Below are 57,671 nucleotides of genomic sequence, written 5' to 3'. Positions count from 1 at the left end.
GGCCGCCGGCCAGGGCGCGGCGCGCCGGGCGGCCGCCCTCACCCACCGCCTGCTGGCCTTCTCGCGCCGCCAGACCCTGTCGCCCAAGCCGATCGTCATCAACCGGCTGATGGCCGACTTCGTCGAGCTGGTGCGCCGCACGGTCGGCCCTTCGATCAAGGTCGAGACGGTGGCCGCGGCCGGGCTGTGGCCAACGCTGGTCGACGACAACCAGCTGGAGAACGCCCTCCTCAACCTTTGCATCAACGCCCGCGACGCCATGCCCGACGGCGGTCGCATCACCATCGAGACCGGCAACAAGTGGCTCGACCGCCGCGCCGCCGACGAGCGCGGCATGGAGCCGGGCCAATATGTCTGCGTCTGCGTCAGCGACACCGGCGTGGGCATGGACAAGTCGATCCAGGACCGAGTGTTCGACCCGTTCTTCACCACCAAGCCGATGGGCGAAGGCACGGGCCTTGGCCTGTCGATGGTCTATGGCTTCGCCCGCCAGTCGCACGGCCACGTGCGGATCTATTCCGAGGTCGGCCAGGGCACGATGGTCTGCATCTACCTGCCGCGCCACTTCGGCGAGGAGACCGCGCCCGAGACCGACGTCCACGCCGTGCTGCCCGCCCCGGCGGCGGCCGGCGAGACCGTGCTGGTGGTCGACGACGAGCCGACCGTCCGCATGCTGATCGTCGATGCGCTGCAGGAGCTGGGCTACGCCTGCGCCGAGGCCGCCGACGGCCCGGCCGGCCTGCGCCTGCTGCAATCCAACGCCCGCTTCGACCTCCTGATCACCGACGTCGGCCTGCCCGGCGGCCTCAACGGCCGCCAGGTCGCCGACGCCGCCCGGGCCCTGCGGCCCGGGCTGAAGGTGATGTTCATCACCGGCTACGCCGAGAACGCCGCCCTCAACCACGGCCACATCCAGCCGGGCATGGAGGTGCTGACCAAGCCGTTCGCGGTGTCGGACCTGGCCGCCCGCGTCGACCGGATGATGCGCACGCCGCTTTAGGGCGGATCGCGGTTCAACCGACGACCGCCCCCCAATCCGTCCTTCCCCGCGAAGGCGGGGACCCAAGCAGAGTCTGCGGGGAGCGCGCCGCCGCGCCGTCTCCTGAAATGCAGCTTGGATCCCCGCCTTCGCGGGGAAACTCGGTGGCAGGATGGATGTCCGCTCTAAGCCGCAAACACCCGCCGGCCGCGGTCGACCCGCATCCGGTGGCTGCCGGCCAGCTCGGTCGAGCGGGCCTTGATGGTCTTCAGGAACAGCCATTCGCCGGCGACGCTCTTGGGCGTCACCTCGATCATCATGTAGCCGCGCCGGCTGGTGTCGGCCCACTTCAGCTCGGGATTGGCGGCCATGAAGCCCTGGGCCACGACCTTGGGGTCGGCGCCCATGTCGCCTTCCATGCCGTTGGAGGTGACGGCCTGGCCGGCGAACTCCACCCCGGCCGGGCGGCCGTCCTCGACCAGGCCATAGGCCCAGGCGTTGTGGCTGTCGCCCGACAGCATGACGAGGTCGGTGTCGGCGGCCTGGGCGGCCTTCAAGAGGCGCGAGCGGGCGGCCGGATAGCCGTCCCAGCGGTCCATCCACATCGGCACGCCCTGCCGGGCGGCGCGGATGTTGTTGCGATAGCCGGCGACCTTCTTGTCGGCGACCTCGGGGCGCAGCCAGTCGAGCGCGTCCTTGGGCATCACGGTGCGGCCCAGGATCGTGCCCATGCCGACCAGCTGCCAGGCCTTCGACGAAGCCTTGAACTCATGGGCCAGCCAGCTCTCCTGGGTCGAGCCCAGCATGGTGGCCGAAGGATCGCGCCAGGCCCCGTCGCGGAACGCCTTCAGCGCCGCGTCCGGATCGGCCGCCTTGAACGCCGCGCCCAGGTCGGCGGGCTTGGTGCGGCCCAGCAGGCGGGACTCGGTGCGGTACAGCGTGGCCAGGGCGCCGATCGGATAGGCCTTCCACGGCTCGTCCGACACCGGCATCCACTCGCGATAGACCTGCATGGCCGCCGCGCGGCGGACGTTCCAGTCGCCCTCCTTGTCGGGCTGATGGTTCTGGGCCCCGCCCTCCCAGCTGTCGTTGGCCGACTCGTGGTCGTCCCACAGGGCGACCATGGGAGCCATCTGGTGCAGGCGCTGCAAATCAGGATCGGCGCGGTAGCTGGCGTAGCGCAGGCGATAGTCGGCGAGCGCCAGGATCTCGGTGACCGGCAGCAGTTGCTCCTTGCGGCCCTGCGCCCAGTCGCCCTCGCGGGTCGAACCGACCCCATACTCGTAGATGTAGTCGCCGGTGTGCAGCCACAGGTCCAGGTCCTGGCGGGCGGCGGCGTGGCCATAGGCGTTGAAGTAACCGTTGGGCAGGTTCGAGCACGAGAACACCGCCAGGCCGAAGCGCGACACGGGCCCGACCGGCAGGGTCTTGGTGCGGCCGACCGGCGACTTCGAACCGTCCGGAGCCACGAAGCGGTACCAGTAGACCGTGCCGGGCTTCAGGCCGTCGACCGTCAGCTTGGCGGTCCAGTCGCGATAGGCCCCGGTGCGCACGACGCCCCCGGCGACCACCTTGGCGAAGGCCTGGTCCAGCGCCACCTCGGCCTGCAGTGTCACGACGCCGGCGTCGCCGGCTGGGACGTAGCGGGTCCACAGCAGCATGCTGTCCGGCCCCGGCTCGCCGCTGGCCACGTTATGGGTGAAGCCGCTGGCGCCCAGCAGCTGCTGGGCGGCCGCGCGACCGGCCGGCATGACCAGGGCGCCCAGGCCCAGGCCGCCCAGCACCAGGCCGCGGCGATCGATGTGCAGAACCACGAAAGACCTCTTCGATCAGAACGAAGGAATGACGAGAAAAAGAAAAGGGGGGCGGCCGCGCGAAGGGGAAGAACGCGGCCGCCGGGGAGCCGAAAGCGCCTTAGAAGACGCCCTTCAGGCCCACGTTCCACATCGAGCCGTAGATGCTGTACTGCTGCACCCGGCTGCGGACGTTCGAATAGACGATGTCCGGCTCGTTGAAGATGTTGCGGCCGGCCAGCATGACCTCGAAGCGCTTGTTGATCTTGTAGCTGGCGCTGACGTTCCACAGCTGACGTTCGGCCCGGTAGAGGATGCCGTTGTTGGCCGTGGTCGGCGTGTTGCTGAGCGCGCTGGTCCGGTAGGCGTCCTGCCAGTTGCCGGTCAGTTGCAGGTCCAGCTTGCCGTAGCTGTAGCGCAGCCCCCAGTTGGCCGAGGTCTTGGGCAGGTTCACGCGCTCGCCGTCGGGATCGATCTTGGTGACCGAGGCCCGCAGGCCAAGGCCCCGCCAGGCGCCCGGCAGGAAGTTGAGCTGCTGGTCGTACTCCAGCGTGATCCCCTTGTTGGTGCTGGTCCCCGGCAGGTTCTGGGCGCTGCGGAAGGTGTAGCCGGCGTAGTCGCCCGGATTGTAGCCGACGTCCTCGGGGTCGACCGTGATGCCGGTGACCTGCATGTCCTTGACGTCCAGCTGGTAGGCCGAGATCCCGACCACGCCCGACGGCTCCAGGTAGTACAGCAGGCTGGCGTAGTACTTGGTCGAGTGCTCGGGCTTGAGCAGCGGGTTGGGCACGGTGACGATCAGGTTGTTGTCGTCGACGGCCACCACGCCGCCCAGGTTGCCGTAGTCGGGCCGCAGGATCGACTGGCTGAAGGCCACCTGGCCCACCAGGCGCTTGTTGAAGTCGTACTTCACCCCGCCGCTCAGGAACCAGTCGTCGTACTCGCCCTCGCGGGTCGTGTAGGTCCCGTTGCGGTACTGGTACATCAGGCCCTCGACGGTGCTGGTCGACAGGCCCGCGGCGGCCACTTCCTTGGCCGAGCGGATGTCGGCGACGCGCGCCTGGGTCTTGGTCTTCTCGTAGCGCAGGCCAAGGTCGAACTGGGCCTTGCCCAGGCGCGGCTGGGCCTCGACGTAAGCCGCGCTGACCTCCTCGCCGATCTTCTTGTTGTTATCCAGCTGGCGCTTCAGGTTGCCCACCGTGTCGGGCACGAAGTACTCGGGATGGGCCTGGTAGATGTCGTAGACGGCGTAGTTGTTGTCGGCGCGCCAGCCCTGCTCGTTCATGTTGCCGGCGTCGAAGCCGTGGATCTTGAACTGATAGTTCTGGGTCCAGGGAATGACAGCCTCGGGCGCCTTCTGGGTCAGGTCGCCGGTGGCGCCCACATACTGGAACTGCTTGTACGAGCCCTCGTTGGTCTTCCACATGTTGGTGCGGAAGGCAGCCCCGCCCAGCAGCTTCAGTTGCACGTCGCCGATGGCCAGCTGCTTCTTCAGGTCCAGGTTCACGCCATACATCTGGTTGTTGGCGTTCGACTGCGACGTGCGGATGTTGTTGCCGATGTCGTCGTCGCGGTTGAAGTTGGCCGGGTCGCTCCACGAACGGCCGGCGGTCTGCTTGATCGTCCAGGCGTTAGAGTCCTCCGAAGCGCGATCCAGCGTGAAGCCGATGCGGGTCAGGTAGCTGTCGGTGCGGACGAAGAAGCCCTGGTCGTTGTCCTCGAAATTGAACTGCGAGCTGGAATAGTTCGCGCGCAGCAGGGCCTCGAAGGTGTCGCCGCGATATTCCAGCTTGGGCGCGAACACCCAGGCCGGGGTGCCGGCATAGCGGTGCGAATACTGGGTGTGCAGGCGGGTGTTGGTCCCGCTGGGGTTCACGACGATGTGGGTCGGGGTGGAGTCCGCCGTCGCCCGCGACACCGTCGTCGTGCCGAAGATCAGGTAGGTGTACTGGTTGAAGTACTCGACGTCGTAGAACGAGTAGGTGCTGCGCAGGGACAGCGCCAGCTTGTCGTTAATCTTGTAGTCGACGCTGAGGTTGGCGGCCTTGCGGCTGGTCAGCTTGGGGCCCGGACGCCACATCACCTGGTAGGGCATGACCCGGCCGTCGGCGAGGTAGGACCAGTCGGTCTGCACCCGGTCCTGCTGGACGAAGTTGGCGTTGTAGCTGGCGTTGAACGCCACGCCGAGACGACCATCCAGGAACACGTCGCCATAGCCGATCTGCGCCGACGGATAGATCGTCATGTGCTTCTTGTCGTCGGGCAGGTACTGCCGCGACAGGGTCGAGTCCGAGGTGCCCACGCCGCCGATCTGGAAGCGCAGCAGGCGGCTCTTGCGCTGGAAGGCGTACTTGCTGCGCAGGTTGATCGAGCCGCCGGGGCTGTCGGCGTCCATGCTGGCCTGCAGGGTGTTGTTCAGCTCGATGGAGTCGATGCCGGTGATCGACATCTGCTCGAACGAGTTCTGGCGGCCCGAATTGTTGTTCGACGTCGCCGTGGCCATGCGCGCGCCGTCGGTGGTGAAGGTCGAGTACTTGGGATCAAGGCCGCCGATGCGCACGGCCGTGGCGTCGACCTCGGTATAGTCCAGCGACACGCCCGGCATATTCTTCATGAACTCGCCGACGTCGCCCATGGTCAGGGCGCCGAAGTTGTCGGCGGCCACCACGTTCTTGGCGTTGGTCGAGGCGCGGCGCTCCATGATGGCGGCGGCCTGGCCGTCGCGGGCGGCGGTGATCGTCACCGCCTCGACCGCGTCGCCGCCGGCCGCGGCATAGGCCGTCAGTTCGAAGGTGACGGCCGCCGTCTGGCCGGGCTCCACCGTCACCACGGTGCGGGCGGTCTCCAGGCCCGCGTACTTGGCCGCCACCGTCACCTCGCCGGCCGGCACGCCGGTCAGGCGAAAGTCGCCGCCGTCTTCGGAGAAGGCCACGATGGTCGTGCCCTCGACGCGGATCTCGGCGTTGCGCACGTACTGGCCGGTGGCGGTATTCAGCACCTTGCCGCGCACCACGCCCGAGCCCACCGCCGCCGACGGACGGCTCGCCGCCGGACCGACCGACTTCAGGGTGATCACCTGGCCGTCGTCGCTGTCGATGCGCAGCGACGTGCCGGCGATCAGGCGCGACAGGGCGGTGCGCACGTCCATGCGGCCCTTCACGGCGGGGGTGCGCACGCCGTCCAGCAGGCGGGCCGGGGCCACGATCTGCACCTGGCCCTGGCGGGCCAGTTCGGGGATGGCGCGCACGGCCGGCTGGGCCGGAATGTCGAAGTCGCGGTCCTGCGCCTGGGCTTGCGAAGCGACGGCGAGCGCCACGGCGGCGACGCCGCAGGCGAGGATGGAGTAGCGGGAAGTCATCGGCAGTCAGCCCCCAATCGTCGCCCAGATCGCGACGTCGCGGGTTGAGAGCCGCCGGCCGCGGGCTTCCGTGACCGGTCACAAAAAATTCTCAGTTCGAGGCGCCCGTCGGGGCCGAAGCGCGGCTCAGGACGACCAGGTCGCCCTTGTGGTCCAGCCGGGCGTCGAACACCCGGGCGATGGCGCGGCTGAAACCGACGGGGTCGTTGGCCGCGAACAGGCCCGCCACCGGCTCGCGCGCCAACGTGGGATCGGGGATCGCGATGCGGGTGTCGCTGTAACGGGCGAAGGCCTCGGCCGCCTCTTTCAGGCTCTCGCCCTCGAAGGCCAGCTTGCCCTCGCGCCAGGCCAGTTCGCGCGTGACCACCGCCGGGGTGATCGGCTGCGGGCGCGGTACGAGGTCGGCCATCACCAGCCGCGTATTGCCGTCCAGCGCCAGGTTGGCGGCCGGCGCGGTCAGCCGAGGGATGGTCACGTCGACCCGTCCCTGCTGCACCAGGAGATCCACCGGATCGGCGGCCAGCTTGCGCACGCGAAAGCCCGCCTGGCTGGTGCGTAGCCGGCGGCCGTCGACCTCGACCACGAAGGGCCGCTCGTCGCGCGCCACCGAGAAATAGGCCTCGCCCCTGACCAGGGCGACGAACCTTTCGTTCCGGCCATAGCGCACGCGGATGCGGCTGTCGGTGTTGAGCAGCACGGTCGAGCCGTCCTTCAGCGGCACGAGGCGGATCTCGCCGCGCCGGGTGCTGGTCACCGCGCCGGCCGCCGGCACGCCCACGGCCAGGGCGGCCAACGAGGCGGCCGCCCCCGCACCGCCCGCCCACAGCAGGGCCCCGCGCCGCGACAGGCCGCGCCTCGGCGCAGTCGGCTCCCGGAAGTCCGCCGGATCGTAATGCGTCCCCAGGGCCTGGGCGGACTCGCTCATCATGAACAGCGACTGGGCGCGCAGCAGCGCGCCCCGGCTGCGGGGATCGCCCTTCAGCCAGCTTTGAAACGCCTGGTCTTCCTCCGGAGTCAGCGGCCCACGATCCAGCCGCGCCGTCCAGTTGGACGCCGCTTCGTCAATGTCTCGACTGGTGTCTCGTTCGGCCATCTGGCGAGGCGATCTCCGCATCCACTGTACTAGAGGTTTGGGACCGCTTGTTTCCGCTACGGCCGAACCAATCAATCAAGAACGAAACGCCGCGCGATATGTGGGTCTCGACCGTATTCTCCGAAATCCGCATGCGCTCGGCGATCTGGCGCTGGGACAGCCCGTCCACCCGCCGCAGCACGAAGGCCTCGCGAACCTTGGCCGGCATGGCCGCGATCGCCCGGGCCAGCTGCCGCAGCTCGTCCCTGTCGAGCGCGTGCTGTTCGGGCGAGGCGGCGTCGTCGGGATGGTCCAGCCGCTCCAGGTCGCCCACCGCGTGGATCGAGACGATCCTGGCCCGCCGCACGTGGCGCATGATCACCGAGCGCGCCACCTGGAAGAGATAGGCCCGGAGATAGCGGATGGTCTCGACCGTCTCCAGTTCGGCCAGGATCGTGTAGGCCTCCTGGATGACGTCCTCGGGATCGACGCCCGCCGGCGTGCTGCGCGACAGCCAGCCGCGCAGGGCCGGCTCGTGCGGCAGCACGTTGCGCACGAACCATCGCTGTCTTTCCCTGTCGGCGCCGGTCATGCCTGTTCCGCTGGCCTGTTCCGCTGGTGGACCCGTAGCGAGTCGGCGCCCTGCCTAGACGCCGTTTGTGACAGTCAGTGCCGGACGCTCGCGGAGCGCGAGCGCAGGTCGGCCTCTGTCGCCGCCGCCAGCGGCCGCCGCGCATCGCCCGTCCAGCGCATCAGGGTCAGGTCCGCCGTCTGCCGGCCGTCGACCTTGGAATTGGCCGCCACATAGACGAGCCCGCCGCCGATCGGCTGGAAGCCGACGTCGGCCTTCTGGTTCCAGCCGCGCACGCCGCTGGCCTCGTCCTTCAGGCCGTCAGCGGCGAGCGGCAGCACCCTGCCCTGCTCCCAGCCCTTGCCGCCCGGCCCCGGCACGCCGACCAGATCGCCCGTCACCGGCCGCGCCTCCGCGTCGACCGCGAACAGCAGATAGTTGGGAAAGGCCGGCTTGGCGCCCTGGTACACGCCCATGAACCACCGCTTCTGCGTCTCGTCATAGGCCAGGGTCTGGACGCCGAAGCGGGTGTTGCCGGTGCGCACGAACACCTTGTCGCGCGGCGCGGCCGGCCCCTCGTGGTGCGGTGCGGCCTCCGACAGCGGCCGGGCCAGCTTCGCCCAGGCGGAAACGTCGTATTGCAGCAGCACCTGGTGGTCGTTGTCGGTCCGCCCCTCGTCGCCATAGATCCCGTAGGCCACCGTCAGGTAGCGCGGCCCGTCGGCGCGTCCGAAGGCCGGCCCGAAGCTCACCCCGTCGATGCCCGAGCAGCCGTAGCGATGGTCGGCCGTCCTGGCCGTGTCGCCGTCGAATTTGCCGTCGCCGTTCAGGTCGGCGGCGTAGTCCTTGGCCACCTCGGGCAGGTAGACGGTGCGGAAGAGATCGCTCCTGGCCGCCTCGACGCCCACCTTGTCCAGCCGGGAGACGTCAATCACGGCGATGTAGAAGGCCTGATCCTTCTTGTACTCCAGCGAGCCGTACAGCCGGCCGTCCTCGGGGTTGAAGTCGAGATCGCCCAGGTGGCCGGTCCAGCCGACCAGGGTCCCCACCAGCCTGCCCTGGAAGTCGTACTTCGCCAGCAGGTTCGTGAACGAGTAGTAGACGTAGCCGCCCTTGCGATCGACGGCGACGCCCTGCACGTGGCCTGCGACCCAGGTCCCGCCGTTCTGGATCAGCGGCGGAACCGGAGCCGGCGCGGCGGCCGCCGGCAGGGCGATGGCCAGCAGACCGGCGGCGAGCAGGAGCGAAAGGCGCGTCTTCATCGTGAGAAACCGGGCGCTGGCAAATCGGGAAAGCGCCCCCTCTAGCGCCCGTCCATGACCGTCCGGCGACAGCGGTCACCCCAGTTCCTCGCCCTCGGCGTGTGACAGGCTGGAAATACGCCGTGGACGTCGTCGTGCGCGCACAATCAAACGACGTTATCCCAGTTGCCGAGCCTGTGATCAGCGCCTTGCGGAAACCTCCGGGCGGCGCCCTGAAATGTGGCGAGCGTATACGAAGTGGGCCCGCAAAGCCGCTCGCGACCGCCTCCCCCATTGCCGAACTCATCCGCCTGATCAACGCTGAGCCGCGGTGAAAACCGCTGTTCAGTCTAGTATTCGCGTTCCAATAACAAGAACACGATTAGGGCGGACCCCACGAAGGAGCCATCAGTCATGCATTGACTATGCGGAGAGGGGCACTAGTGAACAATAATCTCAAAAAGATTCTAACCGCGAGCATTTCGACTCTTTCGATCGCTCTGGGTACTTCGACCGTCGCGCACGCGGCCGAGCCCGCGCCTGATCCTTCCGTCGAACTCGACACCGTCATCGTCACCGGCACGCGCCAGACCGGCCTGCGGGTCGCCGACAGCCCGGCCCCTGTCCAGGTGGTCGACACCGCCACCCTCGAGCGCACGGGTCAGGTTGACCTGCGCCTGGGCCTGGCCAACTTGGTCCCGTCGTTCAACGCCCAGGCCTTCGGCGGCGACACCGCCAACCTGACCCTGTCGGCGCGCCTGCGCGGCCTGTCGCCGAACCAGGCGCTGGTGCTGATCAACGGCAAGCGCCGCCATACCACCGGCAACTTCGCTGTGCTGTCAGGCCCCTATCAGGGCGCTGCGGCCGCCGACCTCGGCTTCATCCCGATGGCCTCGATCGGTCGGATCGAGGTGCTGACCGACGGCGCCGCGGCCCAGTACGGCACCGACGCCATCGCCGGCGTCGTCAACATCATCCTCAAGAAGTCGGAATCGGGCGGCGCGATCTCGGTCACCGGCGGCGAGTACTTCGACGGCGGCGGCAAGACCGCCTCGTTCTCGGCCAACCTGGGCACGGCCCCGACCGAGAACAGCTATCTGAACTTCACGGTCGAGAGCAAATACCACGGCTTCTCCAACCGCGGCCTGCCCGACCAGCGGGTCTACAACCCCGCAAGCACCGCCTACTCGGCCGCCAACAACGCCGTCGAGAGCCAGATCAAGGGCTATCCCAACCTGAACCTGATCTCGGGCGACGCCGAGTACCGGATGCACGTCCTGGCCTTCAACGGCGGCGTCGAGCTGCCCGGCGACTTCGAGGTCTATTCGTTCGGCACCTACGGCCACAAGGACGCCTCGGCCTACGAGAACTATCGCCGCTACAACCGCATCCAGGGCAGGATGGGCGCGGCCGACCGGCCCTTCCCCAACGGCTTCAGCCCGCGCGAGCGGATCATCGAGGACGACTACGCCCTGACCCTGGGCCTGTCCGGCGTCGTCGCCGGCTGGAACCTCGACCTCAGCGCCACCTACGGCAAGGACGACATCGAGGTCCGCGTCGAGGACTCGGCCAACGCCAGCCTCTACACCGACACCTCGACCCTCACGACCAAGGGCTTCACCCCCACCTCGTTCCACGCCGGCAGCTGGCAGACCACCCAGTGGACCAACAACCTGGATCTCTCCCGCGGCTTCGACGTGGGCCTGGCCACGCCGCTCGACGTCGCCCTGGGCGTCGAGCAGCGCCGTGACACCTATGCGATCGGCGCCGGCGACGCGGCCTCGACCTACAAGGAAGGCTCCCAGTCCTATCCGGGCTTCTCCAAGACCGACGCCGGCGGACACAGCCGCACCAGCTGGGCGCTCTACACCGACCTGGCCGTCTCGCCGGTCACGCCGTGGAAGGTCGACGTGGCCCTGCGCTACGAGGACTTCAGCGACTTCGGCGACACCACGGTCGGCAAGCTGACCAGCCGCTACGACTTCAACGAGATGTTCGCTGTCCGCGGCACGGTCAGCACCGGCTTCCGCGCCCCGACCCTGGCGGAGTCGTTCTACTCGGCCACCAACGTCTCGCCGACCTCGGCCTTCGTGCAGCTGGCCCCCAACTCGGCCGCCGCCGCCCTGCTGGGCATCGAGAAGCTGAAGCCCGAGAAGTCCACCAACTACAGCTTCGGCGTCGTGGCCCATCCGATCCCGAAGCTGACGGCCACGATCGACGTCTACCGCATCAAGCTGGAAGACCGGATCTTCGGCTCCAGCTCGGTCTACGGCATGCGCAACGGCGTGATCGTCAACCCGAACGTCAACGCCGCCATCGCCGCCAACGGCAACGTCCTCGACAACACCGTCACCAGCACCGGGATCAACATCTTCTCCAACGGCCTGGACACCCGCACCACGGGCGTCGACGTGGTGGTGACCTATCCGACCGACCTGGGCGACTACGGCCGCATCGACTGGACCCTGAGCGGCAACTACAACAAGACCAAGATCACCAAGGTGAAGTCGGCGCCGGCCGCGCTGGGCGTGACCAGCACCGCCTTCCCGACCGGCCAGGTGCTGTTCGCCGGCAACGCCGCCTCGCTGCTCGAGACCGCCGCGCCCAAGTACAAGATCGGCCTCAACGGCCTCTACAGCTTCGGCCCCGTCACCGTCAGCCTGACCGAGACCTTCTACGGCAAGGCCTCGGCCCTGGCCGACCCGGGCACCGGTCCGCTGCTCAACACCGTGGTCAGCGCCACCGCCCTCACCGACCTGGAAATCTCCTACAAGCTCCCGGTCGGCGTGGTGGCCGCGATCGGCGCCAACAACCTGTTCAACGAGTATCCGGACAAGTTCTCGGCCGCCTTCCAGTCGGCCTGCGTCGCCTCCGGCGGCGGCTGCGTGACCCAGTACCCGGCGTTCTCGCCGTTCGGGATCAACGGCGGCTACTACTACGGGCGCCTGACCTACACCTTCTAGGTCGCCCTTCCATCGCATCGGCAACGAGGGAGCCGGGCGTCCGCCCGGCTCCCTTTTCCGGCGGCGATTCCACGGGGCGCGGTCCTCGCGCCCCAACTTCGCACAAGCCGCGATCAGGGCGCCCAAGCGCGCGGCACAACGCCGTTCCGCGACCGGTCGTCCGCCCTCGCCGGCTTAAAGGGATTGCCCCGAAAAGACGGGGATTTCGAGATGGACCCGCCGCCGGAAACTCCGGCAGGCGGACAGCACGGGGTAGCGTATGGACGGTCGAGCGACTTCGGCATCTGGCGCGGTTCTGACGCGCCGACGGTTTTTCGAAAGCCTTGCCGCCTATGGCGGCGTGTCGCTGGCCATGGCCGGCATGGACGCCCTGGGCTACGGCTTCGCCTCGGCCCAGGCCGCCCCGCCCCCGCTGGAAGGCGGCGGCAAGGGGATCAAGGTGGTGGTGCTGGGCGCTGGCCTGGCGGGCCTGACCGCCGCCTACGAACTGACCAAGCACGGCTACGAGGTCCAGGTGCTGGAAGCCCGCGACTTCGCCGGCGGCCGCTGCCAGACCGCCCGCAAGGGCTTCCGCCACGTCGACCTCCTGGGCAACGACCAGACCTGCCAGTTCGACGAGGGCCTCTACATCAACCACGGCCCCTGGCGGATCCCGTACCACCACCGCTCGACGCTGCACTACACCAAGCTCTTCGGCGTGCCGCTGGAGAGCTTCGTCAACGACAACGACGCCGCCTATGTCTATTTCGAGAAGGGCGAGGGCCCGCTGAAGGGCAAGCCGGTCCGCAAGGGCGAGATCGCCGCCGACGCCCGCGGCCACGCCGCAGAGCTGATGGCCAAGGTCGCGTCCAAAGGCGGCCTCGACGGCGCACTCACCGCCCAGGACCGCGACCTCTTCGTCGCCTACATGGTCAACGAGGGCCGTCTGTCGGCCACGGATCTCGCCTATACCGGCACCGACGGCCGCGGCTTCGACGTCCACCCCGGCGCCGGCGTCTCGCCCGGCCCGGGCAAGCCCTCGACCCCGCGCAGCATGGCCGACGTGCTGCACTCGGGCGCCTGGCGCACCCTGACCTCGGTCGCCGGCTACGAGCAGCAGCGCACCATGCTTCAGCCGATCGGCGGCATGGACCAGCTGGCCAAGGCCTTCGAACGCAAGATCGCCGACAAGATCAGCTATTCCTGCGTGGTCGAGACCATCGGCCAGGACGCCAAGGGCGTGAAGATCGGCTACCGCGACGCGGCTGGAAAGAAGGCAGAGGTCGTCGCCGACTACTGCATCTGCACCATCCCGCTCAGCGTGCTGCGCAATGTCGATCTGCAGGCGTCCAAGCCGTTCAAGGCGGCCATGGAGGGCGTGGCCTACGCCCCGGTCAACAAGATCGGCCTGCAGATGAAGCGCAGGTTCTGGGAAGAGGACCACTTCATCTACGGCGGCCACATCTACAACGACATGCCCGGCATCGGCACGATCAGCCTGCCCTCCACCGGCTGGCAGTCGCAGAAGGGCGTGCTGCTGGGCTACTACTCGTTCGGCGGCGAGGCCGCGCGGATCAGCGCCAAGAGCCCGGCCGAGCGGGCCGCCTTCGCCGTGGCCGGCGGCCAGAAGGTGTTCCCCGAATACGCCGACAGTTACGAGAACGCCTTCTCGTTCTGCTGGCACCTGGCCGAGCACAATCTGGGCGGCTGGGCCGAGTGGGGCGAGGAAGGCCGCAAGACCGCCTATCCGGTGCTGTGCGAGCCCGACGGCCGCCTCTACCTAGCCGGCGAGCACCTCAGCTATCTCGGCGGCTGGCAGGCCGGGGCCATCGAGTCCGCCTGGCAGCAGATCGCCAAGCTGCACGCCCGCGTCCGCGCCGCGTGACGAACCCCATCCAGACCTTCGGAGACCTGATGCTTCGCCACGCTTTCCCGGCGCTCGCCGTTTTCGGCCTCGTCGCCGGCGCCGCCTCGTCCGCCCTCGCCGCCCCGCCCGGCCAGACGCTCTACGCCGACAACTGCTCGGCCTGCCACCAGGCCACCGGCAAGGGCGTCAAGGGCGCCTTCCCGGCCCTGGCCGGCTCGCCGCTGGTGCAGGGCGACGGCAAGACCATGGCCAATGTCGTGCTCAACGGCCGGGCCGGCATGCCCGCCTTCAAGGACGACCTGTCCGACGCCGAGCTGACAGGTCTCTTGAACTATGTCCGCACCGCCTGGGGCAACAAGGGCAAGCCGGTCAGCTTCGCCGACGTCTCCAGCGCCCGCGCCCAGTCCAAGGCCGGCGCCAAGGCCCGCGGCCTGCAGGCCCACTAGGTCTACGCCCTCGTCCTTCGACAAGCTCAGGATGAGGGCGACTTCGACGCCGCAGTAGAAATCCTCTTCCTGAGCCTGTCGAAGGACGAGGATTTCGGTCCAAGGTTTGAGTTCCAAGGAGAGAAACGCCCAATGAAACGCCTCGCCCTCGCCCTCGTGGCGGCCGCCGCCGTCAGCACGCCCGCCCTGGCCCAGGAGATCGTCCGCGGCGGCGACCCCAAGTCGGCCATCGCCAGCGTCGTCACCGTGCCGGCCGGCTACGACACCATCTATGTCAGCGGCATGACCCCGCCGGTGGTCGACGCCAACGCCACGGGCGTGGCCAAGTTCGGCGACACCAAGACCCAGACCATCGGCGTCATCAAGCGCCTGGAGGACGCGCTCAAGAGCCAGGGCGCCAGCCTGTCGGACGTGGTGATGATGCGCGTGCTGCTGGTCGGCGATCCGGCCAAGGACGGCAAGATGGACTTCGCCGGCATGATGGAGGGCTACAAGACCTTCTTCGGCACGGCCGAACAGCCCAACAAGCCTTCGCGCATCACCAGCCAGGTCACCGCCCTGGTCGCCGACGGCATGCTGGTCGAGATCGAGGTCCAGGCCGCCCGCAAGCCGAAGAAGTAGCATCGGCCGACCAAGAAAGGGTCGAGAACCTCAAGCGCTCCGGGCGGTCTGGCGGCATGATCGCCGGACTGTCCGGACGCCGCGCAGAAAGGCCGACCCGATGAGCTGCTCCCACCTGTCGACCATCGTCGTCGTGACGCCCAGCGCCGACGGCTGCGAGGAATGCCTCAAGACCGGCGGCTGGTGGGTGCACCTGCGCCTCTGCCGCGCCTGCGGCCACGTCGGCTGCTGCGACCAGTCGCCCAGCCGCCACGCCAGCGCCCATTTCGCCGCCACCCAGCACCCGATCATCGAGGGCTACGACCCGCCCGAGGGCTGGGGCTGGTGCTATGTCGACGAGGTGATGTTCGACCTCACGGCCTACAAGACGCCGCATCCCCGGCCGATCAAACGGTGGGTGGAGGGGTAGCGGTACCCATTCGGGTATTGCCCGGAGAACGACGTTCGCCCTATTGCCCAGATGATCTTCAAAACTCTCGCCCGTAAGGCCGGCGAGCGACATCAGGGCGGGTCGGGGTGGCCTCTAGAGAACGACACGATTTACTCTGTGGACTGACGGCGTTCGCTTGCGCCTGGGCGCTGGCCGCGCCGGCGCTGGCGGCCGAGCGCATGGTCACCGTGGCCGTGCCCGCCCAGCCGCTCAGCCGCGCCTTGGCCGAGCTGGGCCGCCAGGCTCGCATCGACATCCTGGTCTCTTCGGCCACCGTCGGCGGTCGGCGGTCGGCCGCCCTGCGGGGCCGTCTCACGCCCGACGAGGCGCTGCAGCGTCTGCTGGCGGGATCGGGCCTGGAGTTCGAGGCCCTCGAGGCCGACGCCTATGTGGTGCGGCCGCGCCGCGGCGAGCTGGCCGTGGTCGAATCCGCTCCCACCGCCCTGCCCGAACTGCTGGTCGTGGGCGTGCGCACCCAGAACGTCGACCAGCGGCGTGATCCCGACGACATCCAACCCTATCGCGTCTTCGAGCGCAGCACGCTGCGCGCCGCCCAAGCCCTTTCGGCCGACGACTTCCTGCAGACCTGGCTGACCAGCAACGGCGACAGCCGGCAGGCGGTGCCCCAGGTCACGCGCGGCACGCCGCCGTCGCGATCCAAGTTCTCCTTCCGCGACCCCAACGCCATGGCCGCCACCCTGGTGCTGGTCGACGGGCGGCGCATGCCGTTCATCCCCAGCCAGGCCGAGCTGGTGCAGGCCGATGTCGGCCCCATTCCCCTGGCGGCGATCAGCCGTATCGAGACTCTGACCTCCAGCAGCGGCGCTCTCTACGGCCTGGGCGCCGTCAACGGCGTGGTCAACCTGGTGCTCGACCGCGACTATCGCGGCGCCGAGGTCTCGACCACCGTCGGCTCGGGCAAGGGCGGCGACGGCGATTACGGCCGCTTCGACGCCCGGCTGGGCTTCAGCACCGACGACGGCGACACGGCGCTGATGGTCAGCTACGGCCAGAAACGCTTCAACGGCGTCGCGATCGGCGACCGCAAGGAAGCCTATGCGCCGCTCGACGGATCCAGCCTCGGGCCGGGCCAGTGGTACTCGCGCCCATCGGGAAACGGCACGACCCTGCTCGGGGTGAACGGCCCCTTCGTCGTCGGCGGCGTGGCGATGACCAAGACCTACATCCCCGCCGACTACGACGGCTCGACGCCGATCGAGACGGTGCTTATCCGGAACGCCGGCAAGTCGGCCCCGGGCCTGGCGCCCGCCCATCGCGACCGGCTGCTGTCCACCGACAGCCGCACCGACGCGGTGCTGGTCAACCTGCGCCAGCGACTGTGGCGCGGGGCCGAGGCCTATCTGGACTACATCTACCTCTCCAGTCTCGACACCTACCCCATCGTCTACGGAGCCTTTTCGGCCACGCTGACGCCGGGCCGGGGTCCGGCGACGATGATCTCGGGATCGGGGCCGATAGAGCTGGTCGCGCCCCTGCCCTACGCGGCCGGACCCAATTCCGTAAAGGTGATCACCCGTCGTTTCACCGCGGGCCTCGTATTCGACCTGCCGGCCCGCTGGCGCGGCGGGGTCGACTACGCCGAGGGCTCGCTCCGCGCCCGCCATCTCAGCGACATCGTCGGTTTCGACATCCAGGCATCGCCCGCCGTCGCCAGCGGCGTCGGTCCCGGCGACGGGCGCACCGCGCCCAACCCGTTCGGCGACCAGGCCAGGTTCGTGGCCGATCTTGATCAGTACAGCGCCGACTGGGCGCCGTCGGCGCCCTACGGCTCCTCGCGCCTCGAGGACATTTCGCTGCGCGCCTCCGGTCCGATCGGCCGGATCGGGGATCGCGACCTGACCCTGTCCCTGACCGCCCAGCAACTGAGCGACAGCCTTCCCTACATCACCGACCTGCCCGGCAGCGGCCTGTCCTCCCGCACCCGGTCGCTGTTCGCGGAACTGCGGGCGCCGCTGGACGGCGTGGTCGGGGTCCGGGGCCTGGAACTGCAGGCGGCGGTGCGTCGCCAGACCGGCCGCGTCAGGATCGCCTATGCGTCGCCCTGGCTGCGCATGAACAAGGCCGCCGACCTCTACCTGATCGGCGTCAAGGCCGAGCCCCTCGACGGCCTGATCCTGCGCGGCTCGTTCGCCTCGGGGGGGCAACTGCCCGAACCCCGCATGCTGTCGCTCAGCGCCTTCACCAGCTCCAGCAGCCTGGCGGACCCCAAGCGCGACCCGAGCCACCCCATCTATTCGGAGGGATGGTTCTGGCACGTCCAGGGCGCACCGCCCGACCTGCGGCCCGACCAGACGCGCACCTATTCGGTCGGCACGGTGCTGGCCTCGCCGCTACTGCCGCGCACGCGCCTGTCGGTCGACTACACCCGCATCGAGGGCCACGACCTGATGGTCCAGGTCAGGCGGGGCGTCGACTTCTACATCCTCAACGAGGCCCGCTATCCCGGCGCCGTCGTCCGCGCGCCGCTCACCGACGCCGACCGCGCCAAGGGCTATACGGGCGGGCGCATCATCGAGGTGCGCGATCTCAGCGAGAACACCGGCTCCAGCCTGCTGGAGTCGGTGGACATAGTCGCCGAGCACGACCTCCAGCTGGCGGGCGGGCGGCTGAGCCTCACCGCCGCCCTGACCTGGCAGCCGACCCTGTCCCGCTACGTCCCGCCCGACAGCGGCGCCTACAAGCGCACCCCCGACGGCGGGACGCCCGAGTGGCGCGGTGCGGTGGGCGCCCGCTGGGCGACCGATCGCTTCGCCGCCTCGGCCACCGTCCGCTACATCGACGCCAACCTTCCGACAGCGCTGCCCGAACGCACCACGGTCGACCTGTCGGTCGGCTGGGATCTGCCCACCCCGCCCGGCGCGTCCGAGACCGAGCTGCGGCTGGGCGTGCGCAACCTCTTCGACCGCTGGTCGGACGACGATCCGCTGAAGCGTCGGCTGGAAGCGACGCTCGTCGCGCGGTTCTAGGCGGGGACCAGTTCCTCGGACCGCAGGGCTTCGAGGTCGCGGTGGATCGCCGAGATCACCACCGAGCCCTCGCCCACCCCGGCAGCCACGCGCTTGATCGAGCCCGCGCGCACGTCGCCGACCGCGTACACCCCCGGCCGGTGGGTCTCGTAGGCCGAGCGGGCCGTGGGGGCGCGACCGCTCTCGCCGGTCAGCACGAAGCCGCTGTCGTCCAGGTCCAGGCACCCGCGCAGCCAGTCGGTATTGGGCTCGGCGCCGATCATCACGAACAGCGCCCCGGCGTCGACCACGGTCTCCTGGCCGGTCCGCCGGTCGGTCCAGCCGATCTGGCGCAGGGTTCGCTCGCCGGTCAGGCAGGTGACCTCGCTGAACGGATGCAGGGTGATGCGGGCCGAGCCCTGGATGCGCTGGACCAGATAGTCCGACATCGTCGCCGCCAGCCCCTCGCCGCGCACCAGCATGTGCACGTGGCCGACGGTGCGCGACAGGAACATCGCCGCCTGGCCGGCCGAATTGCCGCCGCCGACCACCACCACCGCCTGGCCCCGGCACAGGTCCGACTCCATGGCGGTCGCGGCGTAGTGGATGGCCTGGCCGTCGAAGCGGTCGTAGCCCGCCACGTCCAGCTTGCGGTAGCGCGCCCCCGAGGCGATCACCACCGCCCGCGCCAGCAGGGTCTGGCCGTCCTCGAGCTTCAGGCGGTAGGGGCGCTTGTCGCACTCGATCCCGACCACGGCCCGCGACACCGCCAGCCGCGCCCCGAACTTCTGGGCCTGCACCTGGGCGCGGCCGGCCAGGGCCTGGCCCGAAATGCCGGTGGGAAAGCCCAGATAGTTCTCGATCTTCGAACTGGCGCCGGCCTGGCCGCCCGGGGCCAGACCCTCCAGGATCACCGTGGCCAGGCCCTCCGACGCGGCATAGGTGGCCGCCGACAGCCCTGCCGGACCGGCCCCCACCACGGCCACATCGAACACCTCCTTCGGATCGAAGCGCTCGGTCATGCCCAGGCGGTCGGCCAGATGCATGGTGTCGGGATTGAGCAGCAGGCTGCGATCGGGAAGCACCACGGCCGGCAGGTCGGCCACGGCCAGGCCATGGCGACCCAGGCAGCCGGAGGCGCCCTCGTCGTTCTCGACGTCGACCAGCCGCAGCGGATAGCCGTTGCGGACCGCGAACCGCTCGATACGCAGGGTGTCGGGGTCGTCGGGACGGCCGATGAGCACGATCCCGGCCTCGCCGTGGTGCAGAAAGCCCATGCGGCGCAGGATGAAGGCCCGCATGACGATCTCGCCGATGTCGGGCTCGGCCGCCATCATCCGCGGCACGTCCCTGTTGGCCACCCGCACCACCCGGCCCTCGGTCAGGGCCCGGGCGCCGACCAGCACCGCCCGGGCGTTGACCTGGTCCAGCTCGCCGCTGAACTGGCCGGCGCGGTGGATGGTCAGGATCTCGTCGTCGCCTTCCTCGCCGCTGCGGGTGATGCCGACTTCGCCCTCCAGCACCAGGAAGAAGTCGGCGCGCCGATCGCCGCGCCGAAACAGCGCCTGGCCCCGCGTGACCGCCTCCTCGGCGCCGTAGGCCGAAAGCCGCTGGATCATTTCCGGCGGCAGCACCGGGAAGATCTGGGCGGTGCGGGCGTAGGGGTCGTCGGCGGCGAGCGGCTTGTTCACGGGCGTGGCCTCCTGATCGTGCGACCCTAGTTCACGGAACGCGGCGAGGCGACGTCTTGAATGGAAGCGGCGGCGCGATCGGCCCCCGCGCGCGGGGCTACGGCCGCGAAGGCCGTCAGGGCCAGCAGGGCGGCGGTAGCGGCGCTCAGCGCCAGTTTCTGGATGCCGGTCATGGGGCGCACTCGATCGGAAAGCGGCCCCGCCCGCCGCTGGGGGGAGGAAGCGCGGCGGGCGGGGCCTGGCGGGGCGTCAGCCCCGGTCGCGACGGCCGGCCTCGAACAGGAACCAGACGCGCTTTTCGGTCTCGTCGATCCAGTTCTCCAGCAGGCTGGCCGTGGCGATGTCGCCGTGCTCGTCGCAGGCGGCGTGCACGGCCCGCATGGCCGCGGCCAGGCCACCGTTGTCGTCGCGCAGTTCGGCCAGCATGTCGTGCGGCTCGACGTAGTCGGCGTCGTTGTCCAGCACCCGCTGGGCGCGGGCGATGTGGCCGATCGAGCGCAGGGTCGTGCCGCCCAGCTTGCGCACCCGCTCGGCGATCGGATCGGTCATGGCGTAGAGCTCGTCGCCCTGCTCGTCGAACATCAGGTGGTAGTCGCGGAAATGCGGACCCGAGACGTGCCAGTGGAAGTTCTTGGTCTTGATGTAGAGCGCGAAGACGTCGGCCAGAAGCGCGGTCAGGGCGGCCGATATATCCTTGGCCGCGGCTTCGCCCAGGCCCGTGGGCGTGGTCAGGGGGGCCAGGCGCCGGCTGCGGGCGGTTTCGATGTCCATGGGTCTTCTCCTGCGAGGGCGGGGCCGCGCCGCGCCGTTGTGGTCCATCCTGCGCCTGAAACGCCGGACGCTCTTGGCGCGAGCCGCGCCGGCTTGAACGTCGGCGCCGCTTCAGGCGCGCCGCAGCGACCCGGTGATCAGCGCGCGGCCCCACGGGCGGTTCTCGCGCCGCCAGACATTGGGCGTCTGGCCGACGTAGCGGCGGAACAACCGGGTCAGGTGAGCCTGGTCGGCCAGGCCGCAGACGGCGGCGATGTGGGCCAGGCTCTCGTCGGTCTCCAGCATCATCGCCTGGGCGTGCTCCAGGCGCCTGCGCATGATGTAGGCGTGCGGCGTCTCGTCGGTGCTGACCTTGAAGGCGCGGCAGAAATAGCTGGCCGACAGTCCCACCCGCGCGGCCAGGGCGCCCACCGAGACGCTGGCGCCGATATGGGCCTCCACGTGGGCCGCCACGGCCCGGATCTGCCAGCCGGCCAGGCCGCCGCGCGCCGGTCCGCTGGAGCGCACGCGCGAGCCCGGCAGGAAGCTGGGCTCCTCGCGCGGGGCGGCGCTGCTCAGCACCACCGCCAGCCGGTCGAGCATCTGCCGGGCCGAACCGAGGTCGGCGTCGAGCGCGGCCAGCGCCTGCTCGACCAGCCAGATCGCCTGGGGCGGGGTCTTCGGGGTGTCGATGGACTGCAACATGGCTACGGTCTCCTGCCGCCTCGATGTGACCGCAACCCTAGCGACGCCGGCCCGCGCCACACACCGAACGGACGTTGACCGCACGTATCGACTTGGTTGGCCCGCCCCAGACCTTTGTATGGGGTCCCGGGTCGGGCCAGGCTTGCGCTATGAGTCGCCTGATGCGCTTTTCGCCCTTTCCCGCCTCACGCCCCTCGCCGCTCGGCCGCCGGCTGCGCCTGGGCGGCGCGGCCCTGATCGCCGCGGCCGTGTTCGTGGTCGACACCTTCACCCCGCTGTCCAGCGCGGTGGCGGTGCTCTACGTGCTGGTGCTGCTTCTGGTCGGCGACGAACTGCCCGGCCGAAAGCTGTGGGTGGTGACCCTGGCCTGCGCGGCCATGGCGACGATCAGCTTCGCCTTCGCCCACGGGGAAGACGTCGAGCTGGCCCCGACCCTGCGCCTGATGGTCAGCCTGGCGGCGCTCGGGGTTGCGGCCTTCCTGACCGGGCGCAACCTGGCGGCCCGCGAGATCCTCCAGGCCCAGGCCCGCCTGCTGGACGTCACCTCAGACGCCATCTTCATCCGCGACACGCAAGGGCGCGTCACCTTCTGGAACCGCGGCGCCGAGCGCCTCTACGGCTGGACCCGCGACGAGGCCCTGGGCCAGGACGCCCACCGCCTGCTCGAAACCCTCCTGCCCGCGCCCTCCGACGAAATCGCCGCCCGCGTGGCCTGCGACGGCGCCTGGCAGGGCGAGGTGACCCAGCGCCGCAAGGACGGCGGGATCCTGACCGTGCTCAGCGAATGGATTCTCGAGCGCGACGCGGCGACCGGCGCCCATGCCCTGCTGGAGAGCAACACCGACATCTCCGACCTGCGCCGCGCCGACGAGGCCCTGCGCCGCAGCGAGGCCCGCTATCGCACGATCTTCAACACCCTGGCGGTGTCGATCTGGGAGCATGACTTCCGGCCGGTGAAGACCGCGCTCGACGAGCTGCGCGCCCAGGGCGTCACCGACCTGGCGGACCATCTGGCCCGCAATCCGGAGGTGGCGCGCGAGATCAAGGCCAGGGTCGGCATCACCGACGTCAACGCCACCGCCCTGAAGATGATGGGCGTGGCCGACAAGGGCGACTTCTTCCAGCGGCTGGAGGACCTGCTGCCCGAGACCGACGACAGCTTCGCCCAGTTCCTGATCGCCTTCGACGCCGGCGCGCCCCGCTTCGAGACCGAGACCACCGTGCGCAGCCGCACCGGCGAGATGATCCCGGTCATGGTCGCCTTGAACTTCCCGCCCGACGCCCAGGGCCTCGACCGCGTCCAGGCCTCGATCGTGGACCTGACCGAGCAGCGGCGGATGCAGGAGCGCCTCGACCGCGCCCGTTCGGAACTGGAGCACGCCCTGCGGGCGGCGACGCTGGGCGTGCTGTCGGCCTCGATCGCCCACGAGGTCAATCAGCCGCTGGCCGCCATATCCAACGCCGCCGGCGCGGCACAGCGCTGGCTCGACCGCGCGACCCCCGACCTCGACGAAGCCAAGGAAGCCGTCGCCGACGTCGTCCACGCCGCCGCCCACGCCGCCGAGGTGGTGCGCGGCATCCGCGGCCTGATCGCCCAGACCCCGGCCGACCGCGCGGCCCTGCCGGTCGACGGCCTGCTGGCCGCCTCGGCCGGCTTTGTCCGGCGCGAGATCGCCGAGCACGGGGTCGAGCTGATCCTCGATCCGCAGGCCCCCGACACCGTCGTCCACGGCGACCGCGTCGTGCTGCAGCAGGCGCTGGTCAACCTGATGCTCAACGGCGTCCAGGCCATGAGCGCCGTCCCCGCCGAGACCCGCCGCCTGCACGTCCGCTCGCGCCGTGAAGGCGGCGAGGCGGTCATCGAGATCGCCGACACCGGCCCCGGCTTCCCCCCTGACGCCGCCGACCGCGCCTTCGAGGCCTTCTTCACCACCAAGCCCGGCGGCATGGGCCTTGGCCTGGCCATCTGCCAATCGGCCGTGGCGGCCCACGACGGACGGATCGCGGTGCTGCCCTCGGACCAAGGCGCGCGGATCGAGATCCGGCTGCCGGCCGTCGCCTGACGCCCGCCATCGATGAGCTCAGCTCATCACCCCATGGAGCGCCGCGCCGCTAATCGCCCCGCCGGCCCGCTGCTAGATTGCCCGACGTTTTCACCGCTCGGAGCGCTGCGATGCCGGATCGGCGAACCGTGTCGGCCCTTGGTTTCGGCGTCCTGTGCTGGAGCCTGCTGCCGGCGCTCGCGGCCGCATCGCCCCGCCGGGCGTCCTCGAAGGAGACAGCCATGATCCTCAAGCGCGCAGGCTGCCAGCCGTCGCAGAAGGGCCCTGCCGACTGGTTCACCGGCCAGGTGCGCCTCGACCCGCTGCATACGGCGCAGGCACCGGCCCGCGTCTCGGCCGCCAGCGTCACCTTCGAGCCCGGCGCCCGCACGGCCTGGCACACCCATCCGCTGGGCCAGATCCTGGTGGTCACCGCCGGCTGCGGCTGGACCCAGTGCGAGGGCGAGGACATCGTCGAGATCCGCGCCGGCGACGTCGTCGTCTGCCCGCCCGGCCACCGTCACTGGCACGGCGCCACGCCGACCACCTCGATGACCCACATCGCCATCCAGGAGGCGCTGAACGGCTCGCCGGTGACCTGGATGGAGCACGTGACCGACGCTCAGTATCTGGCTGGTCCGCCCAAGGCCTGACGACGGCCCAGGCCTAGCCGCCCGCCCGATCCCGCTCCAGGGCTTCGGCCATCCGCACCAGTTCGGCGAAGGATCCCGCGCGCATCTTCTTCATCAGGCTGCCGCGGTGCAGCTTGACGGTGATCTCCTGCAGGCCCAGCTCGCCGGCCACCTGCTTGTTCAGCAGCCCGGCGGTGACCAGGGTCATGACCTGTTGCTCGCGCGGGGTCAGGGCGTCGAAGCGGGCCTTCACTTCGGCCACGTCGCGGGCCAGCTCCCGGCGCTTTCCGTCCTTGGCCAGGGCCGCGGTGACGGCGTCGATGACGTCCTGGTCGCGGAAGGGCTTGGCGAGAAAGTCGACCGCCCCGGCCTTCATCGCCCGCACCGTCATCGGCACGTCGGCATGGCCGGTCATCACGATCACCGGCGCCCGCACCCGGCGCGCGGCCAGCGCTTCCTGAAGATCCAGGCCGCTCATCTTGGGCATGCGCACGTCCACCAGGATGCAGCACGCCGTGTCGGGCAGCGGCGCCTCCAGCAGCGCGCCGGCCGAGGCGTAGAGCGCCGTCTGCAAGCCCACCGACCGGAACAGCCGGTCCATCGAGACGCGAAACATCTCGTTGTCGTCGACGATCAGCACCGTCTGCGCCGTCTCGTCGCTGCGGTTCTCGGCCTTGCCCGGCATCCCCATCACCCCTCTAGCTCGGCCATCCCCCGGCCGCTCACGCCTCGTCGAGCATCCGCTTCAGCGTGGCCTCGATCCGGTCGGGCGCACAGGGCTTTTCGAGAAAGTCCCGCGCGCCTGCGCCCATCGCCTGGTCCCTCATGTCCGGAAAGGCGGTGACAACCACCACCGGCAGGTCCGGATGGCTGGCCTGCAAGCGGCGCAGCAAGTCGAGGCCCGAGATTTCCGGCATGTGGATGTCGGTGACCACGCAGCCCCAGGCCTCCACGCCCGAGGCCAGGAAGCTGGCCGCCGAGCCGAAGACCCCGACCTCCAGCCCGAACGAGCGGATCAGTCGCGCGAGGCCCGAGCGGACAAGGGCGTCGTCGTCGATGACGGCGATGGTGCGCCGGCGGGACATGGCGTTTCTCTAAGCACGCCCGCTAGATGGACGCTGACGAGGACTGGATTAGCCCACGCGACCCGCGCCCGACACCCATACGCTGGTTTATCCCCCGCTCGCGCCCTCGCGGCGCATGACCACCACCACCTCCACCCCGTTCGGCCGCCTGGCCAGGGCGTCGCGCAGCATGGCCAGCAGGGTCTCGGGCGAGACGTGCAGGTCGACGATCCGCGCGGTGTCCTCGTAGATCAGGTGGAAATGCGGCTCGGGCTGGGTATCGAACACCGGCTCGGCCGTGGTGGTCGGCAGCCGTCCCAGCAGGCCATGGTCGGCGAAGGCCTCGACCTGGCGGGCGATCTCGGCCGGCGGCATGGCCAGCCCCGCCTCGGCCGCCAGCTCGGCGATCTCGAGCGCGGTCAGGTGCGTCTCCTCCGACGCACGCAGCAGCGCCAGCAGGCGCGCGGTCGGCCCGCGGCAAGGCAGGCCCGCGCGACGCAGCTCGTCCTGCAGGACGGCGTCCACGGCATGAGGCATCCAGGCGTCCTCCCGGGGGCGAAGGACGGCCGCGATCGTTTGCGCGTCGCGACCTCTTCCTCGCGTCCGTATCGTCGCGAGCTTGGCGCAACGGGCCGTGGAAAAGAAGTTTCAAAGATCAATGATCGCGATAGGCTCCAGCTATCGAGAACCGGGAACCGGCGGCATGAACCTGCGCGATCTCCGCTATCTGCTGGCCGTGGCCGAGCACGAGCACTTCGGCCGCGCGGCCCGCGCCTGCGGCGTCAGCCAGCCCACCCTGTCGGTGCAGATCCGCAAGCTGGAAGACCTCTTGGGCGTCGTCCTCTTCGAGCGCGGCGGCAAGACCGCCACCCCGACGGCCGCCTGCCGCCAGCTGCTCGATCACGCCCGCGCGGCGGTGACCGCGGCCGAGGGCGTGCTGGCCACCGCCCGCAGCCTGCGCGATCCGCTGGCCGGCCGCTTCCGCCTGGGCATCATCCCCACCCTCGCCCCCTACCTGCTGCCCCTGGTCTTCGGCCCGCTGCGCGAAGCCCTGCCGTCGCTGGAGCTGGAGCCGTGGGAAGACCAGACCGCCGCCCTGCTGGAGCGCCTGCGCGCCCACGAGCTGGACGCCGTGCTGCTGGCCACCGACGAGGCCGCGCCCGACCTGGCCGGCCGCCCCCTGTTCGCCGAGCCGTTCCTGGCCGCCCTGCCGCCCGAGCATCCGCTGGCCGCGCATGAAGCCGTGGCCGAGACCGATCTGGCCCGCGACATCCTCGTGCTGTCCGACGGCCACTGCCTGCGCGACCAGGCGCTGGAGGCCTGCGGCCAGACCACCGCGCTCGGCGCCTCGTTGCGCGCCTCCAGCCTGACCACCCTGCTGAACATGGTCGCCGCCGGCTACGGCACCACCCTGATCCCGGGCCTGGCGGCCGGCGCGGCCCAGGACGCCGGCATCGTGCTGCGACCCCTGTCGACCTGGACCGGCCGCACCATCCGCATCGTCTGGCGCGCCCAGTTCCCCCAGCGCCCCGCCGCCGAGGCCGTGGGCGAGGTCATCGCCCGCCGCCTGCGCGGCTACACCGAGAGCACCGCCGCCGACGCCGCCTGAAGATCGGCCGAGGGCGGACGAACCGATCCTCCAAGGTTGGCCGCGTCTATCGAAGCGATAGGAACAATCAATTGTACCAATGACTGAAAGGGCGCGTTGACTAGGCCCGACGGGGGAAATGGCGAACGCAACAAGCCAACCGGAGGAAGCCGACAATGGATGGGAACGTCGATCCTAAAGCGCAGGGCCAGTGCCCGGTCGGCCACGGCCGCGGGCGGGCGAACCGAGACTGGTGGCCCCAGCACCTCAGCCTCGAAAGCCTCAACCAGCACAATCCGCGCTCCAATCCGCTGGGCGCGAACTTCAACTATGCCGAGGCCTTCAGTCACCTCGACCTGAACGCGGTGATCGCCGACCTCCACGCCCTGATGACCGACAGCCAGGATTGGTGGCCCGCCGACTTCGGCCACTACGGCGGCCTGTTCATCCGCCTGGCCTGGCACAGCGCCGGCACCTATCGCACCAGCGACGGCCGCGGCGGCGCCGGCGGCGGCCAGCAGCGCTTCGCCCCGCTCAACAGCTGGCCCGACAACGCCAATCTCGACAAGGCCCGCCGCCTGCTGTGGCCGATCAAGCAGAAGTACGGCGCGGCGATTTCGTGGGCCGACCTCTACGTGCTGGTCGGCAACGTCGCCTTGGAGTCGATGGGCTTCAAGACCTTCGGCTTCGGCGGCGGCCGCGCCGACCAATGGGAGCCCGAAGAGCTCTACTGGGGTCCCGAAGGCAGCTGGCTCGGCGACGAGCGCTACAGCGGCGAGCGCCAGCTGCACCCGGCCCTGGGCGCGGTGCAGATGGGCCTGATCTACGTCAATCCCGAAGGCCCCAACGGCAATCCTGACCCCAAGGCCGCCGCGCGCGACATCCGCGACACCTTCGCCCGCATGGCGATGAACGACGAAGAGACCGTCGCCCTGATCGCCGGCGGCCACAGCTTCGGCAAGACCCACGGCGCGGGCGACCCGTCCTTCGTCGGCGTCGAGCCCGAGGGCGGCGAGATCGAGGCGCAAGGGCTCGGCTGGGCCAGCAAGCACGGCACGGGGGTCGGGGCCGACTCCATCACCGGCGGCCCGGAAGTGATCTGGACCCAGACCCCCACGAAGTGGAGCAACCACTTCTTCGAGAACCTCTTCAAGTTCGAATGGGAGCTGCACGAAAGCCCCGCCGGCGCCAAGCAGTGGCGCGCCAAGGACGCCCCCGCCGATATCCCCGACGCCTACGACGCCTCCAAGACGCACGTGCCGCGGATGCTGACCACCGATCTCGCGCTGCGCTTCGACCCCGAATACGAGAAGATCTCGCGCCGGTTCCTCGAGAACCCCGACCAGTTCGCCGACGCCTTCGCCCGCGCCTGGTTCAAGCTCACCCACCGCGACATGGGCCCCAAGGCCCGCTACCTCGGCCCGCTCGTGCCGGAAGAGACCCTGATCTGGCAGGATCCGATCCCCGAGGTCGACCACCCGCTGGTCGACGGCGCCGACATCGCCGAGCTCAAGCGCCAGATCCTGGCCTCGGGCCTGTCGGTCTCCGAGCTGGTCTCGACGGCCTGGGCCTCGGCTTCGACCTGGCGCGGCTCGGACAAGCGTGGCGGCGCCAACGGCGCCCGCATCCGCTTGGCGCCGCAGAAGGACTGGGAGGTCAACGACCCGCCCACCCTGGCCAAGGTCCTGGGCGTGCTGGAGGGCATCAAGGCCAAGTTCGACGGCGCGGCCGAGGGCGGCAAGAAGATCTCGCTGGCCGACCTGATCGTGCTGGGCGGCGCGGCGGCCGTCGAGGAGGGCGCCAAGGCGGCCGGCTCGCGGATCACCGTGCCCTTCGTCCCCGGCCGGACCGACGCCACGGCCGAGCAGACCGACGCCGACAGCTTCGATCCGCTGGAGCCGCTGTCGGACGGCTTCCGCAACTATCGCCGCGAGGGGACCCAGTTCATGGCCCCCGAGGAGGCCCTGGTCGACCGCGCCCAGCTGCTGCGGCTCTCCGCTCCCGAGATGACCGTCCTGGTCGGCGGCCTGCGGGTGCTGGGCGCCAACGCCGGCGGCTCCAAGGCCGGGGTGTTCACCGACCATCCGGGCGCGCTGAGCACGGACTTCTTCGTCAACCTGCTCGACATGGGCACCACCTGGAACCCGACGGCGGTCAACGCCTTCGCCGGCGCTCCCCGGGCCGGCGGCGACGCCCGCTGGACCGCCACCCGCGTCGACCTGATCTTCGGCTCGCACGCCGAACTCCGGGCCCTCGCCGAGGTCTACGGCTCCGCAGACGCCCAGGACAAGTTCGTCACCGACTTCGTGGCGGCCTGGACCAAGGTCATGAACGCCGACCGGGTAGACCTGAACTAGACCAAGGCGAGGCTTCGCCTTCAGCCGCCGGCGCTCCCGCGTCGGCGGCTTTTCTCTTTGCGATCCTCGGCGTCGTCGTCTTCGCCGACCTTCTCCTCGACGGCGGCCGAGAAGCGCTGATAGGCGCCCAGCCCCACCAGGACCAGCACCGCCGCCACCAGCAGCATGGTCGGATAGACCAGCTGGGAAACATCCGCGCGGGCGGTCTTGAACACCACCACCAGCGCCTCGAGGAACAGGGCGATGACGATGGTCGACAGAAACTTGGTCAGGCTGCGCCTCGCCTCCGCCGCGCTGCGCCTCTCGCTGTCGCGCCGCACCTCGTCCTCGAACAGGTACTTGGCCACGTCGAACACGGCGATCGCCACGATGATGTAGCCCAGCACGTCCAGCACCGCGTCAGCGCCCGACTCGTCGGGGTTGCGCAGGCCCGCGATCGCCTCGTTGATCCCCAGGGCCACCAGGCTCATGGCCGCCAGCAGCAGCAGCAGGCTGGCGACGGCGAAGATGGCGCGGGTCACATAGGTCACGGCGAGCTCCCGGGGCCCGGCCCAAGCGCGGCCGGTCGCGAGGCATCAACGTCGGCTGAGACGTCCGGTTCGCTGTGCCGCGCGCAAAGAAAAAGGAGCGCCCGTCAGACGGACGCTCCTTCGACTTCGTCAGGGCCTTGCGGAAAGGCCCGCCCCTTACTTCCCCGCCTTCGTCGCGGCGATGTAGTCGTCGACCACGCGGTCCAGCACGGTCAGCGGGGTCATGCCCGACAGCAGGCCCGCGTCGTGGAACTTCTTGATGTCGAACTTCTTGCCGAGAGCCTTCTTGGCGCGCTCGCGGGCGCGCAGCCAGGTGATCTTGCCCAGCATGTACGAGCAGGCCTGGCCCGGCCACACGACGTAGCGTTCGATCTCGGTGATCGTGCCGCTTTCCTCGTCGCCCATGGTCTCGGCCATGTACTTGACGGCCTGTTCGCGGGTCCACTTCTTGTGGTGCATGCCGCTGTCGACCACGAGGCGCACGGCGCGGAACAGCGCGTCGTGCAGCATGCCGATGTGGCCGCGCGGGTCGCTCTTGTAGATGCCCATCTCGACGGCCAGCTCTTCGGAATAGAGCGCCCAGCCTTCGGCGTAGCCCGAGAAGCCGATGACCTTGCGGATCAGCGGCAGGCCCTGGGCCTCGTTCGACAGCGACAGCTGCAGGTGGTGGCCCGGGACGCCCTCGTGCACCGTCAGCGTGGTCAGGGTGTACTTGGCCTGCTCGGCCGTATCACGCAGGTTGATCCAGTAGATCCCCGGACGCTTGCCGTCGAGCGAGGGCGAGTTGTAGTAGCCGCCAGGCGCGCCGGCCTCGATGGCCTTGGGCACGCGGCGGATCTCCAGCGGGGCCTTGGGCAGCTGGCCGAAATAGGCCGGCAGCTGCTTTTCGATCCACTTGGCCTTGGTGTTGAGGTCAGCGATCAGCTGTTCCTTGGCCGGGTCGGTGTTCTCGTAGATGTCCTTGCCCAGCTGCGCCATGCGCTCGCCGACCGTGCCCTTGCTCATGCCGATCGACTTGAACAGCTTGTCGGCCTCGGCCGAGATCGACTTCACCAGGTCCAGGCCCAGCTGGTGGATCTCTTCGGGACCCATGGTCGAGGTCGTGTAGTTCTTCAGCGACACGGCGTAGTAGTCGCCGCCGTCCTTCAGGCGCCACACGCCGGCGTCGTGGTTGGCCTTCGGGCGCACGCTTTCCAGCAGCGCGATCTGGCGCTTCAGCGCCGGCAGCACCGAGTTCTCGTAGACCTTGCTGGCTTCGGCGGCCCAGTCGCCGGCGATGTTCTTTTCCTTGGTCCGGCGGGCGATCGACTTAACCAGGGTGGTGTCGGCCGTCGGGGTGTCGGCGAAGGCCTTCATCTGGATGAGGGCCTTGTCGATGACGAAGTCAGGCGGGATCACGCCGTCAGCGTAGTCGCGCTTGGCGATCAGGGTCTCCTGATCCATCAGGCGGGCGAAGCCCTCCATGCGCTGCAGGTAGGCGTCGGCGTCGGCCTTGGTCTCGATCGCGTGCTGGGTGTCGAGGAAGTCGGGCATCTGCTGATAGCTGCCCGTCAGCTGGCTCAGCACGTAGGGCGCGCCCGAACCGCCGCCGGCGTAGGTGAACTTGCGGTTGCCCTCGTCCTGCACCGCCAGGGTGAACTCGACGGTGTCGTAGTTGACGGCGTCCATGCCGGTCAGCTGCTTGCGGTCGATGCTGCGCAGCTCGGCCAGCTGGGCGGTCGTCTGGGCGGCGCCGGCGGCGATCGCCTCGAACGAGCGGTCGCTCAGCAGGCCCTTGGTCCAGGCCAGGTCGTCCTTGTCCAGGCCCAGGCTCGTGGTCAGCTCCGGCGCCTGGCGCATCAGCTTGGCCATGGCCGCGTCGAAGAACGCGTTCATCTTGGCGGCTTCGCCAGAGGCCGAGGCGGCGGCCGGCTGGGCGAAGCCCAGCGACGGGGCGGCGGCGGCGGCCAGGCCGGCGGCCACGGTCGACAGCAGGAGTTCGCGGCGGTTTTGCAAGAGAAAGTCCCCTTCCCTCGAGCCCTCCCCCTCCGGTCGGGCCCTATCATGAGTTCCAGCGCGGCTCTGAGTCCGCGCCGGAAGGCTGGGGCGAAGGCGTAAATGCCCCCGGCGGGCGGGGCAACCGGGGACGGATTAATTCCGTGTCATTCGACCGTGGAAAAATCCGCCCCGCCTTTCTGAGGCGCTAGCGGGCGCCTTTCAGCGAGCGCCCTTGTACAGACGCCAGGCGGCCGCGCCGATCTGGCAGGCGAAGGTGATCCCGGCGACCAGCATGGTCACGTGCATGCCCAGGCCGATCACCTGTTCCAGGCCTGCCACGTCGGCGCCCGAGGCGGTCAGCGGCTCCAGGGTGAACAGCGGCAGCGACTTCCACAGGACCGTGGTCAGGGCCATGCCGCCGGCCGCCACGGCCAGCTCGAAGCTCGCCCGCAGCCGCACCCGGCCCGGCTGGACCAGCGTGACCAGGGCGCCGACCAACTGCACCGCCGCCCAGGCCAGGATCGGCCAGAACAGGGTCTGCCAGATCGCCGACGGCTTCAGCAGCACCGCGCTCTTCACGGTCAGGTCGCCCACGTCCACCTTCCACAGGCCCGTCCACCACAGGATGAACAGCGCCACCACCACCGCCTCGAACACGGCGTTGAAGCGGGTCTCGAACAGGCCTTTCTTCTTGCTGGGCACGGGCAGCTCGCTGACCTTCCACTCGGTCAGGCCGGTCAGCGGCACCCAGCCGCGCTCGATGCCGGCGGCCACCAGGGTGACCAGGCCGGCCAGCATCAGAGCCGAGCTCGGGAAGTGGTCGAAGGCGGCGTTGGCGACCAGATGGGCCGGATTGTCGTGACCCAGCAGGCCGGCGGCCAGCGCCGGGATGATCGAGATCGCCGCCGCCACGGCCAGGGCGATCTTCAGGGCGAACACGTAGAACGGATACAGCGTCGGGCCGATCAGGCTCTGCTGGGGGCCGTAGCGCCCGGCCACGGCCAGCGGATGGCCGAAGTCCTTGAGTACAGCCTCGCGCTCCTTGTCGGTCAGGGGGCGGCCCAGGGCCTCCTCCTTCTCCTCGATGCGGTTGAGCAGCAGGTCGCGCAGTTCGGCGACGATGTCCTCGCGCTGGGCCTTGGGCAGCAGGGCGGCGACGGCGGCGAGATAGCGGTCGAGCAGGTCCATGATCCAGTCCCCTCAGATCAGATTTTGCAGGGTGTCGTTGATGGCGCGCCACTCGGCGGCCAGGCGTTCGAGGACGGCCTCGCCCTCGGTGGAGAGGCGGTAGAAGCGCTTCTTGCGCTTCTCCTCCTCGCGCCATTCGGAAGTCAGCAGGCCCTGGCCCTCGAGCCGGCGCAGCATCGGGTAGAGCGCGCCTTCGTCGATCTCCAGGCCGACCTCAGCCAGGGCCTGGCGCAGGCTGTAGCCGTAGCGCTCGACCTTCAGCTGGGCGAGCACGGCCAGGATCAGCGTCCCACGACGCAGCTCCTGGCGGAGGGATTCGAAGATGTCGGTTTCGGTCGGCATGGTGTGCGCCATATGGTGTGCAGCACATAGTGTGCGATACACACTGTGTGTCACACAGTAATAGCGCAGGTCAACCGCCGTTCTCTGAATTGTTCGTAATGCGCCGGCGCCCTACGCCCTGGCGGCGTGCCTCCGGTAGCGCCCGGGCGACACGCCGTGGACTCGCCGGAAGGCCGCCCCGAAGGCGCTGTCCGAAAGGAACCCCAGGTCCTGAGCCACGATCGAGACGCTGACGGGCTCGGCCAGCAGACGGGCGGCCGCCAGCTGCATCCGCCAGCGCGCGGCGTAGTCGATCGGCGGCTGGCCCGTCCGCCGCCGGAAACGCTCGGCGAAGCTCGAGCGCGACATGCCCGCGAGGTCCGCCAGTTCCTCCAGCCGCCAGGCACGGGCGGGCTGGGCGTGGATCGCCTTCAGCGCCGCGGCCACCGGCGGGTCGCTCAACCCCGCCAGCCAGCCCAGGCCGGCCGGCCCGGCGCTCGCCAGGTGGACGCGCAGGACGTGGACGAACATCAGCCGCAGCAGGTCGTTGCAGGCCAGCAGGGCTCCCGCCGCGCCGCCGCGCCACTCGCGGTCCAGTTGGTCGAGCAGCCAGGCGATCGGCGCCTCCTCCCCGGCCCCCACGACCAGGACCGGCGGCAGCAGCTGCGCCGGGTGGAACGGCGCGGACCGGGCGAAGCTGACCGCGCCGCCCAGGATGTCGACGTCGTCGCCTTCGCCGTAGCGCGCCGCCCGGCCGTCGGCGAACACCGCCGCCGCGTCGACCGGCGGCAAGGCTGGATCGCTGGTCAGCACGAACGGCCGTCTTACGACGAAGCAATCGCCGGCCTCGATCCGCCGGGGCGCCAGCCCCTCGGCCAGCAGCCAGCACGCGCCCCGCCGCACGGCGTTGAATTTCAGTTCGGCCGGGTCGAAGCGCAGCGCCCAGTCGCCGCCCGCTTCCAGCCGCACCGAGCAGAAGGCTCGCGCCCCGGCCAGGGCCAACACGTCCGACAGCGGGTCAGCGGGACTTTCTTGGATGATCACGACAGAAATCCGGACTCTGAAAGCTTCATCGTCCAATACCCATAGCCGACAATGACGATCCTGACATTCGGAGGTTTCGTCATGCCCACGCCCCAGCAGCCCATCGGTTCAGGCTTCGGCCCCGCCACGACGGCCGACGAGGTCATGGCCGGGATCGACCTTTCCGGCCGCCTGGCCGTCGTCACCGGCGGCTATTCGGGCCTGGGCCTGGTCACCACCCGCGCCCTGGCCGCCGCCGGCGCCCGCGTCGTCGTTCCGGCACGCGACCCGGACCGCGCCCGCGCGGCCATCGCCGACGCCGAGGGGGTCGAGATCGCAGCCATGGACCTGATCGATCCGGAAAGCGTCGACGCCTTCGCCACCGGCCTCGTCGCCCGCGGCGAGCCGGTGTCGATCCTCGTGCACAGCGCCGGGATCATGGCCTCGCCGCTCGCCCGCGACGCCGCCGGCCGCGAGGCCCAGTTCGCCGTCAACCACCTGGGCCACTACCGCCTGGCCGGCCGCCTCATGCCCGTCCTGCGCGCCGCCGGCGGCGCCCGGGTCGTGGCGGTGTCGTCGCGCGGCCACCAGATCGCCGGGATCGATTTCGACGACGTCGACTTTCTCGCCCGCCCCTACGACAAGTGGATCGCCTACGGCCAGTCGAAGACCGCCAACGCCCTCTTCGCCATGGGGCTGGACGCCCGCGGCCGGCGCGACGGCGTACGGGCTTTCTCGCTGCATCCGGGCCAGATCCTCACCGACCTGGCCCGCCACCTGTCGTCCGAGGAGATCGCGCGCTTCGACGCCCTCGACGAGCAGGGCCGGCCCAAGGTGGATCCTGCCCGCGGCATGAAGACCCCCGAGCAGGGCGCGGCCACCAGCCTGTGGTGCGCCACCAGCCCGCGCCTCGACGGGCTCGGCGGCGTCTATTGCGAGGACTGCGACATCGCCGTGCGCAACGGCGGCGAGACCGGCCGCAAGGGCGTCGCGGCCTGGGCCGACGACCCGGCCCTGGCCGAGCGGCTGTGGCGCCTGTCGCAAGACCTCGCCGGCGTAGGCTGAGGCTCAGACGATCCCGCCGTTGGCCCGCAGCACCTGGCCGTTGACCCAGGCGCCGTCCGGACCGGCCAGGAAGGCGATCGCCGCGGCGATGTCCTCGGGGCGGCCCAGCCGCTCCAGCGGCGCGGCCTTGGCCAGGCGCTCGACCAGTTCCGGCGACTTGCCCTCCAGGAACAGCGGGGTCGCCGTCGGCCCGGGCGCGATGACGTTGGCGGTGATCTCTCGGCCGCGCAGCTCGCGGGCCAGGATCTGGGTGAGGGCCTCGACGGCCGCCTTCGAGGCCGCATAGGCGCCGTAGGTCGGCAGCAGCAGGCCCACGACGCTGGTCGAGACGCTGACGATCCGCCCGCCCGGCCGCACCTGGCGGGCGGCCTCGCGCAGCACGTTGAACGCGCCCTTCAGGTTGATCGCGATCGTCCGGTCGAACAGGGCGTCGTCGGTCTCGGCGATCGGCGCCAGCTCCAGCACGCCGGCGTTGGCGACCACGACGTCGATCCCGCCGAAGACGGCCTGGGCGGTCGCGAACATCGCCGTCACCGCCGCCGGGTCGGCCACGTCGGCCTGCATGGCGACGGCCCGGCCGCCCGCCGCCTCGATCTCCGCGGCCAGGGCCTGGGCCGGCTGGGCCCTGCCGCCGTAGTGGACGACCACCGCAAAGCCGTCCTGCGCAAGGCGTCGCGCGGTCGCCGCGCCGATGCCGCCGGAGGCCCCGGTCACCAGGGCGGTCTTGAAGGTCGTGGTCATGGGGGCCTCCTTGCGGCACGCGAACGTCGAACCCGGCGCACTGTGGCCCATCGCCGGATTTGAATAATTACCGCAAAAGAGGCATCACTATTCGACTTTACGAATAATGGAGCGCCGCCCTGGACCGCTTCGAGGCCATGCGCCTTTTCGCCCGCATCGTGGAGCGCCGCAGCTTCACCAGGGCCGCCGCCGACCTGTCCCTGCCCCGCTCCACCGCCACCGAAGCCGTGCAGCAGCTCGAGGCCCGCCTCGGCGTGCGCCTTCTGCAGCGCACCACCCGCAGCGTCGTCCCCACCCTCGACGGCGAGGCCTATTACAGGCGCTGCCTGAAGCTGCTCGACGACCTGGACGAGACCGAGAACGCCTTCTGCCGCGCCAGCCCCCGCGGCGAGCTGAGGGTCGACGTCCAGGGCGCGCTGGCCCGCCGCTTCCTGCTGCCCGGCCTGCCCGCATTCCTGGCGGCCTATCCCGAGCTGCGCCTGCGCATGACCGAGGGCGACCGGCTCGTCGACCTGGTGGCCGAGGGCGTCGATTGCGTGCTGCGCCTGGGAACGCCCGCCGAGAGCGGCCCCTCCGGCGGCATGGCCGCGCGCCGCGTCGCGGTGCTGCCCGAAATCACCTGCGCGGCTCCCGCCTATGTCGAGCGCCACGGCGCACCGCGGACCCCCGCCGACCTGTCCCGCCACCGCATGGTCGGCTTCTCGCGCCCCGAAGGCGGCTGGCATCCCCTGGAGGTCACCGAGAACGGCGCCGTCCGCCAGGTCCAGGTCTCCGCCGACATCGTGGTCTCCAGCGCCGAAAGCTCGCTGGCCATGGGCCTTCTGGGCCTGGGCCTGATCCAGTTGCCCCGCTATCGCGCCGAGGAGCATCTGGCCTGCGGCGCCCTGGTCGAGGTGCTGGCCGACCATCCGCCGACGCCTACCCCGGTCCATCTTCTCTGGCCGCGCGACCGCCAGCTGTCGGCGCGGACGCGAGTGTTCATCGACTGGGCTGCCGCACGGTTCGAAGGGGTCGGATAGAGGCCGCCGCCGACGGGCGCGACACCGCGCTTTCGCCGGTCGCGCAAGGGAAAGCCGCGCCGCCGCGAAACGCCAGACCGCACCCTTCAGGCGAAACATAAAATAAATACTATTAGTAGTTGAATAGATGAAATCTGTGATTTACGCAGTTCCTGCACACAACAAAAAGTGGAGGAACCAGGTGCGCACACTGACGCCCGCCGAGATGGCTTGGATCGCCGGCGGCTACGACAGCGTCGACGAAATCACCGTCACGCCGCCAGAAGACGAGGATTGGGATTGGGGCGAATTCTTCGAATGGTCCGAGCCCCAGTATGATCCCGCGGACGAGGAAGCCTTCATCTGCGCTCCGAGCGGCCCCAAGGCCGGTCTTGCGCCGGTCACGGCCTCCGATATCGCCGAGATCCTCAAGATCATGAAGGATATCGACTGGAACAAGGTCGCTATCAACATCAACGAGGCCAGGCTGAACACCTACCTCAAGGGCTACAACGGTGAACTGATCGTCGAGGGCGATCTCAGGATCGAAGACAGCATGACCGGCACGCGCGGCACCGTGGCCGTGCATTCGGAAGAATCGGACACGCTGGGCGGCGGCAGGCATTACTATGCCGACCGTGACGGCGATGGTGAGATCGATGCGGGCCTCCTGATCAACAAGGAGACCGGTACTGTCTCTCTCGACTGGGATATGGACGGGAAGGGCGACGCCATCCTGACCAAGGTCCCCTAAGCGTCTGGAGTGACCCGAGGGAGGGGGTGTTGAAGCGTGTTCTCGCCTTGGCCGCTCTGGCCGTCGCCGTCGCCCTTTCCGGGCCGGTGATCGCAGAGACAGCCGACTGGAAGGCGCCCTTCTGCCACGCCTCCTCCCTCGGCGTTTCGCCGCAGGGCGGCTACGTCTACGCCCGGCGAGACGGCGCTCTGACCTTTGTTCCCACCGACTGCCTCCTGTCGCGCGCCGCATCCTGTCCGGTGCGCTCGATCGGCGGCGATGCGGATTTTCCGCGGGGAGCCTGGTTCGTCGACGATCGGACGCTCATGGCCAGCGCCGTCGAAGCCGACGCCCAGGGACGGGCGAGCGCGGACGCGGTCGTCACCATCCATCGCCTGGGCGTCCCCACCCCTGCCGAACGGATCGCGCTGAAAGGCGACTTCGCCGCCCTGGGCCTGGTCGACCTGCGCCTGTCGCCTGCGGACCTGCAAAACAGCGACCGCCTGCGCGCCTACATGCGGCGAGCGGCCGGGCGGATCAGCCGGATTCCGGGCAATGCCCGCAGCGTCTACGGCAGGCTGTCGACGGATCGATCGGTCCAGGTCTTCCGCGCCGACGCCGACCACAGCGTCTGGTACGCCCTGGACGGGCAGGCGGAGCGGCGACTGGCCGAGAACGGCTCGCCCTTCTCCGAGCGCAGGGCCAACCTCACGTTCAAGTTCGACGGTCGCGATGCGATGGCGCTCGTCAGCGGCGGGGTGGTTCGCATCTCCGCCGAGCGGGGACTGGTCTCGGAATCGGCGGGCCGCTCCCGCGCCGTGCTGATCGATGGCGACGCCGATCAGGCCTATTACGGATACTGGTCCGCCGAGGGCCTCGCGGCGAAAGGCCTCGACACCTCGCTGGCGGGCGCCGTGTCGGATCTGGTCGCCATCGATTCCGGCTCCCCCGTGACCGGACTGGCGGTCAACGCCGCGACCGGTACGGCCCTGGTCAGCCGCGCGCCCTACCGCACGACCCAGGACGTCGCCACGGCCAGGCACTGGCTGCGCCGCGGCGGCCGGACCGTGGAGATCGACTGCGGCGGCCAGGCCGTGGCCGCCCACAGCGTCCGTCGCAGCGGCGGAATCTTCGTGGATCACTACGAGGCGCCGAACGCCAGGGGCGCGGTGCTTTACCTCACCGGCGGCCCCGGCCAGCACGCCGAGCTCGGACCGGGCCTGGTCAACGACGTGGCCGGCCTGATCGCCGCCGGCCTGAGCGTCGATGTCGTGCAGTTCGGCGGCGGCGACTACACCTTCGACCTGTCCCAGCGCCTGTTCGAAGGCGGGATCGCCTCGATCGCCCAGGACGCCAGGGCGATAGAAGCCTATGTGCGCCGGGAGTACGGCTGCGACCGAAGAGTGTCGCTCTACGCCTTCAGTTTCGGGGGTTACTTCCACAGACGATTTTCCGACGACTTCCTCGCCTGCCTGAACCAGGTGGTGCTCGCCGCCCCCGGCGGGAGCGTGGACGATCCCGACAGGTTCCTGGACGGGCTGGGCCTCGCCCCGGACACCCGCGCCCGCACGGCGCGCTTCTACGGCGCCGCCCGCCTCCAGCTCTGGGGGAAGGGCGTACAGGCCCAGGAAGCCGCCTATTTCCAGGGGCTCTCACGATGCCCGCTGAGCCGCCGCACGATCCTCGTCGTCGGCGACCGCGACCGCGTCGTGCGCCCGCTGGAGGACTACCGATCGTGCCTGGACGACGACCGCCTGGAGGTCGTTCGCCACGGCGGCGGCCATGTCAGCGTACTGCACCCCTCCGCGAGAGCGACGGCCGAGGCTCGTCGGCGGATCCTCGACCTCTTCGCCTCGAGCCCGCTCCCGGTCGGCGCGGCCAGGTCGGTGGAGTGATGCGCTTGTGACATTCGCCACACCGGCCGTTAAGGGAACCGCGGAAAATGTGACCGCCGGTTGTTCGGCCAGTGGGGGTCCCGCATCATGTCCAAGTCCATCCGTTCGCGCTTCCTGGCCGTCGCCGCCGCCGCTGCGACGCTCGCCGCCGCCCTGGCGCCGCAAGCCGCCCAGGCCTTCGGCACGGTGCGCAAGCTGGGCCAGAACGCCGAGCACGAGCGGATCACCCGCCGGGCCCTGGAGCCCGCCGGCTTCGAGCGGCTGACCCTCAACCAGTTGGCCGGCACGAGCCTGATGGTGGGCGCCGGCACGTTCGGGGCCGTCGGAGCGCCCGACCGCCCCTTCCGGGGGCTGATCAGCGTCACCGAGGCGCACTGCGACGACGGCGACTGGTTCGATGCGCGCGACTACGACCAGAGCCGAGCGCAGGCCGACCAGGCCCTGCGCGCCTGCCGCGCCCTGATGTACCGCAATCTCGACGAGGCCCTGCGCCGCGCCGGCGACCTGGTGCGTCCCGACCTGTCGCTGGGCGATGTCTCGGTGGAGTCCGGCTGCAAGTTCGACGAAAGCGACAAGGACACCGCCAAGTGCCGGGTGCTGGAATATTTCGGCCTGGCCCTGCACGCCGCCCAGGACTTCTATTCGCACACCAACTGGGTCGACGCCCCGCGCGCGGCCCCCACGATCAAGGACCCGCAGGGCCTGAACCGCGACGCGCCCGCCGAATGGCTGGGCCCCGCCCAGCCGGACGAGGTTCCCGCCGGCCTGATCAGCGGCTGCTACGGCTTTCCCGAATGGGCCAGCTGCGGCGGCCGCATCAAGCACGACTATCTGAACAAGGACACGGTCCACACCGGCCGCGGCGGTTACGAGAAGGCCATGGCGGTGGCCGCCGCCGACACCCGCGCCAAGTGGGAGCAGCTGTCCGAACGGGTCCTCGCCCGTTATGGCCAGGCGCGCGGCGGCAAGATCCTCTGCGCGATCAAAGCCGACGATCCGCGACGAACCTGCGGCTGAACACGGTGTTGCGACGTTGCGGCGCGGCCTGCTGCGTGGTCTTAGTCGAAACGTGACCGGGGGCTTTGCATGATCCTGAAACCGCATCTCGCCGCCGTGGCGGCGGCGATGGCCATCGCCGTCCCGGCCTTGGCCGCGCCGACCACGGCCGCCCCCGACCTGGCCCGCGACGCCGACGCGTTGATCGCCCGCATGCTGGACCTGTCGAAGACCGACGGCGGCGGCCAGGACGAACAGTGCCCCGCGGCCCTGGCCGATCAGGTCGACGCGCTGGTCGCCCGCCGGGGCTTCGACGCGCTGGACGCCTTCCGCCGCGACGCGGTGCTGTACGCCGTCGTCGTCTGCCGGCCGTTCGACGACGCCCGCGCCGTCTCGGCCGCCCGCCGGCTCGACCGCGACGACGTTCCGCCGCCGATCCTGGCCTCGGCCAGCATGGTGCTGCTGGCGGATGCGGCCTCGCGCAACGACGGCAAGGGCGAGCTGGCGGCGCTGGAGCGCGCCGTGGCCGCCGACGCCGCCCAGGTCGCCGCCCTGCCGCCCGAGATGTACGGCCAGACGGTCGAGGACCTGAAGGACGATCCCGCCGGCCGCGCCCGCGCGCTCGACCTGCTGCGCGGTCTCGACTGGCCCACCGAGGACGGCCACGATCAGGTCGACAACGACTGGGCCCTGGTCCGCGCCCAGCTGGCCGCCGACGACGGCGACATGACCCGCGCCGGCGCCGTGCTCGACCGCGCCGGCGCGCCGCACACGCTGCTGGCCGTGGCCCAGGATCGCCGCTTCGCCCCGCTATGGGCGCAGATGGAGGCCGCCGGCCGCTTCGACTGGACCAAGGTGCTGGAGACCGCCCTGGCCAAGGCCGAGGACCAGTCCCGGCGCGAGCCCGCCAACCTCAAGCGCGTCGCCTATCGCGTCGACCACCTGCGCTCGCTCGGCCGCCGCGACGAGGCGATCGCCGCCGGCGCCGCCGCCCTGGCCCGCCTCAAGGCCGGCGAGGCCTTCGAAGACGTCGAGCTGTCGGCCCCGATGCTGGTCGCCATCCAGGCCTCCGTGCTCAGCGAGGTCGGCCGCTTCGACGAGGCCGACGCCCTGCTGGCCCAACCGGTGGCCAAGGACCAGCTGACCCAGAACACCGCCCGCGCCGCCCTCCTGCTCGGCCTGGACCGCTCGGCCGAGGTGCTGAAGGTGGTCGACGCCGCCGACGCCTCGATCGCCTCGCCGTTCGGCCTGATGTGGCTCGACGAGCTGCGGGCCTGCGCCCATCACCGCCTGGGCGACGAGGCCGCCGCCGGCAAGTCGCTGGAGAAGCTGCGCAAGGGCTGGCGCGACAACCCCTACGCCCTCTCGGGCGCCCTGCTGTGCCTGGGCCGCGACGACGAGGCCGCCCAGCTGATGATCCGCCGCCTGCGCGATCCGGCCCTGCGCGGCGACGCGCTGAAGGCCTTCCGCGACGGGCCCTCCCCGCCCGCCATCCCATCGCGCGACGCCGAGCTCGACGCCCGCCGCCGCGCCCTGGTCGCCCGGCCCGAGGTGGTCTCGGTGATGCGGGAATATGGCCGCGCTATCACCGTGCCGCTCTCGGGCGACTACGCCGGCGGCTACTAGCCGCCACCTCCCGCCACCTGCTGACAGTCGCTGTCAGCAGGCCCTCTGGCCTTAACGGCCTCGGGCGCCTAGATTTGGCCCATGCCCAGCAGCCAGAACCCCGGCGTTTCCGACGCCTCGACGCCCTTCGTCCTCGACGCCCAGTTGGACCAGGCGCTCGAAGGCATGCCGATGCTGTGGACGCCCCACCGCCCGGCGCGTCCCGAGAAGTCGGAAGGCGGCAAGACCTTCAAGCTGGTGTCGTCCTACGAACCCGCCGGCGACCAGCCGACCGCCATCAAGGAGCTGGTCGAGGGCGTCGAGAACGGCGACCAGGACCAGGTGCTGCTCGGCGTCACCGGCTCGGGCAAGACCTTCACCATGGCCAAGGTCATCGAGGCCACCCAGCGCCCGGCGCTGATCCTGGCCCCCAACAAGACCCTGGCCGCCCAGCTCTACAGCGAGATGAAGGCCTTCTTCCCCGAGAACGCGGTCGAGTACTTCGTCAGCTACTACGACTACTACCAGCCCGAGGCCTACGTCCCGCGCACCGACACCTTCATCGAGAAGGACAGCTCCATCAACGAGCAGATCGACCGCATGCGCCACTCGGCCACGCGGGCGATCCTCGAGCGCGACGACGTCATCGTCGTGGCCTCGGTGTCGTGCATCTACGGCATCGGCTCGGTCGAGACCTACACCGCCATGACCTTCACCCTGACGGTGGGCGACCGGGTCGACGAGAAGCAGCTGATGGCCGACCTGGTGGCCCAGCAGTACAAGCGCAACGACGCCGCCTTCGACCGCGGCACGTTCCGCCGCCGCGGCGACACCATCGAGATCTTCCCCGCCCACTACGAGGACCGCGCCTGGCGCGTGTCGATGTTCGGCGACGAGGTCGAGGCGATCAGCGAGTTCGACCCGCTGACCGGCAAGAAGACCGCCGACCTGGAGACCATCAAGGTCTACGCCAACAGCCACCACGTCACCCCGCGCCCCACCCTGCGCCAGGCGATCATCGAGATCCGCAAGGAGCTGAAGGAGCGGCTGGAGTGGCTGAACGCCAACGGCAAGCTGCTGGAGGCCCAGCGCCTGGAGCAGCGCACCACCTTCGACCTGGAGATGATCGAGACCACCGGCTCCTGCGCCGGCATCGAGAACTACAGCCGCTACCTGTCGGGCCGCCGCACCGGCGAGCCGCCGCCGACCTTCTTCGAATACATCCCCGACAACGCCCTCCTCTTCACCGACGAGAGCCACCAGACGGTTCCGCAGATCGGCGCCATGTACAAGGGCGACCGCAACCGCAAATGGACCCTGGCCGAATACGGCTTCCGCCTGCCCTCGGCCCTGGATAACCGCCCCCTCAAGTTCGAGGAGTGGGACGCCATGCGGCCCCAGTCGGTGCACGTCTCGGCCACCCCCGCCAACTGGGAGCTGGAGCGCGCCGGCGGCGTCTTCGCCGAGCAGGTCATCCGCCCCACCGGCCTGATCGATCCGCCGGTCGAGGTGCGCCCAGTCGCCAAGGACGGCGCCTCCCAGGTCGACGACGTCGTCGACGAGATCCGCCAGACCATCAGCAAGGGCTACCGCACCCTGGTCACCGTCCTGACCAAGAAGATGGCCGAGGACCTGACCGAGTATCTCAACGAACAGGGCGTCCGCGTCCGCTACATGCACAGCGACGTCGACACCCTGGAGCGCATCGAGATCATCCGCGACCTGCGCCTGGGCCATTTCGACGTGCTGGTCGGCATCAACCTGCTGCGCGAGGGCCTCGACATTCCCGAGTGCGGCCTGGTGGCCATTCTCGACGCCGACAAGGAAGGCTTCCTGCGTTCGGAGACCTCGCTCGTGCAGACCATCGGCCGCGCCGCCCGCAACGTCGACGGCAAGGTCATCCTCTACGCCGACCGGATCACCGGCAGCATGGAGCGGGCCATGGCCGAGACCCAGCGCCGCCGCGACAAGCAGAACGCCTACAACCTCGAGCACGGCATCACGCCCGAGAGCGTCAAGCGCGACATCAAGGACATCCTGGCCAGCCCCTACGAGCGCGGCGACCGCGTCCTGGTGCCGATGGGCGTCAGCGACGCCTCGGGCGCCGAAAAGCCGTTCAGCGGCGACAACTTCAAGGCCGCCCTGCGCGACCTCGAAGCCAAGATGCGCGAAGCCGCCGCCAACCTGGAGTTCGAAACCGCCGCCCGCCTGCGCGACGAGATCAAGCGCATGAAGCTGCTGGACCTGGAGTTCGCGAATGAGGCCCTGACGGGGGCTGGGGAGACGGTGGACACGTCAGCGCCGAAGCGGGTGCGGGCCGAGCACCGGGCGGAGAAGGCGGAGGCGTTCAGGAAGGGGCGGCGGTAGTACAGAGGTGGTGTCCACCTAAATCGTCTTACGCAAAAATTGCGCTATATCCTCCGAAAGAACCTCCCTCTCGACTAGCCTGGACATCACATCACGCCCAGAAGAAGTTAGAGACACCAGCCTGTTTCTATCAATAGTCGCCATATTTCTAGATGCGAGAAAATCGACAAAATCTCTTGCAAATTTCGGATCAGATCTCGCCTCACCCTTTTGAGTCAACCCAAGATACTGTCCATTTCTCTGCGCAAGTAGCCTTTCACCTATTTTCAAAACCGTCGGAAATCCAACATGGAACCGCAATACGTTGTAGTCATCGACTTCCGATGTTAGCGCGCCTTCATACGCCAAATACCCAAGCGCAGCGCGACCAGTAAGAACACTTACATCCCCATCCTTCCCCCTGATGAAGAAGCTTGAAGATTGATCAATATTAACAAAATCCGCCCCCCTCACCTTAACATCTGTAAAATCACATTCATGGATCAGTGCTCCCGAAAAATCACACTTCCGCATGTCCGCGCCTGAGAAATCACAGCCATCAAATACTGCTTGTCGAAAATCACTCTCCCCAATATCCACGCCAACGAATGAGACGTGCGTAAATTCGGATCCTCGCGCTATGGCAGGACGCCACACCTTACTGAACCCAACATCCGATATCGAAATATTATCAAGGAGAGCCTTATCACCTCCACCCGTCAAAGAATATAGACGCGATGCCTCTTCACCACCGACCAAGAAATCCCAAAATAGAGTAAGATATCTACCAATTCTCGGATAGGCCTGACGCGCCCCCCAGGCTGATTGAAGACGATCGAGACAATTACCCAAAACTGCCGGCGGCATGGTGGAAGCAAAAATACGCATTGCGTCACTTACCGGTATCGAAACCCCCTCTGACACCCCATCAAGCGCGCCTACGTAGTGCTCAACACAGAGAAATTCACGCAGAGAGTTGTGCGAAAACGACCACCCAGCGCCAGTCACTGTGGAAGATCGCGTAAGAGTGGACGAACTATGCAGATCTTCGAACAGTTGCGTCCTGCGAAGCTGACGCTCATCAGGACTCAACCTCCTCAATTCATTTCGAAAATCACGATCAATGATCTTATAAAAGTCCTCATCTACAGCAACACCAGAGTTTCTTTGAGATAGCTGAACGGCCAGAGCTTGCAAAGCGAGCCTTCGCTTATCGAAAGCGATTGTGGCTCGCTGCTGATCCCGAAGCATAAGCCGATCAACGATAATTTTGTAAATGGTCCATTCAGAAATGGTCTCCTGCCCAGGCTCAGGACTGGATTTTATTTCATCTATTAGCTCTAGAAGGTAGGATATAATTACCGGCTTACCAGATAGCGCGGTCCGCTGCCCATCTTGCCCCTCGCGAAACACCCTTTTGAGGAGCGCGAGAACAACCTCCTTACCAACAGGGTCAGAGGCCAACCTGCGAGCAACGAGCGAAGTCGTCTGCTCGGGCGTTAAATCCTTGAGGCTTCTCTCATATCTTTCCAAAATATATCGCTCAACGAGCGAATCCACCTCAAGCTCTTTCTCCAAGAACTCTTTATCCGCTTGCCCCAAGTACACTTTTGATCGAGCAAGATTGTCATAAAGGGCCTCAAATACCTTTAACTCTTCACTTTCCGTGAAATAGTTTGGCCTGCTGGTTAAAAGCCCTTTTGCGCCATAGCTAGACAACTCGGCAAGCGCAGCCAGACAAGCACGCCTTTCTCGAAAATTGAGAAATTGCGCCATTTCATCATAACCATCGAGAAGCAGGACAATACGCCCCTTCCTCATCAGATAGATGAGGAAATCGATCGGAATATGAACCAGGCCATTGGTATCTAGAAAATGATGAAGAAGCGCTCGACCATCAAATTGACGCGTAAAAGATCTCAATTCAATTCTTAGGGGCATTGGCCTTGAAGGGTCTCTTTTATACGCCTCAAGCCACCTGTACTGAAGCACACGCGTCAACGACGTCTTACCGGTACCATACTCCCCGAGAACTATTAGCCAATCCCTACCGACAGACGCCCCAACAACCCACTCATTAAGCCAGGATGTAGCTATCTGCTCACCGCTCGAATCACTGAGAAACGGCTCCTCATAGTTTTCAACGAATGAAATGTTTTCAGGACTATCAACAATTCTATCTATATATGGAGAAAATTTCTCGAATTTCTTAAAGAGGTCATCATACGTTAAACATTGAATGTTGGTCTTCTCAGCGCGCTCTCGTACAGGGCCACTAAAGCCCTCCGTAGACACTATTATACAAATACATTGAGGGTCAGACACCCTCAACATGGCAAATTTTGTAAGATCCTTGCTGTACTTATCATTATTTACATATTCAACGGTAACCTCAACATACACGGTAGGCATGAAAGGACTTGAAATCGATTTTGCGATTATATCGACCTCCGCCCCATTTACTTCACAACCATAATTCACATCATGGTCGTTGAGCGCGAAAAGCTCACCTACCGCGCGAGGTAGCGTAACTGAATTGAGATCGGGCATGTTTGCCTGCATTGATTCGCGAGCCGCATCCGAATATCGATGGTAGCATCTCAATGCGCATCCACCACAAGGTGCTCTTTCCACCACCTCGTAGCGGTAACTGCCCCCTTCACTATTGTGTAGTGGCGAAGTGTTGAACTTCGGATGACTGGTAAAAGCACTCCACCCCTATCCCCATCCCCCGCCGCACAAACCCCAACCCAATCAACGCCCTACACAAAAACACACGTTTCCCATCCGACGGCTCTCGAACCGCCCGCATACTCCTCTCCATCCCGTCGCGGGGAGAGGGCGCTAGGATCCGGCCCGATGCGTGCGGCGGGGTGCGATCGAGCGGGGCCTCCTGGAGCGGCGTGAGCCGGGCCGGCGGGGCTTGAACGGAGGGCGGGGGACGTAAACCCGCCTATCGGGGGCTTGCCTGTATCGGCTCCCGCCCGCCCGAGGGTCCGCGCCATCCGCGCCTCCCGGCCGTCAAGAAACGGGGAGCCTGCGCGGTGGAAGGGGTAAAGGGCGGAAGAGGCCCGCGCGCCCCGGCCTGAGGTCAAACGATCGCGCGGGGCGTCAAGGCTTCGTCGAAACGGTACATTCAAACACAGCTCCGGACGGGGTCCGGACGCCCCGCGCCCTCTCCATCAGCTCTGCGCGATCGCGCGAGAGGCCGCAAACCCGTTCCCTCTCCCCTTGTGGGAGAGGGTGGCCCCCGAAGGGGGTCGGGTGAGGGGTCGCTCAAGACGGTCCGCCGCGTGCGGCGGCCAGGCCGGGCGGAGCGTCCAAAGCCTGAGAAACCCCTCATCCGTCGGCTTCGCCGACACCTTCTCCCGCAAGGGGAGAAGGAAGGAGACCCCCCATGACCTTCAAGCGCCGCCGCCCCGCCCCCGTCCGCACGCACCGCAAGCGCGGCCTCGGCCTCGGCCCCGCTCCCGCTCCCGCTCAAGCCCCCTCCCCCGCCATCGCCGACGCCATGCGCCGGCTGGAGCTCGCACGCCAGGGCGCCCTGTCAGGCTTGCGGCTCGAACGGGCCCGCGCCCTGGAGGACGAGCCCGGAGAAGCGCTGCAGGCGCTGGCCGAGCTGTGGAAGACGACCTACGCCGACCGCTAATTTCAACAAGACTGCGCACGTCCGCCGTGGGAGGTTCCGCCTCACGCAACAAGCCTGCCGGAGCCCTCCAATGATCGACCTCGTCATCGACGCCCGCCGCCGCGACATCGGCGGTTTCGAGGTCGGGCGGGTGCTGCCCTTCGCCAAGCGGCGCATGGTCGGGCCGTTCGTGTTCCTCGACCACATGGGCCCGGCCAGCTTCGACCCGAACTTCCCCCAGAGCGTCGACGTGCGGCCCCACCCGCACATCGGCCTGTCGACCCTGAGCTACCTGTTCGAAGGGGCCATGACCCACCGCGACAGCGTCGGCTCGGAGATCGAGATCGTGCCCGGCGAGGTCAACTGGATGACCGCCGGCTCTGGCATCACCCACTCCGAACGCTTCGAGACCCTGCGCAGCCAGGGCGGGGTGATGAACGGCATGCAGGCCTGGATCGCCCTGCCCAAGGAATTCGAGGAGATGGATCCCGGCTTCAGCCACCACGCCGGCTCGGCCGACCTGCCCTATTACGAGGGCGCGGGCCTGAAAGCCCGCCTGATCGCCGGCGAGGCCTTTGGCGCGAAAGCCAGCGTGCCGGTGCATTCGCCGCTGTTCTACGTCCACTGGGAGCTGGCGGCCGGCGCCAAGGCGGCCCTGCCGGCCGAATATTCCGAGCGCGCGGCCTATGTCTCCAGCGGCCGCGTGGAAGTGGCCGGCCGCGAACTGGGCGCGGCCCAGATGGCCGTGTTCGCGCCGGGCGAGACCGTGGTCTTCGAGGCCCTGGAGCCGTCGGTGGTCATGCTGCTGGGCGGCGAGCCGATCGGCCCGCGCTTCATCGAGTGGAACTTCGTCTCCAGCTCCAAGGACCGCATCGAACAGGCCAAGGCCGACTGGCGCGCTGGCCGCATGAAGCTGCCCGACCTGGACGACGGCGAGTTCATCCCCCTGCCGGAGGATTATACCCCGCCGGCTTCGCCGCTCTGAAATCCTTCTCCCCTTGCGGGAGAAGGTGTCAGCGAAGCTGACGGATGAGGGGTCGACAGGCCTCTCCACCGCGAAAGCGGAACGACCGGATGCGGCGGCTGAAGGATCTGAGAGACCCCTCATCCGTCGCCTGTCGGCGCCACCTTCTCCCGCAAGGGGAGAAGGACGTTTTTCTAAGCCGCCTCCTCGAACGCCGCATAGACCAGCGTGCGCAGCTCCCGCCGGATGGGATAGACGCTGGACGGCATCAGCTGGGTCATGAACACCACCGCCAGGTCCTCGACCGGATCCACCCAGAAGGCGGTCGAGGCCATGCCGCCCCAGAAGGCCTCGCCCAGGCTGCCGATGGTGCGGGTGCGGGCCAGATCCGTGGTCACCGCGAAGCCCAGGCCGAAGCCGACGCCGTCATAGACGCTCTCGCTGAACAGCGACTTCGACATTTCGGTCAGCTCGCGGCCGCCCGGCAGGTGATTGAGCATCATCGCCTTCAGCGTCTTGGGGCTGACGATGCGGGCGCCGTCCAGCTGGCCGCCGTTCAGGATCATGCGGCAGAAGCGCATGTAATCGGCGGCCGTCGAAACCAGGCCCCCGCCGCCCGACTTGAACAGCGGGTCCTTGAGGAACGGGCTCTGGGTCGGATCATCCTGGAGGACGACCTTGCCCTTGGGGTCGAGGCTGTAGCAGGCGGCGAAGCGGCCTTGCTGCGCCTCGGGCACGAAGAAGCCGGTGTCGGTCATCTTCAGCGGCTCGAAGATCCGGTCCTTGAGGAACTGGTCGAACGGCTGGCCCGAGATGACCTGGACGAGATAGCCCAGGACGTCGGTGCAGACCGAATAGTTCCAGGCCTCGCCGGGGCTGAATTCGAGCGGCAGCTTGGCCAGCTCGGCGATGAAGCCGGGGAGGTCGCGCGGACCCGGCAGGTCGTCGAGATGCAGCTTGCGATAGGCCGCGTCGACATTGCCGCGCTGCTGGAAGCCATAGGTGAAGCCGGCCGTGTGGCGCAGCAGGTCGATCATCCGCATCGGCTCGGCTAGCGGCTTGGTCTGGAACATGCCCAGCGAGCCGGCGGCGAACACGCCCAGGTCCTTGAAGGCCGGGATGAAGCGATGGACGGGATCCTCGAGGGCGACCCGGCCCTCCTCGACCAGCATCATGAAGGCGATCGAGGTGATCGGCTTGGTCATCGAGTAGATGCGGTACAGCGTGTCGGACGTCAGCGGCGCGTTGCGCTCGCGGTCGGCCAGGCCCAGCACGGTCTCGTGGGCCAGCTGGCCGCGCCGCCAGACCTGCAACTGGGCGCCGGGCAGAAGGCCGGGCTCGACATACTTGGCCTGCAGGAACGTATCGATGCGCTTCAGGCGCTGCGACGACAGGCCGACGGCTTCAGGCGTGCTCAAACGGGAATCCCCCTTTACTGGCGCGACCTTCAGTCACGGTCGCCTTATTATCGCGGATCGAATAGGCGGTACGGGAAACGCAACCTTTACCCCATCCTGCGTTCATCGATTGAAGACGAGGGGAGCGCGATGGGCAAGCGTCCCGAGGGCGAGACGGCCTCGAACATCGATCGTGCGGCGGCCGACTGGTTTTTCCAGAACAGTCTCGACATGTTCATCGTGCTGCAGGACCGCGCCATCGTGCGGGTCAATCCGGCCTGGAGCGCGATCGCCGGCTGGAGCCCCGACGAGACCCTGGGCCGTTCGATCCGCGACTTCCTGCACCTGCACGACACCGAAGTGCTGGAACAGGCCGGGCGGGTGCTGCGGGCCGAGGGCCAGGTGCAGTCCGAACATCGGCTGGCGCGCAAGGGCGGCGGCTGGCTGTGGGTGCGCTCGCGCTCGAAGATCCTGCCCGACGGGGCGCTGCTGATCGTCTTCCAGGACTTTTCCGAGGAGCGCCTGCGCCGCCTCCAGCGCCAGCAGGCCGAGCGCGCCAACGAGCTGCTGCGCAACGCCGCCGGCGTCTATGTCTGGCGCTTCGAGACCCGCAAGGGCATCTACTATTTCGAGCAGGACATCACGACCCTGGCCGCGCCGCTGGGCGACGCCCGCCAGATGACGGCGGCCGAGATGCTGAGCGCCATCCACCCCGACGACCGCCAGACCATGACCCGGACCTTCCTGCACACCCAGGAGACCGGCGAGCACGCCCAGTTGGTCTATCGCCATGCCGACCCCTCCAGGGAGGGCTGGAGCTGGATGCGCACCGACTGGCGCGGCGTGCGGGCCGGGGCGGGCGAGCTGTTCGACGTCATCGGCATCAGCCAGGACGTCACCGAGCTGCTGGTCGCCCGCGACGCGGCCCTGGCGGCGGCGGCGGCCAAGTCGCAGTTCCTGGCCAATATGAGCCATGAGATCCGCACTCCGATGAACGGCGTGCTGGGGGTGCTGCACCTCCTCAAGCACGAGCCGCTGTCGGCCGACGGCCGCCGCCTGCTGGCCGAGGCCCTGGGCTGCGGCGCCATGCTGTCGGAGCTGCTCAACGACATCATCGACTTCTCCAAGGTCGAGGCCGGTAAGCTGGAGCTGACCCCCGAGACCCTGGATCCGTCGGCCCTGCTGCGCAGCGTCGCCGACCTGCTGGAGCCCCAGGCCGAGGCCAAGGGCCTGTCCATCCGCGTCGAGGCCCCGCCGACGGGCCAGGCCTTCGTCGCCGCCGATCCGGTGCGGCTGCGCCAGGCGCTGTTCAACCTGATCGGCAACGCCGTGAAGTTCACCCTGGCCGGCCAGGTGACCGCCCGCCTGTCCGTCTCGCCGGCCGAGGAGGGCTTGCGCCTGCGCTTCGAGATCGAGGACACCGGCGTCGGCATTCCGCTGGACGCCCAGGCGAGCCTCTTCGAGCGCTTCAGCCAGGCCGACGGCTCGACCACACGGCGGTTCGGCGGGGCGGGCCTTGGCCTGTCGATCACCCGCCGCCTGGCACAGCTGATGGGCGGCGACATCGGCTTTGCCAGCACGCCGGGCCAGGGCTCGACCTTCTGGCTGGAGATCCTCGCCCCCGCCGCCCAGGCCCCGGAGACGACGGACGACGAGGACGACGACGCCCCGATGCTCGACGGGCTGGAGGTGCTGCTGGTCGAGGACAACGCGGTCAATCGCCTGATCGCGACCCGTATGCTCGAGGCCCTCGGCGCCCGCGTCGCCACGGCCGAGGACGGCCAGGCCGGCATCGTGGCGGCCGCGCGCGGCTATGATCTGATCTTCATGGACATCCAGATGCCGGTCATGGACGGGGTCGAGGCCACGCGGGCCATCCGCGCCCTGCCCGGCCCCGCCGGCGCCGCGCCGATCGTGGCCATGACCGCCAACGCCCTGGCCCACCAGACCGCCGCCTATGCCGAGGCCGGCATGAACGGCTCGGTGGCCAAGCCGCTATCGCCCGCCGCCCTGGTCCGCGCCGTGGTCGCCGCCCTGCCCGACCGCGTCCACTAAGCGACAAAGACTGGGGGCGGGCCTTTCTGCGGCCCCTTTCGAGGCTTAGATTGGACGCTTGAGTCCAGCGCCGGAAAGTCCGGCGTTGCAGGGGGCGAGACTATGGACGACGGCCACACCGTCACCGCGGCGACCGCGCGCTACGCGCAGAAGAAGGAAGCCATCCTGGCGGCCGCCACCGCCGTGCTCAATCGCCAGGGCGTCAAGGGCATGACCCTGGCCGACGTCGCCGCCAAGGTCGGGCTGATCACCACCAGCGTCACCTACTACTACCGCAAGAAGGACGACCTGGCCGCCGCCTGCTTCATCCGGGGCCTGGAACGGCTGGACGCGATGATCGACGAGGCCGCCGCCGAGCCTGACGCCGCCGGCCGCATCCGCAAGTTCCTGACCCTGTATCTGGACCTGTCGCGCCGGGTGCGGGCGGGCCAGGACGCCCCCCTGGCCAGCTTCACCGAGATCCGCGCCCTGAAGGAGCCGATGCGCGCCTCGGTGCAGGCCGCCTTCGCCGACATCTTCCGCCGGGTGCGCGGCTTCTTCGACGGCGAGGCCTTCGCCCACCTCGACAAGGCCGAGCGCAACGCCCGCGCACACCTGCTGCTCGAACAGGTCTTCTGGACCGGCGCCTGGCTGCGCCGCTTCGATCTGGACGACTACGAGCGGGTGCGCGAGCGGATGTACGACATTCTCGTGGGCGGCATCGCCGGCCCCGGCCGCGACTGGACGCCGCCGGCCCTGCCCGACCCGACCCCGGTCTCCGACGAGGGCCAGGAATGGCGCGAGACCTTCCTCGTGGCCGCCACCCGCCTGATCAACCAGCGCGGCTATCGCGGCGCCTCGGTGGAAGACATCTCGGCGGCGCTGAACGTCACCAAGGGCTCGTTCTACCACCACCACGAGGACAAGGACGCCCTGGTGGTCGAGTGCTTCCAGCGCACCTTCGCGGTCACCCGCCGCGCCCAGCTATCGGCCCTGGCCCTTCCCAGCGACGGCTGGACGGCGGTGTCGGCGGCGACGGCGGCGCTGGTCGAATACCAGCTGTCGGACCACGGCCCGCTCCTGCGCGCCTCGTCGATGGGCGCCCTGCCGATCGAGATCCGCCACGAGATGAGCGACGGCTACGCCCGCGGCTCCAACCGCTTCGCCGGCATGATTGCCGACGGCGTCGCCGACGGCTCGGTGCGCGCCGTCGACCCGCTGGTGGCCGCGCACATGATCAACTCGATGCTCAACGCCGCGGCCTCGCTGCAGGCCTGGGCCCCGGGCGTCACCCGCGAAGACGCCGCCAGGCTGTTCGCGAGGCCTCTGCTGATGGGCCTGATGGCGCGGTAGCCTCCTTGGACCCTCTCTCTCAGAGAGAGGGATTTCCCGCCACGTACGCATCCACCTGCGCCAGACGCCGCGCCTTCTCGGTCTCGTCCAAAAACGAACCCGAGAAGCTGTTCCGCGCCAGCACCACCAGGTCATCCCGCGTCAGGTCCACGGCCTTGGCGGTCTCCAGATAGTTGTCGAGCAGGTAGCCGCCGAAGTAGGCCGGGTCGTCGGAATTCACCGTCGCCTTGAGGCCGAGATCGAGCATCTTGCGCATCGGGTGCGCCGTCAGGTCCGGCACCACGCACAGCTTCAGGTTCGACAGCGGGCACACCGTCAGGGTGGTCCCGTCCGCCACCAGACGAGCGGTCAGGGCCGTATCCTCCAGCGCACGATTGCCATGGTCGATGCGGTCGACGCCGACGAGGTCGATGGCTTCCCAGACATATTCCGGCGGCCCCTCCTCGCCCGCGTGGGCGACAATCTTGAGGCCCAGGTCGCGGGCGGCCTTGAACACCCGGGCGAACTTAGCCGGCGGGTGGCCGACCTCCGAGGAGTCCAGGCCCACGCCGGCGATCTTCGACAGGTGCGGCTTGGCCTGCTCCAGGGTCTCGAAGGCGCTCTCTTCCGACAGGTGACGCAGGAAGCACAGGATCAGCTTGGAGGTGACGCCCAGGCGCTCTTCAGCCTCGGCCATGCCGTCCAGCAGGCCGTCGATGACAGTCTCGAAGGCCACCCCGCGCTCGGTGTGGGTCTGCGGGTCGAAGAAGATCTCGGCGTGCACGCCGCCATCGGCGGCCAGGCGCTCGAAATAGGCCACGGCCAGGTCCTTGAAGTCGGCCCGCGTGATCAGCACGCCCGCGCCCTGGTAATAGATGTCCAGGAAGTCCTGCAGGTTCGAAAAAGCGTAGGCCGCGCGGATCTCCTCCACCGACTTGTACGGCAGGGTGATCCCGTTGCGTTCGGCCAAAGCGAACATCAGTTCCGGTTCGAGGCTGCCCTCGATGTGCATGTGCAGTTCGGCCTTGGGCAGGCCGCGGGCGAAGGCTTCGAGCGTGGTGTCGGTCATGGGTTTTCCATCGGCTCGCGACGCGGCAGGGTCAAGCCCGCACATCAAGCCCGCACAAGGCGGCGCGGGAGCCTGGCCCCCGCGCCGAGGTGCGCTTCACCTCTAAGTTTCGACGCGTCGTATGCACCGCGTCGCGCCCGCGCCTGAATCGGTCTTGGAATGTCCCGCACGCCTGCAAGCGGCGACGGATGGCCGGTCCTGGTGCGAACTCCCTCCCCAGTCTGGTCGATTGTTCTTGGAAGACCGTAGGCTTACGCGCCGACGCGATGTCACGTCGGCCCGCGCCGGCAGGCGCCATCTCGACCGAAACTGAACCCTTCGAATGTCCAGTACGACGCCTTGAACGTCAACCTCCGGCGCCCGAAAAAGCGGCGCCGACCGCGCCCTCTGGACTCTGGCGCGCCGTCGTGCTGGCTTTAGTCAAACAAGCGTTCAAACGAACCAAAAAGGGTGGAACCGCATGGCCGCGATCAACGCCGTCACCGATCTGACCGTCGAAGGCGACATCGGCGTCGTCACGCTGAACTCTCCGCCGGTCAACGCCCTGTCGGCCCGGGTCCGCGAAGGACTGAAGGGCGCCTTCGAGGCGGCGATCGCCGATCCGGCCGTGCAAGCGATCGTGCTGATCTGCGAAGGCAAGACCTTCATCGCCGGCGCCGACATCAGCGAGTTCGGCAAGGCCATGACCGGCCCCACCTTGCAAGAGGTTCAGAACACGATCGAGAACTCGCCCAAGCCGGTGGTCGCCGCGATCCACGGCACCGCCCTGGGCGGCGGGCTGGAGGTGGCGCTGGTCGCGCACTATCGCGTCGCGGTGCCTTCGGCCAAGGCCGGCCTGCCGGAAGTGAACATCGGCCTGCTCCCGGGCGCCGGCGGCACCCAGCGCCTGCCGCGCATCGTCGGCGTCGAGAAGGCCCTGGAGATGGTCACCAGCGGCCAGCATGTGCCGGCCAAGGCCGCTCTGGCCATGGGCCTGTTCGACAGCCTGGTCGAGGAAGGCGCCCTGCGCGACGGGGCCATCGCCTTCGCCCGCGTGGTGCTGGCCGAGGGGGCTCCTCTCAAGAAGGTCCGCGACCTGTCGGACAAGGTCGAAGCCGCCCGCGGCAAGCCCGAAATCTTCGCCGAGTTCCGCAAAGCCAACGCCCGCAAGTTCCGCGGCTTCCTGGCGCCTGAGAACAACATCAAGTGCATCGAGGCGGCCGTGAACCTGCCCTTCGACGAGGGCCTGAAGGAAGAGCGCAAGCTGTTCATGGAGCTGATGACCGGCAGCCAGTCGGCCGCCCAGCGCCATGTATTCTTCGCCGAGCGTCAGGCCGCCAAGATCCCCGACGTGCCGGACGACACCCCCACCATCCCGGTCAAGAAGGTCGGCGTCATCGGGGCCGGCACCATGGGCGGCGGCATCTCGATGAACTTCCTCAACGCCGGCATCCCGGTGACGATCATCGAGGCCAAGCAGGAGAACCTCGACCGCGGCGTCGGGATCATCCGCAAGAACTACGAGAACACCGCCAAGAAGGGCCGCCTGACCCAGGACGACGTCGAAAAGCGCATGGGGCTGCTCACCCCCTCCATGCATCTCGAAGACCTCGCTGACTGCGACCTGATCATCGAGGCCGTGTTCGAGCTGATGGAGATCAAGAAGGAGGTCTTCACCAAGCTCGACGCCATCGCCAAGCCGGGCGCGATCCTGGCCAGCAACACCTCCTACCTCGACATCGACGCCATCGCCGCCGTCACCAAGCGCCCGGAAAGCGTCATCGGCCTGCACTTCTTCTCGCCGGCCAACGTCATGCGCCTCTTGGAGATCGTGCGCGGCGAGAAGACCGACAAGTCGGTGATCGCCACCTCGATGCAGATCGGCAAGAAGATCGGCAAGGTCGCCGTGCTGGTCGGCAACTGCTTCGGCTTCGTCGGCAACCGCATGCTGGCCCAGCGCCAGCGCGAGGCCCAGAAGCTGATCCTCGAAGGCGCCATGCCCTGGGACGTCGACCGCGTGCTCTACGAGTTCGGCCTGCCGATGGGCCCGTTCGCCATGAGCGATCTGGCCGGCCTCGACATCGGCTGGGACCCGGCCAAGACCTCCTCGTCCACCGTGCGCGAAGTGCTGTGCGAGATGGACCGCCGCGGCCAGAAGAACGGCAAGGGCTTCTACGACTACGACGAGAACCGCGTCGCCAAGCCCAGCCCCGAGGTCGAGAAGGTGATCCTCGACTTCGCGCAGAAGCGCCAGATCCAGCGCCGCGAGATCAGCGACCAGGAGATCCTGGAGCGCTGCCTCTATCCGATGGTCAACGAGGGCGCGAAGATCCTCGAGGAAGGCAAGGCCATCCGGGCGTCGGACATCGATATCGTCTGGATCAACGGCTACGGCTGGCCGGTCTATCGCGGCGGCCCGATGTTCTGGGGCGAGCTCGTCGGCCTCGACAAGGTGCTGGCCGGCATGAAGGCCTTCCAGGAAAAGCACGGCGACGACTTCAAGCCGTCGGCCCTGCTGGAGCGGCTGGTGGCCGAGGGCAAGGGCTTCAAGGACGCCTGAGGCCTGCTCCTCCCCCGAGAAACGGGGGAGGTGGCGCGGCGCTATCAGCGCCGTGACGGAGGGGGCGACGGCCGGCACGGCGTCCAGTTTCGGCCCCCCCCCCCCCCGGGGCCGGGCCCCCCCCCCCCAGCACCCCGGGGGGGGGGCGGGGGTGAGTAGGGGGGGCCCCGGCCCG

At 68.7% G+C, this 57,671-nt stretch carries 44 protein-coding genes (1 of these 44 running past the window's edge); 23 read left to right on the top strand and 21 right to left on the bottom strand.

Features of this window, described 5'->3' with window-relative positions; genetic code table 11:
- On the top strand, positions 1-1,000 hold the 3' portion of the coding sequence (locus P7A99_RS18460; RefSeq protein WP_431307688.1) for an ATP-binding protein. Its footprint begins 653 nt before the window's first position; only the last 1,000 of its 1,653 coding nucleotides appear in the window; its start codon lies off the left edge, out of view; it ends in the stop codon at positions 998-1,000.
- A gap of 164 nt (positions 1,001-1,164) precedes the next feature.
- On the opposite strand, the gene P7A99_RS18455 is transcribed toward P7A99_RS18460, so the two are convergent.
- From P7A99_RS18455 to P7A99_RS18435, 5 genes are all read right to left on the bottom strand, one after another.
- Positions 1,165-2,793 (bottom strand): alkaline phosphatase D family protein, encoded by a 1,629-nt coding sequence (locus tag P7A99_RS18455; protein ID WP_277795225.1) that lies wholly within the window; start codon positions 2,791-2,793, stop codon positions 1,165-1,167.
- Positions 2,794-2,893: 100 nt separating this feature from the next.
- Positions 2,894-6,130 carry an outer membrane beta-barrel protein gene (locus tag P7A99_RS18450; protein WP_277795224.1) on the bottom strand — a complete coding sequence of 1,079 codons (3,237 nt, stop codon included), beginning with the start codon at positions 6,128-6,130 and terminating at the stop codon, positions 2,894-2,896.
- Between the two features lie 91 nt (positions 6,131-6,221).
- Positions 6,222-7,223: a FecR family protein gene (locus P7A99_RS18445; RefSeq protein WP_277795223.1), complete on the bottom strand. Its 1,002-nt coding sequence runs from the start codon at positions 7,221-7,223 to the stop codon at positions 6,222-6,224.
- Complete coding sequence (locus tag P7A99_RS18440; RefSeq protein ID WP_277795222.1) at positions 7,192-7,794, bottom strand: RNA polymerase sigma factor; 603 nt, start codon at positions 7,792-7,794, stop codon at positions 7,192-7,194. Before P7A99_RS18440 ends, P7A99_RS18445 begins: the two co-directional genes overlap by 32 nt.
- A 74-nt stretch (positions 7,795-7,868) precedes the next feature.
- A complete protein-coding gene (locus P7A99_RS18435) occupies positions 7,869-9,035 on the bottom strand; it encodes a hypothetical protein (RefSeq protein ID WP_277795221.1) in 1,167 nt (388 codons plus the stop codon).
- 422 nt (positions 9,036-9,457) lie between these two features.
- On the opposite strand from P7A99_RS18435, the gene P7A99_RS18430 reads away from it, so the two are divergent.
- From P7A99_RS18430 to P7A99_RS18400, 6 genes are all read left to right on the top strand, one after another.
- Complete coding sequence (locus tag P7A99_RS18430; RefSeq protein WP_277795220.1) at positions 9,458-11,977, top strand: TonB-dependent receptor plug domain-containing protein; 2,520 nt, start codon at positions 9,458-9,460, stop codon at positions 11,975-11,977.
- 259 nt (positions 11,978-12,236) lie between these two features.
- Positions 12,237-13,841, top strand: coding sequence for an NAD(P)/FAD-dependent oxidoreductase (locus tag P7A99_RS18425; protein ID WP_277795219.1), 1,605 nt, complete (start codon positions 12,237-12,239; stop codon positions 13,839-13,841).
- A 29-nt stretch (positions 13,842-13,870) separates the two neighbouring features.
- Positions 13,871-14,269 carry a c-type cytochrome gene (locus P7A99_RS18420; RefSeq protein WP_277795218.1) on the top strand — a complete coding sequence of 133 codons (399 nt, stop codon included), beginning with the start codon at positions 13,871-13,873 and terminating at the stop codon, positions 14,267-14,269.
- Between the two features lie 132 nt (positions 14,270-14,401).
- The gene (locus P7A99_RS18410; protein ID WP_277795217.1) at positions 14,402-14,890 is read left to right on the top strand and encodes a RidA family protein; all 489 of its coding nucleotides are present in this window, start codon (positions 14,402-14,404) and stop codon (positions 14,888-14,890) included.
- Positions 14,891-14,990: 100 nt separating this feature from the next.
- The gene (locus P7A99_RS18405) at positions 14,991-15,299 is read left to right on the top strand and encodes a UBP-type zinc finger domain-containing protein (protein WP_116487975.1); all 309 of its coding nucleotides are present in this window, start codon (positions 14,991-14,993) and stop codon (positions 15,297-15,299) included.
- Positions 15,300-15,499: 200 nt separating this feature from the next.
- Positions 15,500-18,307 (top strand): TonB-dependent receptor, encoded by a 2,808-nt coding sequence (locus P7A99_RS18400; RefSeq protein WP_277795216.1) that lies wholly within the window; start codon positions 15,500-15,502, stop codon positions 18,305-18,307.
- Here the strand turns inward: P7A99_RS18400 and P7A99_RS18395 are convergent.
- The 4 genes from P7A99_RS18395 to P7A99_RS18380 all read right to left on the bottom strand — a co-directional run bounded on the left by P7A99_RS18395 (position 18,304) and on the right by P7A99_RS18380 (position 21,432).
- Positions 18,304-19,977: an FAD-dependent oxidoreductase gene (locus P7A99_RS18395; RefSeq protein WP_277795215.1), complete on the bottom strand. Its 1,674-nt coding sequence runs from the start codon at positions 19,975-19,977 to the stop codon at positions 18,304-18,306. The two genes, P7A99_RS18400 and P7A99_RS18395, sit on opposite strands and share 4 nt — an antisense overlap.
- 26 nt (positions 19,978-20,003) lie before the next feature.
- Positions 20,004-20,150, bottom strand: coding sequence for a hypothetical protein (locus P7A99_RS18390; protein ID WP_277795214.1), 147 nt, complete (start codon positions 20,148-20,150; stop codon positions 20,004-20,006).
- A gap of 76 nt (positions 20,151-20,226) precedes the next feature.
- Positions 20,227-20,748 (bottom strand): Dps family protein, encoded by a 522-nt coding sequence (locus P7A99_RS18385; RefSeq protein ID WP_277795213.1) that lies wholly within the window; start codon positions 20,746-20,748, stop codon positions 20,227-20,229.
- A gap of 111 nt (positions 20,749-20,859) precedes the next feature.
- The gene (locus tag P7A99_RS18380; RefSeq protein WP_277795212.1) at positions 20,860-21,432 is read right to left on the bottom strand and encodes a helix-turn-helix domain-containing protein; all 573 of its coding nucleotides are present in this window, start codon (positions 21,430-21,432) and stop codon (positions 20,860-20,862) included.
- A gap of 161 nt (positions 21,433-21,593) precedes the next feature.
- On the opposite strand from P7A99_RS18380, the gene P7A99_RS18375 reads away from it, so the two are divergent.
- The gene (locus tag P7A99_RS18375) at positions 21,594-23,495 is read left to right on the top strand and encodes a PAS domain-containing sensor histidine kinase (protein ID WP_277795211.1); all 1,902 of its coding nucleotides are present in this window, start codon (positions 21,594-21,596) and stop codon (positions 23,493-23,495) included.
- Between the two features lie 221 nt (positions 23,496-23,716).
- Entirely contained in the window at positions 23,717-24,127 is a 411-nt protein-coding gene (locus P7A99_RS18370) for a (R)-mandelonitrile lyase (protein WP_277795210.1), read from the top strand.
- A gap of 13 nt (positions 24,128-24,140) precedes the next feature.
- Here P7A99_RS18370 and P7A99_RS18365 read toward each other — a convergent pair whose 3' ends face one another.
- The 3 genes from P7A99_RS18365 to P7A99_RS18355 all read right to left on the bottom strand — a co-directional run bounded on the left by P7A99_RS18365 (position 24,141) and on the right by P7A99_RS18355 (position 25,707).
- Positions 24,141-24,797 (bottom strand): response regulator transcription factor, encoded by a 657-nt coding sequence (locus P7A99_RS18365; protein WP_277795209.1) that lies wholly within the window; start codon positions 24,795-24,797, stop codon positions 24,141-24,143.
- A 31-nt stretch (positions 24,798-24,828) separates the two neighbouring features.
- Positions 24,829-25,191 (bottom strand): response regulator transcription factor, encoded by a 363-nt coding sequence (locus tag P7A99_RS18360; RefSeq protein ID WP_277795208.1) that lies wholly within the window; start codon positions 25,189-25,191, stop codon positions 24,829-24,831.
- Positions 25,192-25,278: 87 nt separating this feature from the next.
- A complete protein-coding gene (locus tag P7A99_RS18355) occupies positions 25,279-25,707 on the bottom strand; it encodes a transcriptional repressor (RefSeq protein ID WP_277795207.1) in 429 nt (142 codons plus the stop codon).
- A 166-nt stretch (positions 25,708-25,873) separates the two neighbouring features.
- On the opposite strand from P7A99_RS18355, the gene P7A99_RS18350 reads away from it, so the two are divergent.
- A complete protein-coding gene (locus tag P7A99_RS18350; protein WP_277795206.1) occupies positions 25,874-26,779 on the top strand; it encodes a LysR substrate-binding domain-containing protein in 906 nt (301 codons plus the stop codon).
- Positions 26,780-26,934: 155 nt separating this feature from the next.
- The gene (gene katG, locus P7A99_RS18345) at positions 26,935-29,115 is read left to right on the top strand and encodes a catalase/peroxidase HPI (protein WP_277795205.1); all 2,181 of its coding nucleotides are present in this window, start codon (positions 26,935-26,937) and stop codon (positions 29,113-29,115) included.
- A 20-nt stretch (positions 29,116-29,135) separates the two neighbouring features.
- Here katG and P7A99_RS18340 read toward each other — a convergent pair whose 3' ends face one another.
- From P7A99_RS18340 to P7A99_RS18320, 5 genes are all read right to left on the bottom strand, one after another.
- Positions 29,136-29,645 carry a GNAT family acetyltransferase gene (locus P7A99_RS18340; RefSeq protein WP_277795204.1) on the bottom strand — a complete coding sequence of 170 codons (510 nt, stop codon included), beginning with the start codon at positions 29,643-29,645 and terminating at the stop codon, positions 29,136-29,138.
- 156 nt (positions 29,646-29,801) lie between these two features.
- On the bottom strand, positions 29,802-31,640 hold the full coding sequence (locus P7A99_RS18335) for a DUF885 domain-containing protein (protein ID WP_277795203.1): 1,839 nt from the start codon (positions 31,638-31,640) through the stop codon (positions 29,802-29,804).
- Positions 31,641-31,841: 201 nt separating this feature from the next.
- Positions 31,842-32,810: an HAAS signaling domain-containing protein gene (locus P7A99_RS18330; protein ID WP_277795202.1), complete on the bottom strand. Its 969-nt coding sequence runs from the start codon at positions 32,808-32,810 to the stop codon at positions 31,842-31,844.
- A gap of 12 nt (positions 32,811-32,822) precedes the next feature.
- Positions 32,823-33,152, bottom strand: a complete 330-nt coding sequence (locus tag P7A99_RS18325) for a PadR family transcriptional regulator (protein WP_277795201.1) — start codon at positions 33,150-33,152, stop codon at positions 32,823-32,825.
- 111 nt (positions 33,153-33,263) lie between these two features.
- On the bottom strand, positions 33,264-34,175 hold the full coding sequence (locus P7A99_RS18320) for an AraC family transcriptional regulator (RefSeq protein WP_277795200.1): 912 nt from the start codon (positions 34,173-34,175) through the stop codon (positions 33,264-33,266).
- An 81-nt stretch (positions 34,176-34,256) separates the two neighbouring features.
- On the opposite strand from P7A99_RS18320, the gene P7A99_RS18315 reads away from it, so the two are divergent.
- Positions 34,257-35,219: an oxidoreductase gene (locus P7A99_RS18315; RefSeq protein ID WP_277795199.1), complete on the top strand. Its 963-nt coding sequence runs from the start codon at positions 34,257-34,259 to the stop codon at positions 35,217-35,219.
- Positions 35,220-35,222: 3 nt separating this feature from the next.
- Here P7A99_RS18315 and P7A99_RS18310 read toward each other — a convergent pair whose 3' ends face one another.
- Positions 35,223-35,960, bottom strand: coding sequence for an SDR family oxidoreductase (locus P7A99_RS18310; protein WP_277795198.1), 738 nt, complete (start codon positions 35,958-35,960; stop codon positions 35,223-35,225).
- Between the two features lie 137 nt (positions 35,961-36,097).
- Between P7A99_RS18310 and P7A99_RS18305 the strand changes: the two genes are divergently transcribed.
- The 6 genes from P7A99_RS18305 to uvrB all read left to right on the top strand — a co-directional run bounded on the left by P7A99_RS18305 (position 36,098) and on the right by uvrB (position 44,554).
- Positions 36,098-36,979, top strand: a complete 882-nt coding sequence (locus P7A99_RS18305) for a LysR family transcriptional regulator (RefSeq protein WP_277795197.1) — start codon at positions 36,098-36,100, stop codon at positions 36,977-36,979.
- Between the two features lie 181 nt (positions 36,980-37,160).
- On the top strand, positions 37,161-37,712 hold the full coding sequence (locus P7A99_RS18300) for a hypothetical protein (protein WP_277795196.1): 552 nt from the start codon (positions 37,161-37,163) through the stop codon (positions 37,710-37,712).
- Positions 37,713-37,741: 29 nt separating this feature from the next.
- On the top strand, positions 37,742-39,586 hold the full coding sequence (locus P7A99_RS18295) for a hypothetical protein (RefSeq protein ID WP_277795195.1): 1,845 nt from the start codon (positions 37,742-37,744) through the stop codon (positions 39,584-39,586).
- An 87-nt stretch (positions 39,587-39,673) separates the two neighbouring features.
- Positions 39,674-40,603 carry a hypothetical protein gene (locus tag P7A99_RS18290; RefSeq protein ID WP_277795194.1) on the top strand — a complete coding sequence of 310 codons (930 nt, stop codon included), beginning with the start codon at positions 39,674-39,676 and terminating at the stop codon, positions 40,601-40,603.
- A gap of 69 nt (positions 40,604-40,672) precedes the next feature.
- A complete protein-coding gene (locus P7A99_RS18285; RefSeq protein ID WP_277795193.1) occupies positions 40,673-42,208 on the top strand; it encodes a hypothetical protein in 1,536 nt (511 codons plus the stop codon).
- Positions 42,209-42,289: 81 nt separating this feature from the next.
- Positions 42,290-44,554 (top strand): excinuclease ABC subunit UvrB, encoded by a 2,265-nt coding sequence (uvrB, locus tag P7A99_RS18280; RefSeq protein ID WP_277795192.1) that lies wholly within the window; start codon positions 42,290-42,292, stop codon positions 44,552-44,554.
- Positions 44,555-44,572: 18 nt separating this feature from the next.
- Here the strand turns inward: uvrB and P7A99_RS18275 are convergent, their stop codons facing one another.
- The gene (locus tag P7A99_RS18275) at positions 44,573-47,083 is read right to left on the bottom strand and encodes a pentapeptide repeat-containing protein (RefSeq protein WP_277795191.1); all 2,511 of its coding nucleotides are present in this window, start codon (positions 47,081-47,083) and stop codon (positions 44,573-44,575) included.
- An 847-nt stretch (positions 47,084-47,930) separates the two neighbouring features.
- On the opposite strand from P7A99_RS18275, the gene P7A99_RS18270 reads away from it, so the two are divergent.
- Positions 47,931-48,182: a hypothetical protein gene (locus P7A99_RS18270; protein ID WP_277795190.1), complete on the top strand. Its 252-nt coding sequence runs from the start codon at positions 47,931-47,933 to the stop codon at positions 48,180-48,182.
- 70 nt (positions 48,183-48,252) lie between these two features.
- Entirely contained in the window at positions 48,253-49,146 is an 894-nt protein-coding gene (locus P7A99_RS18265) for a pirin family protein (protein ID WP_165256795.1), read from the top strand.
- 173 nt (positions 49,147-49,319) lie between these two features.
- On the opposite strand, the gene P7A99_RS18260 is transcribed toward P7A99_RS18265, so the two are convergent.
- Positions 49,320-50,543 (bottom strand): serine hydrolase domain-containing protein, encoded by a 1,224-nt coding sequence (locus tag P7A99_RS18260; RefSeq protein WP_277795189.1) that lies wholly within the window; start codon positions 50,541-50,543, stop codon positions 49,320-49,322.
- A 129-nt stretch (positions 50,544-50,672) separates the two neighbouring features.
- Between P7A99_RS18260 and P7A99_RS18255 the strand changes: the two genes are divergently transcribed.
- Together P7A99_RS18255 and P7A99_RS18250 are read left to right on the top strand one after the other, a co-directional pair.
- A complete protein-coding gene (locus P7A99_RS18255) occupies positions 50,673-52,577 on the top strand; it encodes an ATP-binding protein (protein WP_277795188.1) in 1,905 nt (634 codons plus the stop codon).
- Between the two features lie 102 nt (positions 52,578-52,679).
- Positions 52,680-53,909 (top strand): TetR/AcrR family transcriptional regulator, encoded by a 1,230-nt coding sequence (locus P7A99_RS18250; RefSeq protein WP_277795187.1) that lies wholly within the window; start codon positions 52,680-52,682, stop codon positions 53,907-53,909.
- 19 nt (positions 53,910-53,928) lie between these two features.
- Here P7A99_RS18250 and P7A99_RS18245 read toward each other — a convergent pair whose 3' ends face one another.
- Positions 53,929-54,957 carry an adenosine deaminase gene (locus tag P7A99_RS18245; RefSeq protein ID WP_277795186.1) on the bottom strand — a complete coding sequence of 343 codons (1,029 nt, stop codon included), beginning with the start codon at positions 54,955-54,957 and terminating at the stop codon, positions 53,929-53,931.
- A 460-nt stretch (positions 54,958-55,417) separates the two neighbouring features.
- Between P7A99_RS18245 and P7A99_RS18240 the strand changes: the two genes are divergently transcribed.
- The gene (locus P7A99_RS18240; RefSeq protein ID WP_277795185.1) at positions 55,418-57,496 is read left to right on the top strand and encodes a 3-hydroxyacyl-CoA dehydrogenase NAD-binding domain-containing protein; all 2,079 of its coding nucleotides are present in this window, start codon (positions 55,418-55,420) and stop codon (positions 57,494-57,496) included.
- The last annotated feature ends 175 nt before the right edge of the window (positions 57,497-57,671 follow it).

Origin of the sequence: Caulobacter endophyticus (assembly GCF_029543245.1) — a bacterium.
Classification (GTDB): Bacteria; Pseudomonadota; Alphaproteobacteria; order Caulobacterales; family Caulobacteraceae; genus Caulobacter; species Caulobacter endophyticus_A.
The sequence above is the reverse complement of the archived record's forward strand: the minus strand, read 5'-3'. Positions and strand labels throughout refer to the sequence as shown.

Bases quoted from the DNA above. Each gene is read 5' to 3' on its own strand.
- P7A99_RS18450 (WP_277795224.1), bottom strand. From the start codon at position 6,130: ATGACTTCCCGCTACTCCATCCTCGCCTGCGGCGTCGCCGCCGTGGCG.
- P7A99_RS18445 (WP_277795223.1), bottom strand. From the start codon at position 7,223: ATGGCCGAACGAGACACCAGTCGAGACATTGACGAAGCGGCGTCCAAC.
- P7A99_RS18440 (WP_277795222.1), bottom strand. From the start codon at position 7,794: ATGACCGGCGCCGACAGGGAAAGACAGCGATGGTTCGTGCGCAACGTG.
- P7A99_RS18435 (WP_277795221.1), bottom strand. From the start codon at position 9,035: ATGAAGACGCGCCTTTCGCTCCTGCTCGCCGCCGGTCTGCTGGCCATC.
- P7A99_RS18425 (WP_277795219.1), top strand. From the start codon at position 12,237: ATGGACGGTCGAGCGACTTCGGCATCTGGCGCGGTTCTGACGCGCCGA.
- P7A99_RS18420 (WP_277795218.1), top strand. From the start codon at position 13,871: ATGCTTCGCCACGCTTTCCCGGCGCTCGCCGTTTTCGGCCTCGTCGCC.
- P7A99_RS18410 (WP_277795217.1), top strand. From the start codon at position 14,402: ATGAAACGCCTCGCCCTCGCCCTCGTGGCGGCCGCCGCCGTCAGCACG.
- P7A99_RS18405 (WP_116487975.1), top strand. From the start codon at position 14,991: ATGAGCTGCTCCCACCTGTCGACCATCGTCGTCGTGACGCCCAGCGCC.
- P7A99_RS18400 (WP_277795216.1), top strand. From the start codon at position 15,500: ATGGTCACCGTGGCCGTGCCCGCCCAGCCGCTCAGCCGCGCCTTGGCC.
- P7A99_RS18390 (WP_277795214.1), bottom strand. From the start codon at position 20,150: ATGACCGGCATCCAGAAACTGGCGCTGAGCGCCGCTACCGCCGCCCTG.
- P7A99_RS18385 (WP_277795213.1), bottom strand. From the start codon at position 20,748: ATGGACATCGAAACCGCCCGCAGCCGGCGCCTGGCCCCCCTGACCACG.
- P7A99_RS18380 (WP_277795212.1), bottom strand. From the start codon at position 21,432: ATGTTGCAGTCCATCGACACCCCGAAGACCCCGCCCCAGGCGATCTGG.
- P7A99_RS18375 (WP_277795211.1), top strand. From the start codon at position 21,594: ATGCGCTTTTCGCCCTTTCCCGCCTCACGCCCCTCGCCGCTCGGCCGC.
- P7A99_RS18370 (WP_277795210.1), top strand. From the start codon at position 23,717: ATGATCCTCAAGCGCGCAGGCTGCCAGCCGTCGCAGAAGGGCCCTGCC.
- P7A99_RS18365 (WP_277795209.1), bottom strand. From the start codon at position 24,797: ATGGGGATGCCGGGCAAGGCCGAGAACCGCAGCGACGAGACGGCGCAG.
- P7A99_RS18360 (WP_277795208.1), bottom strand. From the start codon at position 25,191: ATGTCCCGCCGGCGCACCATCGCCGTCATCGACGACGACGCCCTTGTC.
- P7A99_RS18355 (WP_277795207.1), bottom strand. From the start codon at position 25,707: ATGCCTCATGCCGTGGACGCCGTCCTGCAGGACGAGCTGCGTCGCGCG.
- P7A99_RS18350 (WP_277795206.1), top strand. From the start codon at position 25,874: ATGAACCTGCGCGATCTCCGCTATCTGCTGGCCGTGGCCGAGCACGAG.
- katG (WP_277795205.1), top strand. From the start codon at position 26,935: ATGGATGGGAACGTCGATCCTAAAGCGCAGGGCCAGTGCCCGGTCGGC.
- P7A99_RS18330 (WP_277795202.1), bottom strand. From the start codon at position 32,810: ATGGACCTGCTCGACCGCTATCTCGCCGCCGTCGCCGCCCTGCTGCCC.
- P7A99_RS18325 (WP_277795201.1), bottom strand. From the start codon at position 33,152: ATGCCGACCGAAACCGACATCTTCGAATCCCTCCGCCAGGAGCTGCGT.
- P7A99_RS18315 (WP_277795199.1), top strand. From the start codon at position 34,257: ATGCCCACGCCCCAGCAGCCCATCGGTTCAGGCTTCGGCCCCGCCACG.
- P7A99_RS18310 (WP_277795198.1), bottom strand. From the start codon at position 35,960: ATGACCACGACCTTCAAGACCGCCCTGGTGACCGGGGCCTCCGGCGGC.
- P7A99_RS18305 (WP_277795197.1), top strand. From the start codon at position 36,098: ATGCGCCTTTTCGCCCGCATCGTGGAGCGCCGCAGCTTCACCAGGGCC.
- P7A99_RS18290 (WP_277795194.1), top strand. From the start codon at position 39,674: ATGTCCAAGTCCATCCGTTCGCGCTTCCTGGCCGTCGCCGCCGCCGCT.
- P7A99_RS18285 (WP_277795193.1), top strand. From the start codon at position 40,673: ATGATCCTGAAACCGCATCTCGCCGCCGTGGCGGCGGCGATGGCCATC.
- uvrB (WP_277795192.1), top strand. From the start codon at position 42,290: ATGCCCAGCAGCCAGAACCCCGGCGTTTCCGACGCCTCGACGCCCTTC.
- P7A99_RS18275 (WP_277795191.1), bottom strand. From the start codon at position 47,083: ATGCCCGATCTCAATTCAGTTACGCTACCTCGCGCGGTAGGTGAGCTT.
- P7A99_RS18270 (WP_277795190.1), top strand. From the start codon at position 47,931: ATGACCTTCAAGCGCCGCCGCCCCGCCCCCGTCCGCACGCACCGCAAG.
- P7A99_RS18265 (WP_165256795.1), top strand. From the start codon at position 48,253: ATGATCGACCTCGTCATCGACGCCCGCCGCCGCGACATCGGCGGTTTC.
- P7A99_RS18255 (WP_277795188.1), top strand. From the start codon at position 50,673: ATGGGCAAGCGTCCCGAGGGCGAGACGGCCTCGAACATCGATCGTGCG.
- P7A99_RS18250 (WP_277795187.1), top strand. From the start codon at position 52,680: ATGGACGACGGCCACACCGTCACCGCGGCGACCGCGCGCTACGCGCAG.
- P7A99_RS18245 (WP_277795186.1), bottom strand. From the start codon at position 54,957: ATGACCGACACCACGCTCGAAGCCTTCGCCCGCGGCCTGCCCAAGGCC.
- P7A99_RS18240 (WP_277795185.1), top strand. From the start codon at position 55,418: ATGGCCGCGATCAACGCCGTCACCGATCTGACCGTCGAAGGCGACATC.